The following is a 57,671-nucleotide window of genomic DNA, read 5'->3' as shown; positions in this document are numbered from 1 at the left end:
TCGGCGCCGCTGGCCTATCTGTGGCGCCCGTACGTCGTCTACCGTGCGCGCCGAGGGCCGCTCCCGGCCGTTCCGCCCACGCCGGTCGCCGGGCGCGAGGCGACCGCACGCCTCGGCCGCTGACGCCCCCACACGGCGGGGCAGGAGAGGACCGGTGGCCGCCTGCCGTGGGACCTTCGTCACTACAGCCCCTCTCTCGGGCCGTGGTGGACTCCTGATCGGCCCCGCCGTCGGCGGGCCATAGGCGAGAACCTGGGACTTTGGGGGATGCGGGTTGTCCGACGCCGATGGTGGTACGGAAGGATTCCCGACAGCGCGGACCGGGCCCGCGGGCGCGGCGCCACCCGTGTTGATACAGGGCGGGATGGGCGTGGGGGTGTCCGGGTGGAGGCTGGCCCGTGCGGTGGCGGGCACCGGTCAGCTCGGCGTGGTGTCGGGCACGGCGCTCGACGTCACGCTGGCCCGCCGGCTGCAGCAGGGGGATCCCGGAGGGCATCTGCGCCGCGCGCTGGCCCGTTTTCCGGTCCCCGAGATCGCCGAGCGGGTCCTGGCTCGCTACTTCGTCACCGGCGGGGCCGTCGACGACAGGCCGTACCGGCCGGTGCCGCGTCTGGGGCTGCGGCGCGGCCAGGCCGCGGACGAGCTGGCCGTGGTCGCCAACTTCGCCGAGGTCCTGCTCGCCAAGGAGGGGCACGACGGTCTGATCGGGGTCAACTATCTGGAGAAGATTCAGATGGCCACGCCGGCCGCGGTCTATGGGGCCATGCTCGCCGGAGTCGACTACGTGCTGATGGGCGCCGGCATTCCGGCGGAGATCCCGCGGCTGCTCGACGATCTCGCGGCGCAACGGGATGCGGAGATCTCGGTGACCGTGGCGGGGGGCGAGACGTCGCACACGGTCGGCCTCGACCCGGTGACACTGCTCGGCCGGTCGTTCGCGCCTCTGGCACGGCCCCGGCTGCTGGCGATCGTCTCCTCGCACATCCTGGCCGCCTACCTCGCGCGCTCGGCGGTGACCAGGCCGTACGGGTTCGTGATCGAGTCTCCGGCGGCGGGCGGTCACAGCGCGCCGCCGCGCGGCCGGGTGCGGCTGGACGAGGCGGGCGAACCCGTGTACGGCCCGCGTGACGAGGTGGACCTCGGCAAGGTCGCGGCGCTCGGCCTGCCGTTCTGGCTCGCCGGTGGGTACGGCACGCCCGACGGGCTCGTCAGTGCGCTGGAGACGGGAGCCGCCGGGATTCAGGTGGGGTCGGCGTTCGCGCTGTGCCGGGAGTCGGGCCTGGACGACGAGCTGAGGCGGCGACTGCTGCGCGACGCCGCCGACGGCGCCCTGGAGGTCCGCAACGACCCGCAGGCATCCCCTGCCGGTTTTCCCTTCAAGGTCGCCCAGGTGCCCGGCACGCTGTCCGATGCCGGCGTCTACGCGGAGCGGCCCCGGCTGTGTGACCTGGGCCACCTGCGCACGCCCTATCAGAAGCCGGACGGCGGAGTCGGCTACCGCTGCCCGGCGGAACCAGCGGAGACCTACGTCCGCAAGGGCGGTCGCGTGGAGGAGACCGCCGGGCGCCGGTGCCTGTGCAACGGGCTGCTCGCCGCGATCGGTCTCGGACAGCGCCGTCCGGACGGTTATCTCGAGCCCCCGCTGCTCACTCTCGGCCAGGACACCGGCTTCCTCAGCGGTCTGCCGGACGACTACTCGGCCGCCGACGTGGTCGACCGCATCCTGCAGGGGACCGGCGCACGCTGATCCAGAGCCGGGGCAGGCGGCGCCGCCTCGCGCTCACGGACGCCGATCGCCACGAGCGGCCGGCGTCCCGGCGCGGCCGCTCGTGGCCCCTCGTGGCCGCGCCGGGATGCCGGCGCGGCCACCGCCGCGCTCGACCTGGCACAGGAAACGGCGGCAGGGTGGGCCGCGGGCGGTGCGTATGACCGTCCGCGGCCCGGTAGGAGCTCACATCAGCTGCGCAGGCTCCACTGCTGGTTCGTGCCGCCGTTGCACGACCACAGAATGAGCTTCGTGCCGTTGGTGGTGCCGGCGCCGTTGGCGTCCAGGCACAACCCGGACTGCACGCCGGTGATGGTGCCGTTGGAGTTGAGGTTCCACTGCTGGTTGGTTTGTCCGTTGCAGTCCCACAGCTGACGGGAAGCTAGCCGGGTAGTGCGACGGAACGCGGCCGGGTCCCGGTGTCACATGGCGGTGATCTGCCATTCCTGGTTGGCACCGCTGTTGCCGGCCCATTGGATGACTCGGGCGCCGTCGGCTGTGGAGCCGGCTTCGACGTCCGCGCACAATCCATTGCCGATGTTGACCAGCCGGTAGTAACCGCTCGTGGCCGCGGGGACGAGTTTCCACCGCTGGTTCGTGCCGTTGGTGTCGGTCAATTGCACGAGGGCGGCGCCCTGGTTGGCGCTCGGGCTGCTGAGGACCTTACCGCTGCCGACGCTGGTCAGCCGGAACGAGCCGTCGGAGTTCTGCGACATCCGCCACTGCTGGTTGGTCCCGCCGTTCCAGGGCCACTGGACGACGGCGGCACCGTCGGCGGTGGAGCCTCCGTAGACGTCCAGCACCTTGCCGCTGTTGCGGTTGACCAGGCGGACGACGCCGGTGGACGGGCCGCCGGTGCCCAGCTCCACGGTGATCTGGGTCGTCGTTCCCGCGGTCAGGGACACCTGCCGGGCGTGGCCGCCCAACGGTGAGGTGGCGACGCTCGCGCTGGTGGTAACGGAAGAGATACCGCGTCGGCAGATGAGCGTCACGGTCTGGGTGACGTCGGAGACGACGGTGGCGGTGACGGCCCGGGCGCTGATGTCCCAGGTGAGCGATTCGATCCGGACGCGGTTGCGGCCGCGCACGCCGGTGATCGTGCCCTTGGCGAACTGATCGGGCAGCGCGGGCAGCAACTCCAGGATGCCGGGCCTGGTGTAGATCAATACCTCGGCGACAATCGCGGGCAGCGAGTTGGCGGCGTCGGCGTTGTAGATCGACAGGTTCGGGTTGTGCGAGGTCATCAACGATCGGAAGATCATGTTGTTGCCCAGGATCTTCCGCAGGTTGCCGTAGACGCCAGCGCCGTCCTTGAGCCGGGCTCGGGCCAGGCTGCGGTGGATGGCGCCGTGGGCCTCCCCTCCCTCGTCCCCTCGCAGATCCAGGGCGCGGCTCGCGTAGCGAATCAGGTCGGGCTTGTCCTCGGGGTTGATCTCGTGCAGCGGCCAGACCGGGTACATGTGCTGTACGTGACGGTGGTTGTATCGGTCGGTCAGGCTGGGCCACGACCATTCCGCGAGCGCCCCGTCGCCGTTGATCCGATAATCGGGCATCTTGGCCAGCAAGGCGGTCCAGCGTTGCACGCCTTGGCCTGGGCCCTGCTCGGTGCCGAGGAAGTCGGCGGCGTCGATGGCGGCCTGCAGCGCATGCTTGCCTGCGGCGATCTCGCCGGTCGCATTGATCGACAGTTGCCTGCCCGTGTTGCCGGGGCTGTTCTCCATGGAGAAGCACGGCACGAAGATGGCCTTGCCGTTGGCGTCGGTGCGAGTGAGGAAGTCCTCGTAGAACAACGCGAGCTCGATCAGGACCGGAGCGAGCTTGGTGCGGTAGAAGGTGGCGTCACCGGTGACCTGGAAGTACTCGAGCAGCGGATAGAGCAGCCAGTCGGCGCCGCCGATCCAGGTGTGGCCGGGGAACCCGCTGTCGAAGTGCAGCATCTTGCCGTACTCGCCGTCGGTGCGGGAGGGGGCGAGCAGTCCGCGAGTGCCGTAAAGATTTTTGGCGTTGGTGCGCCAATCGTTGATCTGGCCGAGGATCAGGTTGAAGTAGCCGTCCATGGCTTCGGTGAGAGACAGGATGTTGCCGCCGGCGACCTGGAAGTTGACGTTGGCATCTGTGGTGAAGTCGCCGGCCCACGCCGCGTCCCAGGCGCCCGTCCACAGGCCGGTCAGTCGCGGTGGCAGGACGCCGCTGGAACTGAGGAATAGGTAACGGCCGGAGTCGTACATCCGCTCCAGCAACGCGAGGTCGATGACATTGCGGTTGGAATTCTGCCGCGCGATCAGCTCACTGGTCGACAGTTGTCGATCGGTGGCGCTGACGTTCAGGTCGAGTCGTGACCGGTCGTACAGCGGGGTGTGCAGGGGGGTGTGCCGCGTGAGCAGCGTCGTGTAGTCGGCGCTCAGCGCGGCCAGCGCCATGTGCAGCGGTTTCGCGTCCCACGCGGTGGACGACTCGTAGCGGTCGAGTTTGGTCAGCAGCACGAGTTTGGTCGCCGCGGCCACGACGATAGCCGACCCGCTCACCCGTACCGAACCGCCGGTCGCGACCACCCGGGTGACGCCCTCATAGCCGAACGCCCCCTGCCCGGCGGGGTATGTGCCCCGCAGGTTCAGGTAGCCGTCACCGTTGCCGACCGTGGCCAGGGTGGCGAAGCCGACGGACCCCGGCACGCCGCTCAGGGCCGTGTTGACGCTCAGCGTGGTGTCGATCGTCCGCCCCGGCGCGGGAGTGAGCTCGTGGACGATGACCCGGTCGGCTCGGGAGGCGAAAGCCCGGCGCGTCCACGTACCGTAACTGTCGGTCCACGTCGAGGTGACCTCCCCGGTCCTGAAATCGGTGATCCGGGCGTAGTTGTTGACGGTCGTCATCCCCGGGGTGCTGATCTGCAGCTCATAGCCCGGATGGAAGGTCTGGGTCCAGCGCAGCGACCAGCCGGAGGTGAAGTCGCCGGTGGCACCGTTGTAGTCACCGGCAAGCGCCTTATCCCTGACGCCCGGCAACCGGCCCGACAGCACCGGTGGAGTCAGGTTACGGGTGCCGTTGGGCATCACGAGCCGATGATGCGTGAAGGCAACCTTCTCCAGGGTGGGCGCGCCGTACAGCATGGCCCCGTACTCGCCGTTGCCGGTCAGGAAGGCATCGGTCCAACTTACGGCGGAGGCCGTGTCGTAGATGCCGCGTTGCGGCAGTTGCGGCGGCACGGCGGCAGCCGCTCGGTCAGCGAAGATCGCCGAAGGAAGCGCGGCGGCGCCGACGGTCGCCGCCGTGGTGGCGATGAAGCGTCGACGGTTCAGCGGCATGTTCATTGAAGCTCCTGGTGGCGAGTTGGGCGTGATGCTCGCGGCCGAGTGCCGGCTGTGCCGCCACGACTGGTCCACCTCCGCAGTCGGCCGCCATTCGACGAGACACCCCGGTGCCGGCATGCGGTCAAGGGGTGCCTCCGAAGGCAAGAACACAATTGGGTTTGTCGGGAGGACATCCCATGAATAGGTCCGGTTTCGCATAACGTATGACGTCTGATGTATGGGGTCAAGATATAATTTCGAGCGTCGCGTAACCTGGTCCTGGTTTCGGGGACGGCCGACGACTCTTTTATGGGCCCGGTGAAACTTTCATCGACAGGAAGGTTGAGCGCCAGAACGGCGACCGCGAGGTGTGCGCCTACCGTCGGTTACTTCCTTCATCCATCCGTGGGTGCGACGCGCCCGCAGGGATATATCCCACCTTTGGTAGAGGCGCGGCGAAGAATTCATGCACCATTGTGGAATCTTGCTGATCGTCCGCGGAGGTGCGCCCGAGCCGTGCCACCGCCAGCGGAATCCCGCCGGCTTCGATGGCGGCCTCGGCATTCCGACGTCGGGCAGGGCGACGTCCCGTGGATCGTCCTCGCCGGCCCGAAGGGCAACAAGTTCTGCGTACTTGCTCCAGCCTGACGCGGAGCCCAGGGTCGCCTCTCTAACGCGCCTTCGCACTGCGGCACCAGACTGCGGCCGGAGCGGGAACGGCTGGGGGATCACGGTCGTCGCCGGGGTGTCGCACACGGCGGGTGATGGATTGCGGTCAGCCACGGAAACTGACGCGGACTTCGACGGTCAGCCTTCGTCCGGATATAACCGCTGGTGAAGTCGGCGCAGATCTGGTTGGTGCCACGCAGGGGGCACCACTGTGATGAAACCCTCGAACCTACGGGTTCGGGGGTTTCTTTGCGTACCGGGGTTGAGAGTCGCGGGTGGGTCGATGGTCAGCTCGCGGAGAAGCTTTGTGGGGGTACCAATTCTGGTCACTCCCTTCGGCGTCGGTCTCGGTACCGGAGGACGATTGGTCCGTCCGTCACATGGTCAGACCGTGAAGAGCCGAAGCTTGACGCCGAGGGAGTCGGCGAGGTGCTTCAGGTCGTCGGGATCGCTGGTGACCATAGAGGCCCGGTATCGGACGGCCGTCACGACGACGATAGCGTCGACGGCGTCGGCCGTTCCTGCGGCAGCGCACGCAATTCCCGCTGCACGACCGACATGCTCGTCGTCCGGGCGAATGTCGCAGCCCTTCAGCACGCGGAAGATCTGGTGCTGGGGGCCACCGCGCCATGCTTGGGCTAGTGCCACCGTCGGCACGAGCGGACGAATACGCGCGGCGGTCAGTTCATCATGCAGGGCAAAGAGGTCAGGTTGCGCCGTTCGGCGGGCAGCAAGGCAGCCGCATCGTAGACGATCGCGCGCATCAGCCGACGGTTGGCCAGGTCTCATGATCGAGAAGTCCCGCCTCCATCAGGAACTCCCGGGCCCGTTGACGGGACTCCTCGGGCAGGGCGCCATGCTCGCTTTCGTACACCAGCTCTCGGGCTGCTTCCGCCGCCCGGCCCGCCGCGTGCAGGGCGGCAAGATGAGCCTTCTCGACGGCGGCCTCCGCCAGCCACGCGGACACGGTCTTGCCCTCTTCCGCAGCCACTGCCTTGATCGTCTCTTCGACTTCGGGAGTCACTGAGATCGATAGCTTCCGCGCTGTCATGGCTCCACGGTAGGGAGCGGTAGGAACGCATTCCTATCGCTTGCGTGAGAAGCATCGGTAAACCGTGGCCTGGACGTGCTGGGCCGCCTCGGAACACGCTTTCGCATGGCCCTCGCCGACGGTCCCGCAGATCGTCGGCAGTAGTCGCGGGTGGGGCCGATGATCGGGGCTCGCTACAGCTCGCGGGAGCTGATCACGGGTATCCGCGGTGACGAGATCGATCCCGGAGACACATCGTCGTCCCCCTCTTGTACGAGGGCTGCGACGCCTCGGGGGGAATCCCGAGCGTCGGCAGGGGGCCGCGGGCGGTGCGCGTGTCACCGTCCGCGGCCCGGTGGGAACCTCACATCAGCTGCGCAGGCTCCACTGCTGGTTCGTGCCGCCGTTGCACGACCACAGGATGAGCTTCGTGCCGTTGGCGGTGGCGGCGCCGTTGGCGTCCAGGCACAACCCGGACTGCACACCGGTGATGGTGCCGTTCGAGTTGAGGTTCCACTGCTGGTTGGTCTGTCCGTTGCAGTCCCAGATGATCACCTGGGTGCCGTTCGTCGTGCCCTGGTTGTACGCGTCCAGGCACTTGCTGCCGAACACCTGCAGCTGCTTGCCGGACGTGTACGTCCACCGCTGGTTGGTCTGTCCGTTGCAGTCGTACAGCTGGACCTGGGTGCCGTTGGTGGTGCTGGAGTTCGGCACGTCGACGCATCGGCCGGACTGGCCACCGACGATCGAGCCGCTCTGCTGGCCGGTCCCGCCGCCGTTGCCCTGCCTGACGAGCGACTTCGACTCGGCCGATCGATTGCCCTGGGCGTCCACGACGTAGAGCCGATACTCGCCGTTCGCCGACGGAACGGCGATGGAGGTCGCGGTTCCGCCTGCCCTGGTCATCGTGCTGCCTGCGGTGAAGGAGGTCGTGCCCGAGGGAGCCAGCCACACCGTCTTGCTCGCGTCGCCCGCGCTCCGGATGGGAATCGACGTCACACCGGCGCCTGTGAACGTGCTGGCGGGCAGGACGTAGTCCGGCAGAGAGAGATTGCTCTGCGGGACGATGCTCTTGTACGCGTCCTCGAGTCCGGAGTTCACGGCGATGCCGTAGGCCTGCGACGGCCAGACGTAGTCGGAGGATACGAGGATGTCCTGGACCGTGCTGTTCGGCAGGTTCTTGTTGGAGACCTTGTTGATGGCCCCGTACGTCTGCGTGATGCTCAGGTCGTGTTTACGCCCGAAGTCGTCGGAGTTGATGAGCCACGTGACATTCTTGTCCACGCTCAGGACGTTGTCGCGGAAGGTGATGTACGCCGAGCCTTCGTCCGGGTGGAGTCCGTACTTGTGACCGGCCGGGACGCCCTGCAGATAGTTGTTGCTGATTGTGGTTCCCGGCTGGCTGCCCAGCGTGTAGATGGGAGCCGTATCGCTCAGGCGCTGCACCGTGTCGATGATGTGGTTGTAGCTGATGTTGTTGTTCTTCGCCGTGGTGGTCGGCCGGTTGGGCGCGATCGAGCCTGACGACCCGTCGAAGTTCCACCAGCCCCAGCCGAGCGTTATACCGGACCACGGGGCTTTCTCGATGCGGTTGTGCTGGATGGTCAGGGTGTCGGCGAAGTACGCCGAGATGGGGCTGTGGCCGTTGAACAAAACGGCGCTGTCGTAGATGTAGTTGTTCTTGATATCGATGTTCTTGGGCGCTCCTTCGACCCCCACGGGATACTTCTCGTGATTGGTGGAGGTGTAGTCCCCGATGTAGACATGCTGGGGATGGCCCACGACGACGGCGGAGCCGGCGATGTCGTTCGTGTAGTTTCCGGTCAACTGTGTGTTCACCACGTCGTTGACCATGCTGATTCCGTCGACGCCGGTGTGCTGTATCCGGTTGTTCTGCAGGACGAGCCCGTCGGCGTTGTCGATCTGGATGGCGCCGGGCGCCACGTCGACATTGCGGTAGTAGTAGGCGTGGAAGTTCTGCTTGGCATAGGCGATCGCGCCGAGGTTGCCCTGCTGGGCCTGCTTGTACACCGAGCCGGCCACGTTGAACAGGTTCCAGTCGGAGTGCTCGACCGTGAGGCCGGAGAAGGTGATGTTCCGGACGCGATTGCTCGTGGAGGTTCCGGCGACCTTGAGGAGGGTGGACACGTTGTTCGGCGCGAATACCGTCGCGGTCGACATGTCTTCGGAGCTTGCCTTGTAGTAGTACAAAGTCTTGCTCGACTTGTCGAAGAAGAACTCGCCCGGCGTGTCCAGGAACTCGTAGGCGTTCATGACCTTGTGGGTGCCGCCGACCTGGGCGTTCCCGTTGAAGGCGCCCTGGGCGATGGCCGCACCCGGCTGCTGGAACAGGGCTATGCGGTTGGAACCGTCAGCGGTGACCTGCCGGACTCCCACGATGGCCGTGGTCCAGGTCGTCGACGTCTCTATTTCGATGTCGTCCTGGTTGGCGGCGACAGCGGGAAAGTCATTCAGGCTGTACTTCGCCCCCGCGCACTGCGAACCCGATTCCCACGCCCAGGACGCCTGCCCCGCCGTGATGGTGTAGGTGCCGTAGCATCCCTGTGAACTTATCGTTTTCGAAGCCATGTACGCCCGCTTGTCGTTGACATAGAGCGCACGGAGCTTGTTGCTGCGATTCAGCGGGGCTTTCCAGATGTTGCCGCTGTGCTGCGTCCATCCGGTTACCTGGACGCCTCCGTTGAGGATCGGCGTCTCGTTCTGGTACGCGGCGTATATGACCCGGTTGCCGTTCGTGCCGGAGTCGGCCGGCGTGAAGTCGATCGTGCTGCTGACCGGGTAGTTCCCCCCGCGGAGGTACACGTAGATGTCGCCTGTCATATTGGCGTTCACCGTGCGGACGACGTCCCTCGCGCGCTGCAGGGTTCTGAACGGTGACGTGATCGTTCCGGGGTTGGCGTCGTTGCCGTCGGGGGCGACGTAGTAGGTCGCCTGGGTAGCGGCCGAGGCCGGGGTACTACCTGCGAAGGTCGGCAGCAACACGGCGGCGACGAACACCGCGAGCGCTGCTAACGCCCTCTCAGTGGTGGACAGGGCTGACTTCACGCTCTGTTCCTTTCGCTGGTTCCGAGCGGATCTCCGCCGCGAAATCACCCCGCCTTGGCAGGACTCATCGGGGTGGGCATTGCGCGTGCGGGGCGTCTTTGTCGTGCGGTTGCGGACGTCGTTCGGCGGGCCGCCGTTCGATGGGGACACCCTGATGCAGGGCATGCGGTCAAAGGGGTGCCTCCGAACGCAAAAGCTCAGGTGGGCTGTCCGGAGAACATCCCATGAATAGGCTCGGTTTCGTACAACGTATGACGTGTGATGTGTCGGGTCAAGAAACAATCATGAGCGCCGAGTGACCTGGGGCCGATAGGCAGGCGGCCGCCGATTCTCGCGAGGGCTGGCTGAAACTTTCATCGGCAGGCGGGCTGAGCGCGCGCCGGGACGGCGACCGCGTGGTGGGCGCCGTGCTAGCTCGTTCACCCCTGGGCGGCGACGTGGCCGCGGGGAGTCATCCCACCTTTGATTGACGCCGAGGTGTTCTGTCGCCGTTCACTCGGGGCGTGCCCGGCGGTCCCGCTCCTCCACCGCCGGGCGCCCGAGCAGTCTGTCGATGCTGCGGCGCTCGCGTTTGGTGGGGCGTCCCGCGCCACGAGCCCGGACGGCCACCGTCGCGGCCTGCTCGGGCGGAGGAGGCGGAGGGCTCTTGTCGACGTAGCACTCGGCGGCCACGGGGGCGCCGACGCGCTTGGTGATGATGCGGGAGACGACCACGATGCGTTCGCGCCCCTCGTGTCGCAGCCGGACCTCGTCACCGGCCCGGACGACGTGCGCGGGCTTGACCCGCACCCCGTTGACCCGGACGTGACCGCCCCGGCAGGCGTCGGACGCGATCGAACGAGTCCTGGTCAACCGTACCGACCAGATCCAGACGTCCACTCGCGCGCTCACCTGCTCACCGGACATTCCGACACTGTACTGAGAGCGGCGCTGAGGCGTATCGCGTCGCGCCTTCGCGTCGCTAGGGTTCGGTGCCATGGTCACCCCCCTGGAGCCCGATGACCCGCGCGTGCTGGGTGAGTTCACGCTGCGGGGGCGGCTCGGCGAGGGCGGGCAGGGGGTGGTGTTCCTCGGGCTGTCGCCCCGCGGGGAACCCGTCGCGGTGAAGGTGCTCAAATCGGGGCTCGACTCGTCGGTGAAGGAGCGGCTGGTCCGCGAGCTCGACGCGATGCGCGGTCGCGCCCTTCTGCACCGCCCGGGTGCTGACCGCGGTGGTCGACGGGCGGATGCCGTACGTGGTGAGCGAGTTCATCGACGGGCCGTCGCTGCAGCAGCGGGTCGATTCCGGCGGTGCGCTGCGGGGCGGCGAGCTGGAACGCCTCGCGGTGGGCACGGCCACGGCGCTGACGGCCATTCACGCGGCCGGGATCGTGCACCGGGACTTCAAACCGGCCAACGTGCTGCTGGGGCCGGACGGCCCCCGGGTGGTGGACTTCGGCATCGCCAGGCACGGCGCGAGCGACACGATCACGGGAGGGCCGGTCGGCACCCCGGCCTACCTGGCTCCCGAGCAGATCGCCGGGGACCCGGCCACGTCCGCCTCCGACGTGTTCGCCTGGGGAGCCACGATTGTCTTCGCCGCCACGGGCCGCCCGGCCTTCGGCGTCGGCGGCGTCCCCGCCGTCATGCACCGGATCCTGACCGCCGAGCCCGACGTCTCGGCCCTGCCCCCGTCGCTGCGCGGCGTGGTCGAGCGATGCCTGGCGAAGGATCCCACGCGCCGGCCTGCCTCCCGCGACCTGCTGCTGGAACTCGTCGGATCCACCCCCGACCCGCTTCGGGCGGGCGCGGCCGCGGCGACCACCAGGCCGGAAGGCGTACGGCAGGGCGGGCCGACCGCGATTCTCCCGGCCTTCACGGCTCCCGGTCCGGCCGGGACGATGCCGTCGGGCCCGGAGACCACCGGGGTGGGCGGCCGTCGGCGGGCTTCCCGCACCGGGATCGTCGCCGGGGCGGTGGCGGCCGTGGCCGCGGTGTCGGTCACCGCCGCTCTGCTGGGGCCGCGCCTGCTGTCCAGCGGCACGGCCGGCACCTCGACGCACGCCACCACGACGACGACCGTCTCGCACCCCGGCGAGTCACCGGCGCCGCCCGCCGACGCCACGCCGGGGGAGACCGTCACGGACTACGGCGGCGCCGGGCAGGACGAGACCATGACGACGGACGACGCCTCGGACGATTCCTCCGGGAACGCCACAGGGACACCGAAGGCGGCTCCCGTGCCGTCGACCACGCCGGGCGGGACGGTTCCGGCCGCGTTCGCCGGCACCTGGGGAGGCCACCTCGAGCCCGACCAGCTCGTGGGAACCAGCGAGACCGACGTACAGATCGTGCTGGAGCCGGGCAGGCGCACCGGAAGCTGGAAGGACACCAACACTTCATGCCGGGGGAGTCTGACGCTGACGCGCAGCGCCGGCACGGCACTCGTCTTCCGGCTGGACACGTGTGCCGCGGGCACGATCACCCTGACCCAGACCGGCGAAGGGCTCGCCTACCGATGGGACGGCGACGAGGGCGAGGTCACCTTCAAGGGCCTCCTGATCAAGGACTGACCACCCGGTTGACCTGCCGAACGTAGGGTGAGCGGCATGGCGCTGCGACTTGGTCTGCTCAACTTCAAAGCCCGGGACAACTCGGCGCTCGGCCGGTTCTGGGCGGACGCGCTCGGCTGGGATGTCTTCAGCGACGGACCGGCGGTGACAGGCGCCGGGCCCGTGGGCTTCGTCTGGCCCGACCCCGTGGCCCTCTGCGTCTGCGTCGTCGCCGTCCCGGACCCGGAAACGGTGCGGTATCGGGTGCACCTGGATCTCGCCACCACCTCCGCGGCCCATCAGGCGGAGCTGGTCGCACGGCTGAAGGAGCTCGGTGCGACGCCCGCCGACGTGGGCCAGGGCGACGTCCCGTGGACGGTCCTGGCCGACCCGGAGGGCAACGTGTTCTGTGTGCTGGAGCCGCGCGAGATCTACCGGGACACCGGGCCGATCGCCGCGGTGGTGGTCGACTGCGCGGACCCGCGGGCCATGGCCCGGTTCTGGGACGAGGCGATGGACTGGACCCTGCACGAGGTGAGCGACGACCACGCGCGGCTGCGCTCGGCCAAGGGGGCCGGGCCGTATCTGGAGTTCATCCGCACGACGCCCGGTGCGACGACCGTGTGGAACCGCGTGCATCTCGACCTGCTGCCCTACCCCGGCGACGACCAGGCGGCCGAGGTCGCCCGTCTGCAGGCCCTCGGCGCCACCCCCGCCGACGTCGGGCAGGGCGACGCCTCGTGGGTCGTCCTGGCCGACCCGGAGGGCAACGAATTCTGCGTCCTCGCTCCGGCCTGACGGGGAGCCCGCCCCCCCGGACACATCAGAGTCTCCACTGACGGTAGGTGTCAGTGGAGGGGCCGTACGGTCCCGGCATGGCGTTCATCGAGAAGATCACGCGGCGGCCCGACCCGACGGCGGGCGGCGGCCGGTGTCACGACGACCGGCCCGGGCGGGCGTTCGAGCCTGCGGGCGGCGACCACCTGGCCGGCGCACGGACGGAAGAGGCGGGACTGTGAACGACTTCGACTTCCTCGTCGGCACGTGGGACGTGGCCAACCGGAGGCTGCTGAAGCGGGGCGTCGGCAGCGACGAGTGGGAGGAGTTCCCCGGGCGCTGCGTCGCGTACGGCTTCTTCGGCGGCGCGGGCAGCTTCGACACGCTCACGCTGCCCACCAAGGACTTCGACGGCGCGACGGTCCGGACGTACGACGCCGAGCGGGACGAGTGGTCCATCTACTGGGTCAACAGCAGGCGCGGCCTGGATCCGGTGCCGGTCGTCGGCCGTTTCGTCGACGGCGTCGGCACCTTCTACGCCGACGACACCGACGACGGCCGTCCGATCCGGGTCCGGTTCATCTGGTCGGGGATCACACCCGGCTCGTGCCACTGGGAGCAGGCCTTCTCCTACGACGGCGGCCATACCTGGGAGACCAACTGGACCATGGACTCCACCCGCGTCGGGTGATGCGCGGCTGTGCCGGCAGCGCGTCTGACCCTGGAAGGCCTGTTCTCCTGTGATTCCGAACAGTGGTCAGTTCAGTCGCCAGCTCGACCTCCGCCACCGGATCGGCGGAGGTCCCGCGGCGGACCCGCGCGGTGAATCCGGATCTCTGCGTGCGGCGGGCGCGGCCAATTGCGGGCACGACCGACAGACCGGCGTTCACCACGTCGACCAGGGGATTCACGCCTGAGCGATCAGCCGTGGGACCTGATCGCGGGGGCACTGTCCGCGTTGCTCGGGAGGGTCAGGCGCGTAGCCGGGCAGCGGAGCCGCTTTCGACCGTCAGGGAGTCCGAAGCTCCGGAACAGACGGGCGGATCCGGGGGTGTTCGTGCGGGTTCGGCGTTTTCAGGTGGTGCCGCTGTAGATGGTGGCGAGGCTCCCGCACATGACATTCGACGAGCCGATCCACAGGATCGTGAAGCGATAGCCGTTGCTTCTCCTGGTGACGGCGTCGGCGCAGAAGTAGGGACGAAATTCGTCAGGTGCGAAACCCGTGGAGACGTCGAACGGCAGCCTCCTCAGCAGCCAGCAGACTCCGCTGTCGACCAGCGCGTCCAGGTCCCCGCGGACGACCGCCACCATGCCGATCGACCATGGGGTGGCGTCGTGGTGGTACACGCCGATCGCCAGATGATCGGTCTCGTAGGCGCACTCCGCCGCGTCGTTGACCGCGTTCACCCTGCTGATGAAGCGCTCGAGGCCGCCGCGGAACCGCTTGAACTCCTCGGAGCCCCCTTCGGGGATGAAACCGAGGGCGTCATCGGCCAGGCCCGCGATGCTGATGCAGGGGTTCTGCGTGATCGCACTGACCCCGTCCGCCGGTGGAAAGGCGGGGAGCTGGGATCTCGTGATGGGCCCCGGAGCGGGGCAGACCGGGCCCTTGGGTTTCTTCGACTTCTTCGGCTCCTGAACCTGCCCCTTCTCGGTCTCCGCGGCGTTCGAGCCTCCTCCGTACTCCTGGTCTATACATGCCGTGCTGAAGAGGGAAAGCGACAGGAGAACGACAAGAAATCCGTGTGTGATTGAACGACCAGCGGCGAACGCTGAAATTCGAGATCGACGACGCATCGAGCTTCCCCCACAAATGTCACCCCGGTCTGCTTATCGCCGTCATATCTTCATCCGGGCCGACCGGCGAAGCGATGTTCCGGTCCGCTCAGCGGACCGTTGCCGGCCGCAATCTTCGCCGGTGCGACGCCGCCGTGCCCGACGCGCTGCCGGACGACGTTGTCGCCATGGCGAGCATCGAGAAGCGCCGTGAGGCGAAGATCGCCGCGGCGGCGTAGCCCCCCGCGCTACCGGTGCGTCCGGGCGCACATGTCCGCGGCTGTCCTGCCGGCCGGGCGTGTCCGACTCCGGGCGATCGAGGCTGGGGTGCGCTCTTCATCGATTTCGTCAGCGGGATCGACGTAATCCCGGCATTCCTGGGCGCCGATGGTGAGGATTCCGCGGATTGGCCGTGAATGGATCGTTCCAGTCGTCGCCTGCGGCGACCTGCCGGTCCGCGTGAATGCCCGTACGGCTCCGCTGATTGGCCGGTGAGGGCCCGGATCATTCGGTCAGGAGGCTCGAAAACGCCTGGTCAGAGAACATGTCGAGGGCGCGTACGGCGCGTTGTGGGAAGCGCCGGTGCCCGCTTCATGGCCACTGATACGCTTTACGCCTTTCGATAACTCTGAGCATTTACGGGGCAAGAGTGACGACGGGGCCCGGTTATCACCAGCAGTATCCGCCTCAGCCGCAGTGGCAGTCTCAGCCTCCACCTCCCCCTCCGCAGTGGCAGTACGGTCCTCCGCAGCAGCAGTGGCAGCCCCCATCGCAGCAGTGGCAGCCTCAACCTCCGCCGCCCCCTCCTGGGCCCGGACGCAGGACCGGGCTGTGGGTGACGCTCGGCATCCTGTCCCTCGTCCTCGTCGTCGCGGTGGGTGCGGGGGTGGGCCTCGTCCTGCGGGGCGGCGGCTCCGGGGACGACACCGCCGGAGACGGCACGGGTGATGTCGCCGCCGACTCGAACACGGTCGTGGTGAAGGACGACGAGATCACGAAGCTGGTCCAGTCGCACAGCAAGGCGCTGGCCTCGGGCGACGCCAAGGCGTTCACCTCGATCTTCGACCAGAAGAACGCCGCTCTGGTCCGCGATCAGGCGAGAGTCTTCGCCAACCTGCGCAAGATGCCGCTGGCCGAGAAGTCGTACGAGGTGTTGCGCCGCCAGGGCCGGGCTCAGGACAGTTTCGGGCGTGGCGTGAAGTTCACGCAGGATGTCGCCTTCGTCCACCGGTTCGCCGGCATCGACCTGCGTCCGGTGTCCGAGTGGTACCGCTGGACCATCGAGAAGGCGTCGCCGAAAGCACCCTTGGTCGTGACGAAGGTGGAGGGTGCGCCGCCGACGATCAGCGGCGAGGCGTCGAAGACCATGTACTACCCCGGGCCGTGGGACATCTGGCCGGACATCGTGGTGGCGAAGGCGGGCGGAAGCCTCGTGCTCGCCAGGCCGAAGGACGCCGCCCTCGCCCGGCGCGTCGCGCCGACCGTCTCCGCCGCGGCCGCGAGCGATCTCGCCTTCTGGCAGAAGAACGGCGATCCGGACGCGGCGGTGCCGAGCGGTTTCGTGGTGGCGCTGGTCGAGGGCAAGACCCAGCTCGGCAAGCTGTTCCGTACGTCCAAGGCGAACGAGGCGGGAGTTTCGATCCCGATGCCGCGCTGGGGAATCGGGAACGACACCGTGAAGATCGGCGGCACCCGCGTCGTCATGGACACGGCGTCCGAGTTCTTCAGGGACGAGCAGGGGATCATGGAGATCTCCGAGCACGAGCTGGCGCACTCGCTCGTCGCCGGGCTCGACAGCGCGCAGTTCGCTCTGTTCGGCAGGGCGAACTGGATCACCGAGGGTTTCGCCGAGTATGTGGCCGGCCGCAGTCAGCCGATCGCGCGGAACCGGCGGGCCGCCGAGGGCCGCGCCTACGTGGCAGGACAGCTCGCCATGCCGTTCGACGGGAAGCTGCCGACCAACGCCCTCTGGGACTTCAAGCAGATGACCAGCGTCAACTACCTCATGGGGCATGTGGCCATGCGGTTCATCGCGCAGAAGTACGGCGAGCGGAAGCTGGTCGAGGGCGTGGTCGCGGCTTACCGGGCACCGGGCGACGACAGCGAAGCCGCCCTCTTCCAGGTGCTCGGCGTGACGAGGGCGGACTTCGAGCGGCAGTGGGCGGGCTACGTCCGCGCCCAGTTCGCGTAATCGGGGGAGAGACATGACGGATCAGCACAACAGGGACGCGTACGGCGGGCCCACTCCGCCCTCGCCGTCCCCCGCACCGTCCCCGTACGCGTACGGCGACGGCCGATCGCCCTACGGCGGGCAGGAACAGCCGCACCTCGACCAGGGACACCAGGGTGACGCCGGAGGCCCGACCCAGCTCGCACCCGGCCAGCCCTCACCCGGCCAGTCCGCCCCTGCTCTGCCGGCTTATGGCCAGCCCGCACCCGCTCAGTCGGCCTATGGTCAGCCCGCACCCGCTCAGTCGGCCTATGGTCAGCCCGCACCCGGCCGGCAGCCGTATGGGCAGCCGGGTGGTCCGGGGCAGTGGGGCGAAGCCGCGTCGCCGGGGCAGGCCGGGCCCGGCCCGCAGGCCTCGGCCCCTCCGGGGTACGGACCGCCCGGCCAGAGCGCGCCGTGGGGTCCGGGCGCCCCCGGCGCGCCGGCGCTGTACGGCCAGCCGGGTCAAGGTCATCCGGGTCAAGGTCATCCGGGTCAAGGCGGGCCCGGTCAAGGCGGGCCCGGTCTGGGACAGCCGAGCCAGGGTGGGCCGGGTCAAGGCGGGCCGGGTCAAGGTTGGCCGGGTCAGGGTTACCCGGGCTCGCCGTACGCGCAACCCTGGGGGCAGCCGCAGCCGCAGCCGCAGCCGCAAGCCCAGCCGCAGCCGGGCCCGGCGGCGTCGGCCCCCGCTCCGCCGGCGCAGGGCCAGACGCCCTGGCATCCGGGGCAGCAGGGGTATGCGGGCCAACAGGGCTACCCTCGGCAACAGGGCTACCCCGGCCAACAGGGCTATCCCGGTCAGCAGGGGGGCTACCCAGGCCAGAACTATGGCGCTCCGGGGCAGCCGCCCCAGGGACTCCCGCCACAGCCGCAGCAACAGGCGCCCGGCGGCAAGGGCAAGACGGCGCTGTTCGTCGTGCTCGGGCTGGTGGTGCTGCTGGCGGTAGGCGGGGGGACCGCCTGGTTCGTCGCGGGCTCCGGCACCGGTTCCGGCACCGCATCCGGTGGGGGCGAGGGGGAGTGGTCCGTCCCGCTCGCGAGTGCCGACAGCATGGACTTCACCCAGGGGCTCGCGTTCGCGGGCTGGCTGACCGACAAAACGGTGATCCGGGTTCAGCGCGACGGGGTGCTCGCCTACGATCTGACCTCGGGCAAGCGCGCCTGGGGCGCCCCCTCGCCCGGCGACCAGCTCTGCGGCGCCACCGCCGACCTGGCGAACGGCAAGGGCGCCGTGGCGTACGGCAGCGACCAACTGTGCGACCACCTGGCAGGCGTCGAGGCCGCGACAGGAAAGATCACCTGGAAGATCAAGATCCCGGCCGAGAAGTCCAGGGTGGCCAACTCGCTCACCGTGCCCCAGATCATGAACGCGGGCGACGTCGTGGTGGTGTACGCCGACGACGTCCTGTCCGGCTACCGCCTGTCGAACGGCGCGAAGCAGTGGACGGCGCGGCTGCCGGAGGGCTGCCACATCAAGGACGTGAACGCGGCGGCGGCCCAGGTGGCCCTGCTCCTCGACTGCACCTTCGAGGGATCGGGTGGCCTCGTGCAGGTGCTCGACCCGAAGAGCGGCGCGCCCCGGTGGCGCTACAAGATGGGCGATCTCAGCCTGATGAGCCTGATGCTGTCGGCCGACCCGCTGATCGTCCGCCAGGAGGACGGCGACAAGAGCTCCTTCACGGTCCTCGACGACCGAGGCGGCAAGGTCAGCGAGTTCACGACCGGCAAGGTGGACATGCTCGCCATGAACACGGTCGCGTTCGTGGACGGGATGTTCGAGCAGCGCCGCTACGCCGTGCACGGCGACCGCCTCTACCTCACGACCTTCCCGGAGAACGTGCCGGGTAAGGCGCGATCGGGCGACAAGGCGCTCGCCTTCGACCTCAAGACCGGCAAGCAGGTGTGGGAGTCGTCCGGCACCCAGCCCACGATGCTGAACCTCGTCCGGGCCGACGACCACGGCCTGCTCGCCCTGGAGGTCGGCGACTGGCGGGACCTGCCTCCCCGGCTCGTCCGTCTGGACGCGGCCACCGGCAAGGCGGCGAAGGTGGGGGAACTGCCGCAGAAGTACGGCACCGATGGGGACCGTGCGCGGGCCTTCGAGCGGAACGGCGCCGTCGTCATCGTGCCGTGGACCTCGGTCACGGCGAAGCACGCGGTCGTCTACGTCGACACCAAGGAGAGCTGACCGGACCGGGCCCGGTCGTCGCGCGGCCGGGTGGGTTGATTCGCCCGTTGCGCGACGGGGTCCCGTCCTGACCGGTGGACGAGACCCCGTCGATTCGCCTCACATCAGGGGCTGGTGCAGGTGGCCGCCGGCGTGGCGGCCGAGCCGCTGCCGATGGAGCCGAAGGTCGTGCTCGTGTTGGCCGCAAGCGAGCCGTTCCACGACTCGTTGCGCACCGACACGGCCGAGCCGGAGCCGGAGCTCAGCCCTCCCCACAGCTGGGTGACGGTCCGCCCACCGGGCCAGGTCCACTTCACGGTCCAGCCGTTGATCGCCGCGTTGCCCGCGCGCACGGTGACCTCACCCTGGAACCCGCCGGTCCAGGAGCTCACCACCCGCAGCGTCGCCGAGCAGGCGCCGGACACTCCGCCGGACGGCGAGGGGCTAGGACTGGGCGACGGGCTCGGCGAACGGCTGGGACTGGCGCTCGGCGAGACGCTGGGGGAGGGACTCGGGGAGGCACTGGGGGAGGGACTCGGACTGGGCGAGGCGACCGGACCGCCCCACGCCGCCGTCGAGTCCAGCCAGGCCGCGCGGCGCAGCTCCTGCCAGCGCGCCTTGACCTGGTCGACGAAGGCCGGATCCCGCATGAGCTGGGTGAACCAGTCGTTGGCGACCGGCTGCCGGGTCTGCTGATACCGCCAGCCCGCGGTCTGGTCGTTCTGGAAGAACCCGCCCACGCCGAACGTGAGGTCGTAGTCCCACAGCGGACCGGCGAAGATTTGGGTGTCCCGGTCCATGTAGAAGTAGGCGCTGCGATAGTTGGCGTCCATGTTCCGGGTCACATACGCGGAAGGCCGGACCGGCATCCTCCCGGTCCGGCCTTGCGTGGTCATGACGATTCCTGGCGCACCCGTACGGCGCGGACGGGCCGTCCGCGCTTCGGCGAGGGAGCCGCCGGCCTCGCTCGGCGACGGGCCGAAACCGCGCCGAGATCTGCCGAGATCTCAGACGGCGCCGGTCCCCGGCGGTGCCGTCGGCGCCGGGGTGGGGGAGTGGGGCACGAAGCGGATCGGCAATGTGATCGGCCCGGTGACACCGACGGTCGGGCGCCAGGGGACGGGGCCGTCGGGTTCGGGGGAGTGGAGCCTGTTCGCGAGGATCGGCAGGGCCTCGCCCATCTCGGCGCGGGCGAGCGCGGCGCCGAGGCAGTAGTGCAGGCCGACACCGAACGTGAGCTGCGTCGCCCGCTGCTTGGTGATGTCGAATCCCTCTCCGTTGAAGACGGCCGGGTCGTTGTGCGCGGGGTCGAGAAGCACGCTGACGAAGGTGCCCTCCTTGATCTCGAGATCGCGGTAGACGATGTCCTCGTCGGCGATTCGCATGATCACTGTGGAGGCCGGCGACACCCGCATCGACTCCTCGATCGCGCGATCCACCAGTTCCGGCTGCTCGGCGAGCAACGCCCACTGCTCGGGGTGCTTCATGAAGGTCGTCATCGCCAGTCCCAGCTGGTGCTGGGTCGCGTCCTGCCCCGCGAGCATCAGCCCGATGACCATCACCCGCAGCTCTTCCGAGGTGAGCCGGTCGCCGGCCTCCTCCGCCGCGATCAGCCTGGAGATCAGGTCGTCCTGGGGGGCTTCGCGCCGCTTCGCGAGCAGCGCGTCCACGGCGCTTCCGAGACCTGCGAGAGCGGTCTCGATCCGGTCCCGATGCTGGGCGACGAAATTGCTGACCATCAGGCTGAGATCGTCGCCCCATCCTCGGAAAGAGTCGTGCTGTTCCTCGGGTACGCCCAGCAGGGTGCAGATGATCCGTGCGGAGTACGGCTCGGCGAAGTCGGTGATGAAATCACATCGGCCGGAGGCGTGGAATGTGTCGACGAGTTCATGGGTCACCTGGCGCATGAACGGACGCAGCGCGTCCACGGAGCGGCGGGTGAACGCCTTGCTGACCAACCCGCGGAGCCGGGCGTGGTCTTCTCCTTCCAGGCAGGGCAGGAAGCGGCGCATGAAGTCGTAGAGCGGGCCTGAGGTGATGCCCTGCGCGTGGAAGAAGTCCAGGGTGCTCTGCCGTAACCGGCGATCGGCGATCAGTTCGCCGGCGGGCTCGTATCGCAGCACCGCGTACCCCCGAGGGGTCCGTGCGTACCAGTTGGCTTCGCGGGCCTTGTGCACGTCGGCCGAGTCGGGCCTGAAATCCGGATCCTCGATGTCGAGATACGCGACCGTCATGGGACGCCCCTCCTGGTCAATTCACCTGGCAGCCTGTTCCCAGGCTTTTGGGCGCGAGATTACGGGTGCGGCCTACGGCGTCACTGAGCGGCGGCTAGAAGGTCGCTCAAGCGTCACTGAGCCCATTGGTCCCCCGCGAGGGATCGGCGAGATGACCAAGCCGCTGGAATTCGGGAGGAGACTGATGCGACCGCCTCGCCACACCGCCCGGTGCGGCCGGCGGGGATGCGGCCGACTCCCGGAGCGCCCAGTTCGGCCGGTGGCTCGCGGGCCGAGCGGCGCACGAGGCGGTGTGGTGGTGCGGGAGGTCAGATGGCGGTGAGCGGCAGGCACCGGCCGACCTGATCCGATCTCCTGGCCAGGCGTTCCACGAGATACAGTCCGGTGAACCGGGGGAGCCTGTAGGTCTGCCCGCCCTCATCGTCCAGCGCTTTCACCAGGCCCGCGTCCACAAGACTGGTGAGAATGATGCCGGCCTCGGTGTCCCCGCAGGAGAACGCCTGCGCGGCCTCCGTGAGAGAGAAAGAATTGGCTCGTAAGCAGGACAGCGCGAGAAAGGCTGTCTGTTCCTTCGGACTGAGCTGACGGTACGCGGACTCGAGGCGTGAGAACAGGTCCAGCCCTATCCGTTCCAACTGGGACAGGCAAATGTCGGCCTCGCATCTGAACATGGACTTTCTCAGTTGTTCGATGCTCGACCTCGGCGAGAAGCTGAGGCGCTCGCCCAGGAACCGGATGGTCAGCGGAAGCGTGTCGACCTGGTTGATCAGGCACAGCGCCGTCTCTCTCTCCGCGTCCACCCGATCTTTTCCGACGATTCGTTCCAGCAGGCCGATCCCCTCCTCCGGCGTGAAAGTGTCGAGCTGGACCATGGTCGCGCCGGCCAGGCCGTGCAGTGGCCTGGTGCTCGTGACGATCGTCGGGCAGCCGAGAGGGAGGAAGCCCGTTATCTCCATGTGCGGCTCGGCGCCGTCCAGGACGAGCAGGATCCTGCGCTGGCGTGTCAGTGCGCGAAAGACGCCCACCAGCCCCGGCAACGTCCGCGGGAGTTCCTCGTCCGCGGCGCCGAGGGTGCGCAGAATCTCTGCGAACACGTCCTTCTCGAATTCCGCCGCCGGCTCTTTGCGCTTCAGGTCGATGTAGATCTGGCCGTCGGGGAATTCAGCGGACACCCGATTGGCCACGTGTATCGCGGTCGCGCTCTTTCCCGTGCCGGGGGCGCCGTGTATGCAGACGATCGGGGCGGCGGTCCCGTTCGTCGCCGTGATGTGGCTGACGATGTCCCGGAGAATTTCGCAGCGACCGAGAAAATCGGGAACGTCCGGCGGCAACTGGGCGAGCCTGTCCTTCGGGGCGATCCGTTCGGGGCGGACCTGAGGATCACGCCTGTCGATTTCATGGCCTCCCGCGATCAGCGCCTGCTGCAGTCGCTGGAGCGAAGGGCCCGGATCCAGGCCGAGTTCGTTGTTGAGGCGCTCGCGCATCTCGTGGTAGACGTTCAGCGCCTCGAGCCGGCGGCCGGAGCGGGAGAGCGCGGTCATGAGGATCTCGTAGAGCTCCTCGTGAAACGGATGACGTTCGATGAGAAGTTTGACCTCGCCGATCAAGGAGGAATATCTCTCGAGTTTCATCTCGGCATGCAGATGCATATACAGAACCTGTTTGTGCTGCTCCTCCAGCCAGGCGACATGGCTCCTCACCTGTTCACCGAAGGCCACGTTCGCCAGGGGCTCGCCCCGCCACAGGCGGAGGGCCTCGGTCAGATGAGCGCTTGCCAGCTCCAGCTTGTCCGGCGACCGCGTCCTGGCGCCCTCGCTCAGAAGCGACGACCCCTGCGCGGCGAGCTCCTCGAACCGGCGGAGATCGAAATCCGCCCCGCTCAGGTCGAGACAATAGCCGTGCGGAACGGTGACGAGCACGCTCTCGCCCGGCTCGTCGTCGGGTGCGCTCAACGCCTTGCGGAGTTCGTAGACATAAGTGTGAACGGTTCCGATCGCCCGGTCCGGCGGACGGCCGTTCCACAGCTCCATGATGATGGAGTCGACGGTGGTGGTCTGCCCATTTCTTATGGTGAGTAGTGCGAGCATGCTGCGCAGTTTCGCGGATCGCGGGGTGACGTCTCTTCCTGCTATAGTTACTGAGAAGTCTCCCAATACCGAAAAGCGCATCGCCGGCCCCCTGTCTGTTCAGAGCGTGTGCCGGATGGGATGCCGCCACGGAGACGTGCTCGAATGAATGGAACGGGCTGCCCGCCGCCGATGTCTCCCCGTTTTTGGACATCCTTTTACATGGTTCCGGCCCGTGCTCGATTCCCCGGAATGCCCCGTAATGTTTCCTTAGGCTACCTTAGTATATGACATCAGCCCTAAAAGGTGGCAAGGGGTTTACTGGTCCTGTCCGTACCATTCAAAAGTGAACTCCTCACGCGACGGGTGTCTCACTGTGCGATCGATTATGATCCCGGTCACGGCAAAAGCCGCGATGAGGAGTGCCGGGGTGGGCGCCGCCTCATCGCGGTGTTTCGGGACCGGAAGGTGACCGCTAGGGGGCGATCGTCGCGTCGGCTTCGGGGCTCGTCGCCATGGGAGCCGTCTTTCCCAGCCGGGTGTCGATCAGGAGCAGGGCGGCCAGCGCGGCCACGAGCAGGATCCCCGCCGCCCACCCCGTCGCGAGGTTGTAGCCGTGAACCTGGCTCTGCACGCTGGAGGCGTTGGCGGCGAGGTAGGCCGCGGTGCCGTTGGCCGCGACGGTGTTCAGCAACGCGGTGTCGAGCGACGCGCCGGCCTGCTGGGAGACGTTGAACATCGCGCTCGCCACGCCCGTCTCGCTGGGCCGTACGCCGAACGTCGACAGGTCGAGTGCGGCCGGCAGGACGAGGCCCATCCCGATGCCGATCAGGATGAAGGAGGGAAGGACGCCGGACGCGTACGCGCTGTCGGCGTCGAGGCGCGTGAGTAGCGCCATCCCCACGGCCCCCAGGAGCAGGCCGGCCCCCATGATGAACCGTGGCGCGACGGTCGTCATCAGCCGGCTGCCGAGGCCCACGGCCAGCATGACGCCGAGGGTCAGCGGCAGGAAGGCCAGCCCCGTCCGCAGGGCGGAGTAATGCTTGATGTCCTGCAGGAAGAAGCTGATGAACAGGTAGGCGCCGAACGGCCCGGCCATCATCAGCGCGACGACGAGGTAGGCGCCGCCGCGTCCGCGATGGCGGAGGATCGGCAGAGGGAGCAGGGGGTTGCCCACCCGGGCCTCCGCGAGCAGGAACAGGGCCAGCAGGACGACGCCCGCGGCGAGCGACACGATGGTGGCCGTCGCGGTCCAGCCGTCCTGCGTCGCCTTGGTGAACCCCCAGACGATCGCCACCAGGCCGGCCGTGGCCAGCACCGCTCCGAGGAAGTCGTATCCGGTCCTGACCTCGGCGCGGGACTCGTGCAGGAACACCACGACGCCGAGTGCGGCGACCAGGGCGATGGGAGCGTTGACGTAGAGCACCCAGTGCCAGCTCAGCGATGTGGTGAGGATTCCGCCGAGGATCAGCCCGATCGGTGATCCCGCTGCGACGACCCCGCCGAAGACCCCGAACGCGGCACCCCGCTCCTTGGGGTCGGTGAAGGTCGTGGCCACGAGGGAGAGCGACGCGGGCGCGAGCAGCGCGCCGAACGCTCCCTGCGCCACCCGGGCGGCCAGCAGCATCGTCAGGCTCGTCGCCGCGCCACCGGCCACCGAAGCCGCGGCGAAGCCGACCAGCCCGATGAGAAGCGCTCGCTTGCGGCCGGTGTAGTCGCTGACCCGCCCGCCCAGCAGGAGGAGTCCCGCGAAGGGGAGCGTGTACGCGGTGATGACCCACTGCCGGTCGGCCGCCGTGATCGCCAGGTCGGCGTTGATGGAGGGCAACGCCACATTGATGATCGTCATGTCGACCACGATCATCAGCTGTGCGAGCGCGACCGAAGCCAGCCCGAACCATCGCCAGCGATTGGGGTGCGACGACTCCGTCCTCTGCTCGGTGCTCTCCGTCATTCGGCTCGTCCTTCCGCACGGATCAGGGTCTCGTCGAGCGCAACTGTAACAGCCTGACTGACAATCAGGACAGCGGTTTATTTGTGCCGCTGCTAATCTCTCAGCATGACCTCCGAGGTGCCCCAGGCGTTGTCCGGCCGTCTCAGCTTCCTGCTCGGCAGGCTCTACATGCGCGCCCTCGACCTGGAAGCCCGGCGGCTCGAGGCGCTGGGGGTGACCGTGAAGCAGCAGGCCGTCCTGGCGCTGCTGGCCGACGAGGGCCCGATGACGCAGCAGCACCTGGGCCAGCGCCTCGGCATCGACCGGACCACCGTCGTCGCGGTCGTCGACGGCCTCGAACAGGCGAGGCTCGTCGAGCGTCGCCGTAGCCCCGCGGACCGGCGCGCCTACCTGCTGACGCTTACGCCGGACGGCGTACGGGCGGGGGAGCAGGGGCGCGGCCTGGTGAGCGGGGCGGAAGGCGAACTCCTCGGCGCGCTCGACGAGGACGAACGGCGGACGCTCACCGAGCTGCTCGGCCGGGCCGTCCGGGGCCAGGGGCCCGGCGACGCCGGCGCTCCGCCCCGGTAGCGAGCGGAGCGTCCCCGGAGGTCCTCCCGCGCGCCGTGTCGTCATCCGCCTCCCGGTCCCGTCCGGAGGCGGTCCGCGCCGGCGTCCGGCGCGGACGCTCCGCTCTCGTCACAGGCCGGCCTCGGCGGTGCCTCCCGGCAGCAGCAGAGTCTTCCCGATCACTCCGCGTGCCTCCATGGCGGCGTGCGCGGCCGCCGCGTCCCGCAACGGGAAGGTCTGCCCGATGACCGGCGTGATACGGCCCTCGGCCGCCTGAGCTAGCGCCTGGGCGGGCAGGCGCCTTTCGTCTCCCGGCCGCATCGGTAGTTGCATCAGACCGACCACCGTGACGTCGCGTTCTCTCGCCTCGCCGGGGTCCACCTCCGTGAACGAGCCGCTGGGCGAGCCGAACGCGAAGAAGCGGCCCCCCGGCGCCGCCACCGGGAACGCGAGGCGGCCGATCTCGCCGCCCACGCCGTCGAGGACGACGTCCAGGCCCTTGCCGTCGGTCGCCTCGCGTACGCGTTCCGGCCAGCCTTCCTCCGCGTAGTCGATCGCGGCGTCGGCGCCGAGAGACCGCGCCAGTTCGCACTTGCGGCGGCCCCGGGCCGCCGCGACCACCTGGGCGCCCGCCGCGTGGGCGAGCTGGACGAGCAGGCTGCCCAGGCCGCCTCCCGCCGGCATGACCAGCACCCGCTCACCGGAACGTATGCCCGCCGCCTCCGCGATCTGCATGGCGGTGAAACCGTCGTTGATGAGGGCCGCCGCCTGGTCGAGGCCCAGCCCGTTCGGCACGGGGAAAATCGCGCCGGTCGAGAGCGTGGCCCGTTCGGCGTACCCGCCCGTCGGCGAGAAGCCGGCGGCCGCCTGCTCGACGTCTCCGGTGTCCGGCCCCGGGCCGAACGCGCCCGGCCGCCCGACCACGTCGCGGCCGACCCACGAACGGTCCACCCCGTCCCCGGCCGAGAGGACGCGTCCCGCCACTCCGAAGCCGGGCACGTACGGCGGACGCACCGCCCACGGGCCGGGGACGCCCCGGCGGATCACGATGTCGAGGAAGAGGGTGTCGGCGAACGACACGTCCACCACGACCTGTCCCGGGCCCGCGACCGGATCCGGCGCCTCGCCGACTTCCAGCACGCCGGGGCTTCCGAAACGCACTGCCTGTACGACCTGCATGCTTTCTCTCCCTGCCGACCTCTGGGCGCACGGCGTCGAGTTCCGCGGCCGCCCGGGATGTCGGCCTGGGCGGGGCAGGGAACGGCGAAGCACGCGCGCGGCGCGCTATGAGACAGTAGAACGGACGATCAGCCTAACTGATTGTCATGACGACTGCTAGGAATCCCGGCCACCGGACGGCGGTGGACGGGCCGGGCGGCGATCAGTACGCGACCGTCGGATGCTCGCCCACGTACGTCGTGCCGTCGAACTGGGCGATGAGGAAATCGGCGAGGTCGGCCCGCGACACCCGTGACCCTCCCTGCGGAAGCCGGCCCAGTCCCACGCGGTACCTCCCGGTGGGTGGGCGGTTCGTGAGTCCGGAGGCCCTGACGACGATCCACTCCAGACGGCTCTCCTCCACCTCCTTCTCCATGATCCGCATGTCCCGGTACAGGGCGCGGTCGAAGAGGAGCGGCTTCAGCACCAGGCGGTAGAGCGGGGGATGGGAAGGGTCGCCGTCGACGACTCCGGCGGAGGACACGGTGATCAGCCGTCCCGATGCCGTCGTCCGCATCGCCCGGACGAGGTTGCGGCCGGCCTCCGAGTAGAGGCTGGTGGAACGCAGGACATGGCGAGCGAGCGGGGGAGCGACCAGTGAGAGGACGACGTCGCGGTCCCGCACCGCTTCGCGGACCGATGCGAGGTCGCCGACGTCGCCGCGGAGGATTTCGAGTCTGCCCGGGTGACGGCGGCCGGCTCCGCCGGCGACCGAGGCGGGGGCACGCGTGACCGCCGTCACGTCGTGTCCCCGCGCCAGCGCCCGTTCCACGACCAGACGGCCGGTGCGGCCGCTGGCGCCGAAGACGGTCACACGCATACCTGACGGTCCCTTCGTCACGAGGCCGCGGGCGCCGTGGCGCTCGCGTCCGCGGTCACCGTGAGGGTGCGTGGCGGACCTCCGGCCGTGGAAGGGGCCCCGGAGGGACGCAGCAGCCTGACGAGCGCGTCCCTGAGCGCGTCGCCCGGCCGGTCTTCCTCCGCGGGACGGCGCCAGGCGATGAAGCCGTCGGGACGCACCAGTACGGCGCCGCCGTCCCCCACGCCGTACGCGCCGGTCCACCGGTCCTCCACGTCGAGCAGGACGGCGTCGCCCGCGGCCCCGCCGGCAGAGGCGGACGGCCGCGGCGGTGTCACCCGGTAGGCGGTGAGATCGACCCTGAGGTCGCCGGCCACCTCGGCGGCCGCCCGCTGCCAGGCGGTGCCGCGGGAACCGGTCAGCAGGACGAAGCCCGGGCCGAACAGGTCGATCGTGGACAGCGTCCGGCCGTGCCGTTCCACGACGACGTGAGGGGCGCGCGTTCCCGGGCGGCCGGAAGGCCGGCGGGGGTCTTCGACCGGGGCGGGGTCCGCCGGGCCGGGATCCGGAATCAGCGCGCCGGAGTTGTAGCGGTAGCCGAGGACGACGCCGGCCTTCGACGGGCCGTCGCCGGGCTGCCGGGACCCGCCTTGGGCGGCACCGGCCAGGAACAGGCCCGCACGTGCGACGGACTCCCGGAGGAGCAGCTGGGCGACCGGCCTGCGCTCGGCCTCGTAGCTGTCCAGAAGGCCGGGGGAGGCGGTGCCGTCGAGCGCCGCGGCCAGCTTCCAGGCGAGGTTGTGCGCGTCCTCGATGCACGAGTTGCCCCCGAAGCCGCCGGTCGGCGGGAGGACCTTGGCCGCGTCCCCGACCAGGAACACCCTTCCCGAGCGGTAGCGCTCGGCGAGCAGGGCCCGCATCGGCCAGACGTCCGTGCCGAGCACTTCGACGCTCAGGTCGTCCTGGCCCACCGCCCGGCGGACGAGGTCCACGCAGCGTTCCCGTGTGAAGTCCGCCGCGCCCTCGCCTCGTGCCGCGTCGCAGGGCACGCTCAGCGTCCAGCGTCCCAGGTTCCGCTCCAGCAGGATGTTCAGGCGGTCGCCGGTCGCGGAGTCCACCAGGTCGTCGACGAGGCAGAGCACGAAGCTCCGGCCCCGCAGCGCCGAGCTGAGATCCGCCCGGAAGAGGATGCCGGCCTGGTGCGACAGCACGCCCGGTCCGTCGCAGGTGATGCCGAGGCGCTCGCGCACCGGGCTCTGCGCGCCGTCGCACGCCACGAGGTACGAGGCGGTCACCGTGTGCTCGCCGCCCCCGGCCGTGTCGCGGAGAACGGCGCGGACCCCGGCCTCGTCCTGGGTGAAGCCGACCAGTTCGACACCGAAGCGGATGTCGGCTCCGAGTTCTTCCGCGCGGGCCCGGAGGACGGGTTCGAGTTGGTCCTGATCGCACCAGACCTGCCCCGTCGGGGTGAGCCCGCCGTACTCCTCGGGCCCGCCCATGGACAGCCGCTCGATCTCCCGGCCCGCGAGCCTGTCGACCCGGATGATCACGCTTTCGCGTCCCTCGTCGAGGGCGCGCAGCCGCTCCTCGATGCCGAGGGATCGGAACAGCTCCATGGAGCGCGGCCCCACGTCGCTCATCCGGGGGTGCCACGCGGGCCGGCCGCGACGCTCCACCAATCGGCAGGCGACCCCCTGACGCGCGAGGAAGGCCGCCGTGGACAGGCCGCTGACGGACCCGCCGACGATCAGGACGGGTACGTGTTCCGCCTCGCGCATCACGCGCCCTCCACCAGGGACTCGATGTACTTGCGGAGGGCCTCCTGGTTGGCGGCCGTGTGCTCGGCCATCCGCTCGCGCCACCCCTCCTCCTGGTCCCTCAGCTCGTCGGAGAGCTCGAAGCACATGTCCCAGGTCATCTGGCTGCGGTTGCCCGGGAGCGCCTGGTAGATCCACGTCAGGTGGTTGTACGCGAACGGTGCGACGGGGTCGTGCCGCTCGGCGTAGGCCAGGTGGGGCGGATAGAGCATCCTCCAGGACACCCAAGAGGCTCCGTCCGCGTTGGTCAGCCGGAACCAGATCTTCCGCCCCTCGCGCCGCAGGATCTCGGACCGCAGATACTCCGGGATCATCTCGGGCCACTTGTCGATGCGGTTGGAGACCTCGAAGGTCACCTCGACGGGAGCGTTGACGATCACCGATCGTGTGATGACGGGCATGGATCATTCCTCTCTGCCGGGCGCCTGCGCGGCGCCGCCTTGGGGAACCAGCGCGACCGCTCGCGTCCACGCGGCGGTGGCGCCTTCGATGAGCACGGGAAACGCGATGACGAGGAATCCGGAAGCCGGTAGCTTCTCGAGGTTGCGCAGCCGTTCCAGCTGGTAGTAGGGGCGGCTGCGGCCGAGGACATGAGCCGGCCACAGCGCGGCGTCGTCCCCGCTCGCGAGATATCTGTCGATCATCGGGGCGAAGGGCCCGTCGAAGCTCTCTCCGTCCGTGCCGAGCACGGTGATGCCGGCATCCAGGAACGCCTCGACCAGATCGCTCCCGATCGCCTTCCCGCCGCCGGTCCTGATGAGCGCGATGGCGCCCTCGCTCCCGCGGCCCGGCACGTCGACGTGCCGCAGGCCCACGACGTCGTCCGGAAGCCGGCTCACGTCGTACATCAGGCCGGGGGCGATGAAGGACCCGAGCGGGGCCTCGTTGATGAGCCCGGGCGATCCGTCGTCCGCCGGGCCGTAGTGTCCCGGCGCGTCGACGTGGGAACCCGCGTGCACCGACGCGCGCACCATCTCGTGACGCAGGAACGCGCCCTTGGGGAAGTTCTCGGGCCTGAGCCGCCCGACGGCATGGGGCGCGACCTTCGGGAGCACGTTCTCGCAGAAGAACCTCGCGCCCGGCACCGGCTCGAGCGCGTCGATCTCCGTCTTGAACGGGCCGTCGGCGTGATTGCCGACGTCGCTCGACAGATCGACGATTCTGCACGCGTTCACGCCCTCGCTGAGCGCCTGGAAGGACGTCATGGCTGCCTCCAAGATTCGAATCGCGACGGCCGCTACGCGTCCGCCTTCCGTGCGTAAGTGGTGCTGATCATGTCGTTCGCGTGGCTGCGGATGAGGTCGAAGCCGAGCGGCTCCAGGAGCGCTGCGACCTCGTCGGGACCGAACATGCGCCCGCCCGCGAACCGGCCGGCGTACGCGCCGATCGTGCCGACGAGGCCGCCGCCGCGGCACGGGACCACGATCGCGATCCTGCCTCCGGGGCGCAGGACGCGGGTCATCTCGGTGAGTGCGGCCGAGGGGTCGGGAAGAATCATGATCATGGCGGTGGAGCAGACCGCGTCGAACACGGCGTCGCGGAACGGAAGGTCCTGCGCGTCGCCGCGGACCAGGCCCATGTTCGGCCGTGCCACGGCGGCCGCCTGCCGCAGCATCGGAGCCGACACGTCCAGGCCGACGGCGCGGCCCTCCCGGCCGGCGGCCTCCGCCAGCCCGGCGGTGATCACGCCGGGACCGCATCCGACGTCGAGGACGCTCGCACCCGGCGCCAGGCGCAGTCCGGACGCGAGCGCGCCCGGGCCGGGCGGGGCGCCGACGAGACGGACGAGCGGCTGGACAAGGCTGAGATAGATCCTGGGCCCGAGACCGCTGAGCCACAGCGACTGCGAGCGGTTGGGGGCGGCCACGTCATGGTCGGGCAGGACGTCGAGGTAGCCCGCGGAACTGACGCGTGCGGGCACGTCCGGTTTCAGCAGCGGGCGCAGCCATTCCGGCTCGGTGCCCGGCGGCGCCGGTCGCGTGTTGTCGATCACGAGTCGCTCCCGTTCGTGTGCCCGGCGGCCGTCCGGCCGGCGAGGAGGTGCTGGACGAGGTTCGTGTCGTGCCGGGCCGCCCGGTAGGACGGGCTGCGGATGATCTCGCGGAGGAAGTTCACCGTGGTCGGCACACCGGTGATCCGGAACTCGGCCAGGGCCCGGTCCATGCGGCTCAGCGCCTCGTCGCGCCGCCGGCCCCACACGATGAGCTTGGCCAGCAGGGAGTCGTAGGACGCGGGAATGCGGTACCCCGGGTAGCCGTGGGTGTCCACTCGTACGAACGGTCCGGCCGGAGGCGCGAAGACGTCGAGGATCCCCGGGGCGGGCGTGAAGCCGCGACCCACGTCCTCGGCGTTCACGCGGCACTCGATCGCGTGACCGCGTGGCGTCAGATCCTCCTGTCGCCAGGACAGGCGCCGCCCGGCGGCGATGCGCAGCTGCTCCCGCACGAGATCCACGCCGTAGACCATCTCGGTGACCGGATGCTCGACCTGGATGCGGCAGTTGACCTCAAGGAAGTAGAAGTGTCCCGCGTCGTCGACGAGGAACTCGACGGTGCCCGCGCCGACGTAGCCCGCGGCGGCGGCGCCCCGGAGCGCGGCATCGGCCATCTCTTTCACAAGTCCGGCCGGCAGGGCCGGCGCCGGGCTCTCCTCGACGAGCTTCTGGTAGCGGCGCTGGGCGGAGCAGTCCCGTTCGCCAAGGTGGACGACGTCGCCGTGCCGGTCGGCCAGCACCTGGATCTCGACGTGTCTGCTGCCGGTGAGGTAGCGCTCGATGAAGACGCGGCCGTCTCCGAACAGGTCCTGCGCCGCGGATCGGGTCTCGTTGAACGCGGCGGGCATCTCCGCGCTCTCGCGTACCAGTCGCATCCCGCGGCCGCCGCCGCCCGCCGCGGCCTTGATGACGACGGGATAACCGATGTCGCCGGCCACCTTGAGTGCCTCCTCGGGGGAGGACACGGGGTCGGGACTCCCCGGCAGCATGGGCAGTCCCGCCTCCGCCATCAGGGCACGCGCGGCGATCTTGTCTCCGAGGCGGGCCATCACCCGGGCAGGCGGGCCGATGAAGACGATGCCGTTGTCTTCGCAGACCTCGGCGAAGTCGGGATCCTCCGAGAGGAAGCCGTACCCGGGATGCACGGCGTCCGCGCCGGTGCGCAGAGCGGCCTCGGCGAGCGCGGCGATGTTGAGGTAGCTGCGCCTGGCGGGAGCCGGGCCGATCTGGATCGCCTCGTCGCAGTAACGCACCGCCGCCGAGTCGCGGTCGTCCGTCGAGTGCGCGGCGACGGTCCGTATGCCCAGTTCCCGGCATGTACGCGCGACGCGGAGAGCGATCTCGCCACGGTTGGCGATCAGCACCTTACCGATCATGATCCGGCGCCTCGTCACCCACCGGCGCCAGCGCGAACAGCGGCTCGCCGTACTCGACGGCGGCGCCGTTCTCCTTGAGCACCCCGGCGATCCTCCCCGGGCGGTCCGCCTCGACGGGGATCATCAGTTTCATGGCCTCGACGATGGCCACCTGCTGTCCCGCGGCGACGACGTCTCCCTCCCGGACGTACGGCTCGGCGCCGGGCTCGGGAGCCCCGTAGAAGACGCCGACCGTCGGCGCGGTCAGGTGGTGGACCCGTGACGGCGCGGGGGACTCGGGGCCGGCGGCCTCGGCACCGGGTCGCGCGGGCTCGCCGGAGGAGCCCGCGGCGCCCCCGGCCGCGACCGGCGTCTCCCATTCGATGCCAAGGTCCACGTCGGCGACGCGAATGCGGAGGCTCCGGGGCGATTCCGGCATCTCGGCGAGGAGTGCGAGGGCCTGGTGCCGTACCTGGTCCAGCAACGCGCCGGGGTCGTCGGGCGCGTGCCGAGGATCGCGGGCGCCCGCCGTCGTCCCGGGGCCGTCGGGATCGTGAGTGATGTGTGCGGTCAAGGTCGCTCCAGTCCGTGTCACGTGAAGGCCGCCTCGCCGATGTCCGCCGTCTCGCCGAACGACCGGAATCGCGCCCGGCGGGTCTTTCTCAGCTCGTCGGGCTCGATCAAAGCCAGGTTCCGCAGGGAGTCGGTCAGCGCCGCGCGCAGCCGCTCCGCCATGAGCGCTCTGTCGCGCTGGGCTCCGCCCTCCGGCTCCAGAATCACGCCGTCGGCGATTCCGAGCCGGAGCAGTTGCGGCGCGGTCAGATGGAGAGCCTCGGCGGCGACCGGCGCCATCGCCCGGTCCTGCCACAGGATCGAGGCGCATCCCTCCGGGCTGATCACCGAGTAGGTCGCGTTCGAGCACATCAGCACCTCGTCGGCCACGCCGATCGCGAGAGCGCCGCCGCTGCCCCCTTCCCCGATGACGCAGGAGACGATCGGCGTCGGAAGGCCTCCCATGCACCGGATGGCCTCTGCGATGGCCATGGCCTGGCCTGATTCCTCCGCCTCCAGGCCCGGATAGGCGCCCGGTGTGTCGATCAGGGTGATCAGCGGGAGCGACAGCTTGGCCGCCATCCGCATCAGGCGCACCGCCTTGCGGTATCCCTGCGGGGTGGCCATCCCGTGGTTCCTGGCCCGGAGCTCGCCGAAGGAGTGTCCCTTCTGATGGCCGATGACCATCACCGGGCATCCGTTCAGCACGGCGGGGCCGCCGACGATCGCGGGACAGTCACCCGACACGCGGTCGCCGCGCAGTTCCTCGAAGTCGTCGAACACGTGGGCGATGTGGTCCAGGGTGGTCGGCCGATCCAGGTCGCGCGCCGTCCGCACGGCCGTCCACGCGTCTACGGACGGCAGCCGCGCGGGGTCGCGGATCACACTCTCCGCCGCCGCGCCGGCCCCGCCCGGCCCGGTCCCCGACGGCGTGGGCCTCGCCGGGCGACCGGCCGCCAGGAGCCGGGCGAGGGTGGCCCGCAGCGCGCGGCGTGGGCGGATGACGTCGATGAGCCCGCGTTCCAGCAGGAATTCGGCGGTCTGGAAGCGCGGCGGGAGTTTCTGCCGGATCGTCTGCTCGATCACCCGGGGGCCGGCGAAGCCGAGGCGTGCCCGGGGTTCGGCGACGAGCACGTCGCAGAGCGTCGCGAACGAGGCGGCGACGCCCCCGAAGGTCGGGTCCGTGATGACGGAGATCGTCAGGATGCCCGCCTCGTCCAGCTGGGCGAGGGCCTGGCTGGTCTTGGCCATCTGCATCAGCGCGAGCGCGCCCTCCTGCATGCGCGCCCCTCCGGACGCGCACACGAGGACCAGCGGAACACGCCGCCGCAGGGCGAGGTCGGCGGCTCTGACGACCGCCTCTCCGATCGCCGAGCCGAGGCTGCCGCCCATGAAGCCGAAGTCCATGACGGCCGCGACGAGCGGGTTGCCCGCGACGGTGCCGGTTACGACCACCACGCCCTCGCCCAGCCCGGTGGCCCGCCGCGCCCTGGACACCCGGGCGGGGTAGGGGAGAGTGTCGACGAAATTGAGCACGTCCGCGCTGCGCTCCGGCACGTCGACCCATTCCAGGCCGGCGTCGTCGAGGAGCTGCTCGACGCGAGCTCGTGCGCCTACCCGGTGATGGTGTCCGCAGCCATGGCACACGTCCAGTTCGCGGGCGAGACGTTTCCTGTAGAGGACCTCACCGCATCCAGGGCAGATCACCCATGCGGTATCCGAGGTCGCGTCCTGGGTGGGCATGACCCTACCTACCGTTGATCATGGAGATGACGTCGCGTGGCGTGTCGCTCGCCTTGATGGCGTCGTCGTCGAGATCGACGTGGAAAGTCCGCTCGAGGTTCGCGGTGACCTCCAGCAAGGCGATCGAGTCGTAGCCGAGGCTCCCGAAATCGGTGTCGAGCGCCTTCTCGTCGAGGACGATGTCGTCGGCCACCCCCGCGCACGTGCGGAGGATGCCCAGCAGGTCCTCGGCGGTCATGCGAGGGGTCGCCGTGCTTTCCTGGCTCACTGTCTCTCCTTCATTCGTCGTCAGGACGGCGCACGACCATCGCCGAGTTGAAGCCGCCCTCTCCCCGCGCGACGATCAGCGCCGTCCGCACGGGAGCCGTCCGGGGCCGCCGGGTGACGAGGTCGAGGCCGTACGCCGCCTCCGGTGTCACATTGATCGTGGGCGGGATCACGCCGTCCCGCAGGCACAGCAGCGCCGTCGCGAGGTCCAGCGCCGCGCCGCCCGCGTACAGCCGCCCGGTCATGGTCTTCGGCACGGTGACGGGGACGCGGCCGGCGCCGAACATCGCGGTGATCGCGTCGGCCTCGATCCGGTCGAGCGCGGGAACCGCCGCTCCGTCGGCGAAGACCACGTCGATGTCACCCGGGGACAGCCCGGCGTCGCGCACGGCCAGTTCCATAGCGCGAGGCAGGGCCGGCGCGCCTCCCGAGCCGGGACGCGGGTCGAAGGCGGTCCCGTAACCGGCGATCTCGCCGTAGCCCGGCCCCGCGCCGCGGCGCGCCGCCGCCTCGGCGTCCTCGAGGACCAGGATCGCCCCGCCCTCACCGGGAACGTGGCCGGCCGCGCGGGCGTCGAACGGGAGATAGGCCAGGCGCGGGTCGTCGCAGCGGCTGAGGCGGCCGCCGGCCATCTGGGCCACCCATCCCCATGGGCAGATCGAGCCGTCGACGCCCCCGGCGAGGACGAGGCCGGTACCTTTGCGTATCAGGCGGCGCGCCTGCGCCACCGTGTCCAGCCCACCGGCCTGGTCGGTGACGACGACGCCACTCGGCCCGCGCATGCCGTGCCGGATGGAGATCTGGCCCGTGTTGACCGCGTAGAACCAGGCGAAGGACTGGTACGCGCTGACATGCCTGCTGCCGTGCCGCCAGAGGTTCTGCAGCTCTCGCTGGCCGAACTCGAAACCTCCCGCCGAACTCGCCGTGACCACGCCCATGCCGTACGAGTCCGCGTCGCCGGATGACACGTTCGCGTCGGCCAGCGCCAGGTCGGCGGCGACGAGGGCCAGCCGCGTCATGTGGTCGGTCTGGGGGAGGAGCCGGCTCGGCAGATGGTCGGCGGCGACGAACGCGGAGACCTCGCCGGCCAGCCGAGAAGGGTAGCGGCCGGCGTCGAACCGTGAGACCCGGTCGATGCCACTGCGCCCGGCCAGCGTCGCCGACCAGTAGTCGCGCGTCCCCAGCCCGTTCGGGGCGGTGACCCCGAAGCCGGTCACGATCACCGAAGTGTTCACCGGTCTCTCCGATCCGGGTCGGTCAGGACCATCGCCGACTGGAAGCCGCCGAAGCCGCTGCCCACCGTCAGGACGGTCTCGGTCCGCCACTCGCGGGCGGTGATCGGGATGTAGTCGAGGTCGCACTCCGGGTCGGGATGACGGAGGTTCGCCGTCGGAGGCACGAGGTCGTTCTCGATGGCCAGCGCGGACGCCGCGATCTCGATCGAGCCGATGGCGCCGAGCGAGTGCCCGATCATCGACTTGATGGAGCTGATCGGCACCTCGTAGGCGTGGGCTCCGAGGCTGCGCTTGAACGCCGCGGTCTCGTGCCGGTCGTTCTGTTTCGTGCCGGAACCGTGGGCGTTGACGTAGTCCACGTCGCCGGCGTCCAGCCTCGCCTCGTCCAGAGCGGCGCGGATCGCCTCCGCCATCTCCTTCCCGTCCGGCCGCAGGCCCGTCATGTGGAACGCGTTCGACCGCGTCGCGTATCCCGCGATCTCGGCACGGATGTGCGCTCCCCGGCGCCGGGCCGCGGTCAGCTCCTCCAGGACGAGGACCGCCGCCCCCTCACCGAGCACGAAGCCGTTGCGGCTGTCGTCGAAGGGGCGGGAGGCGTGCTCCGGATCGTCGTTGCGCGGCGTCGTCGCCTTGATGGCGTCGAAGCACGCCGCGGTGATCGGCGATATCGGCGCGTCCGCGGCACCCGCGACCATCACGTCAGCCGAGCCCTCGCGGATCAGCTCCACGGCATGGCCGACGGAGTCGATCCCCGAGGTGCATCCCGCGGAGACGAGGGCCACCGGCCCCTCGGCGCCCACCGCCCAGGCGACCTCGGCCGCGAACGAACTCGGGACCAGGTACCCGTACAGGTGCGGGACCGAGTAGCGGTGGTCGACCAGCCACTCACGGCCGTCGTCGCTGACGACCCGGTACTCCTCCTCGAGTCCCATGGTGGCTCCCACGGCGCTGCCGATCGTCACACCCGTACGGTGGGGATTCATGCGATCGAAATCGATGCCGCTGTCCTCCAGCGCCTGCCTCGCGGCCACGACGGCGAGTTGCGCGGCGCGATCCATGCGGCGCACCTCTCGTGCCGTCAGCCCGTGCTCCTCCGGAGCGAAGTCGATTTCGGCGGCGACCTGAGAACGAAACTGAGCGGGATCGAAGAGCGAGATCCTCCGGGTCGCCGTACGGCCGTCGCTCAGCAGTTCCCAGAACTCCTTGGTGCCGATTCCACCCGGTGCCATGACGCCTATTCCGGTGATGACGACTCGCCGGTTCATAAGGACGCGGCCTCCCGTCCTGATCTAGCGGGCGACCAGGCCCCCGTCGATGACGAGGCCGTGCCCGGTCACGTAAGAGGACTCGTCGGAGAGGAGCCAGACGACCGCCTTGGCCACCTCCTCGGGCTCAGCCATACGGCCGAGCGGGATGATTTCGGTGTAGCGGGCCTCGACCTCCGGGACGTTGCCGGTGAACCGCTCGATGAAGGGCGTGCGGACGACTCCCGGGCAGACCGCGTTGACGCGCACCCCGCGGTCCGCGTACTCCAGGGCCGCGGTCTTGGTGAGGCCGAGGATGGCGTGCTTGCCGGCCACGTAGGACCCGTTCTTGTCGAAGGCCACCATGGCCGCGACCGAGGCGCCGTTGACGATCGATCCCCCGCCGCTGTCCAACATCGCGGGAACCTGGTATTTCATGGCCAGCCACACGCCCTTGAGGTTCACCGCGAGCGCCTGGTCCCAGGCCTCCTCGTCCGCCTCGTGAATCTCGTGCTCGGCCCTGCCCTCCGTGCCGGCGTTGTTGAAGGCGTGGTCGAGCCTGCCGTACGCGGCGATCGTCCGCGCGACGAGCGACTTCACGTCGTCCGCCCGTGAGACGTCGGTCCTGATCGTCAGGGAGTCTCCGCCGACGTTCTTGATCGCGCGTTCTGTATCCTCGCAGCCGGCGATGTCGGCCAGAACGACATGGGCGCCGGCGGCGGCGATCGCGACGGCCGCCGAGGCGCCGATTCCCGATGCCGCGCCGGTCACGATCGCGACCCGGTCGTCGAGACGTATCGTCATTTCCGTCCTCTCCTCGTGAAGGGGGATCGTGGTCAGGCGCCGACGGTGCCCTCGGCGAGGGACAGGAAGGTCCCGGTCGGCCGGACCCGGTCGAACCGGATCCCGGTACGTGCGAACAGCTCCGCGACGTGCTCCGACGAGTGCTTCCGGCCGCCGACGTTGAGGAGGAGCAGCAGGTCGAGCGAGGTCGTGACCTGTGGCTCGGGGGTGTGGTCGGTCAGTGTCTCCACGACGACGACACGGGCGCCCGGACGTGCGCTACGGCGCACGTTCTCCAATGTCCGGATCGTGCTCTCGTCGTCCCACTCGAGGATGTTCTTGAGCAGGTAGACGTCCGCCTGGGCGGGGACCTCCTGCCGGCAGTCGCCGCCGATCAGCGTCACGCGGTCCGCGAACTCACCGCTCGGACGCAACTCGGGAAGCGCCCTGGCGACGACCCCCTCCAGGTCCATGAGGTAACCCTTCAGGTGGGGGTTCCTGTCGAGGACCGTGCGGATGAGGTGCCCCTGGCCGCCGCCTATGTCGGCGACGACCTGCGCCTGCGACAGATCCAGGGCCTTGACCACCTCTGCCGAGGTGTGATTGCTCGCCTGGGTCATGGCCGCGTTGAAGACGTCCACGGCGGCGGGGTCGTCCTCATGGATGTACCTGAAGAAGTCCTTGCCCAAGACGGCGACGGACTGCGCCTTGCCCTGCCGTACGGCATCCGTGAGGTGCGGCCAGAGGGTCCAGAAGCACGGGTGACCGATCCACCGGACCAGGTAGGTGACGCTGTTGGGGTCGCTCTCCCTGAGCAGCAGCGAAAGACCGGTGTGGGTGTAGCGCCCGTCGTCGAGCCGCTGGAAGACGCCCCTGGTGACGAGGGCGTCGAGCAGCTGCCGGAGCGCGATGGGATCGGCGCCGAGCTCGCGGGCGACATCGCGGTGGTCGCGCGGTCCCGACTCCAGGGCTTCGGCGACGCCGAGGTCCACCGCGGCCACCAGGGCGGCGGTGGAGACCAGGCCCCATGCGATTTCTTTTATGCATGAGATGTCGGCCTGGAGCTGCTGCGAGGAATCGTTCGTCATACGTACGCCCTTCTGTGCGTGTCGCATCTGTCGAGGTCGTTCGATGGTGTCGAGAGCACGTTCCGTGAGGCCCCGCACGCGTTGTCCCGTCTCGCGCCGCGAGCGTGGTCCGATGTGCTGCGGCTCATATCCGGCGGACGGCACTGATCCTGACAAAGCCGTCTCACGCCTTCCTCAGACAGCGCTCAACGGAGACTGAGCTCCCGCCGCGGTTCTTCCCGCACCATCGGAATTTCGTCCGGGTGAGAGAAATCACCGACGCATTTTCCGTACGTGCGGAGAAGGCAGCCGATCAGTGGTTGACAGCCTCACATTCACCCCGCAGACTTACTGAAACTTTGCAGTCAGCGACGGTTCGGGGGGCGTCGCGAGCTGCCGAAAGACGGCCCGGAGAAAAGGATGCGTTTTCGTTTCCTGCTCGTCCGCGGCTGAGAAAGGTTTCAGCATGTCTTCAGGAGGCACGTCCCCCTCCACTGCCTCTGTCCTCGGGAAACGCGTTCTCACGCTGGCGCTGGGCGTCGGTTTCCTGGGAGGTCTCGGCATTCCGGCCGCCGGCGCGGATGTCACCGCCACCGCGGACTCCCCGGCGATCGTCCAGGAGCAGGCGCCGAGCCTGCCCAGCGGACGGACCACCTACCGGACGATCACCGACTACAACGACGAGATGCTGGCGCTGAGCGCCCGGCATCCCGGCCTCGTCAAGCACATCACGCTGCCGCACAAGACCCGCCAGGGCCGGGAGGTGTACGGCATCGAGGTCACCCACGACGTCGACGCCGCCGACGGCAAGCCGGTCCTGCTGATGATGGGCGTCCACCACGGCAACGAGTGGCCGTCCGGCGAGCACACGATGGAGTTCGCCTACGACCTCATCGGCAACGACGGCAAGGACCCCCGGATCACGCGTCTGCTCGACACGGCACGGGTCATCTTCGTCCCGGTCGTCAACGTCGACGGGTTCGTCATCAACCGGCGTACGAGCTGTGGGGTGTCCCCGACGTGCGCGAGCAGCGGCGGCGTCGACATCAACCGCAACTACCCCTTCGGCTGGGGCAGCAACGCCGGTTCCAACGCGACGACCCGCGGCCCGGGGCCCGGCTCCGAGCCCGAAGTGCAGAACATCATGGACCTGACCAAGAACAACCAGGTCACGGTCCTGATCACGAACCACACCTCCGGTCACACCGTCCTGCGCCCGCCGCTGGAGAAGCGCGCGGGTGACGCCCCGGACGAGGCCGTCTACGCCGCGCTGACCGACGCGATCACGGCCGAGAACGGCTACACCGGCATGAAGTCGGGCTTCGACTACGAGACGACCGGTGAGACCCCGGACTGGTCGTACTACGCGACCCGCGGCCTCGGGTTCACCTTCGAGATCATGAAGACCCAGTCGACCAACAACACCTACTCCGAGGTGATCGAGGACTACACGGGCACCGGCCGCTACGAGGGCAAGTCGAACCGCGAGGCGTTCATGGTGGCCCTGGAGTACGCGGCCGATCCGGCGGCGCACTCCGTCATCACCGGCAAGGCGCCGAAGGGCGCGGTCCTGAAGATCACCAAGGACTTCGACCTGTGGACCGCGCCGATCAAGCAGGCGAACGATGTCCTCGACCCGCCCCAGAGGGTCCCCACCCATCTGGAGTCGACGCTTGTCGCGCCCACCAACGGCAAGTTCGCCTGGCACGTCAACCCGTCCGTACGGCCGGCCCCGGCCTACACCGAGACCGGTGTCGTCGCCACCGGGCCGGGCAACTTCATCAAGGAGAGCTGGACGCTCACCTGCGCCCGCCCGACCGGCGAGGTTCTGGAGACGGTGCACGTGACCGTCGACCGGGGCGAGCAGGTCGACGTGCGGCTGCAGGAGTGCAAGACGAGGTTCAACGGCAACGGCCCGAAGAACTGACCGACATCACGACGCGACGTAGCCGGGCGGTCCCTGCGGGGGCCGCCCGGCGGCGTTGCATCCGGCAGGCGCTTCACGATTCACGAGTGAGGCGGCCCGGCTAGAAGGCCGGGTCCGTCACTCCTCGAGGAAGGGAAGTGTTCCAGGATGAGGCACGTCCCAGAGCCCGGCCGGCCGCTCGCCGTCCTGGACGCCGCCCGGATCGTCGCGAATCTGCGCGCGCTCTTCGACGGCCACCGCCTCTCGCCGTCGCAACGCCGGATCGCGCGCTACCTGCTGGACAACGCGCAGGAGGCCGTCTTCTTCACCAGCGCGGACCTCGCCGAGCGCGCCGGCGTCAGCCAGCCCTCGGTCACCCGCTTCGCCGCCGCGCTCGGGTTCCGTGGGTTCCCGGAGTTCCGGGAGGCGCTGCGCACATCGGTGTTCGGCGATCGGCCACCGGCTCAGACGGACGACCGCCACAACGAGATCCAGGAGCTGGTCACCTCCGAGATCCGCGACCTCGAACGGCTGCGCGACGGCCTGGCCGACCCCGGGCAGCTCCGGCGGGTGGCGGGTCAACTGGCCGGGTCGAGCCCGCTTCTGGTCATGGGCCTGCGGATCTCCGCGCCGCTGGCGCACCTGTTCGGCTACCTCGCCGAGAAGGTGCTCCCGGACGTACGCGTCCTGGACGTGCCGGGCTCGATCATGGAAGACCGGCTGAGCAGGGCGGCGGAGTCGGGCGCCGCGTGGGTGCTCGCCATCGGCCTGCCGCGCTATCCGCGTGAGCTGGAGCAGGGGCTCGTCTGGGCGCGACGGGTCCGGCTGAAGATCGCCCTCGTCACCGACCAGCCGGTGGGCCGGCTCACCGACCTCGCGGACGAGGTCCTGCTCGCCCCGGTGAGCTCGGGCTTCGCGTTCGACTCCCACGCCGGTCCGACGGTCCTGTGCACCGCGCTGCTGCACACCATGCTGGACGCCCTCGCCGCGGAGGGGCAGGCCCGGCTGGAGGCGTTCGACGACAGGGCCGCCGAGCGTCAGGTCTTCCTCACCGGCTGACGCGTCAGGGCGTCGAGCAGGCCGGGGAACACCTCGTCCATCTCGGCGCGGCGCAGGGAGTTCATCCGCGACGTCCCGACGTAGTACTGCCGGATCAGGCCCGCCTCACGCAGCACATTGAAGTGGTGGGTGGCGGTGGACTTGCTGACCGGGATGTCGAAGCCCCCACACGGGATGTCCACGCCGGAGGCGTCGAGCTGCGCGACGATGCTCCGGCGCACCGGATCGACGAGGGCCTCCAGCACCTGCTGGAGGTCGAACTGTGACACCTCTGGATGCGGTGGCGTACGTCCCATGGCTGCATAGTACGACACCCATCAAAGTTTGACATCGATCGTACTTTCGCCGCAGAGTGAACCGACACAGCGGACCACGATCACGACGAGCGGAGGACGACGACATGTCGAAGACGGTGCGGTTCCACGAGATCGGCGGGCCCGAGGTGCTGCGGCTGGACGACCTGGAGCCGGGGGAGCCGGGGCGGGGCGAGGTGCGGATCCGGGTGGAGGCGATCGGCGTCAACAGGGCCGAGATCCTGTTCCGCCGCGACCGGTACATCGAGCCGGTGAAGCATCTGCCCGCCACGCTCGGCACCGAGGCCGCCGGTGTGGTGGAGGCGCTCGGCCCGGAGGCGGCCGGGTTCGCGGAGGGCCACGCGGTCAGCGTCCTGCCGGGCTTCTTCTCCCAGAACGACTACGGCGTCTACGCCGAGCAGGCGATCGTGCCGGCGTCCGCGCTCCTGTCCCGTCCCGACGGGGTGGACGCGGTCACCGGTGCCGCCGTGTGGATGCCCTACCTCACGGCCTACGGCGCCATGGCGGAGGTGGCCGGGATGCGGGCGGGCGACGTGGCGGTGATCACCGCGGCGTCCAGCAGCATCGGCCTGGCCGCGATCCACACGGCCAACCGCGTCGGGGCCACGCCGATCGCCGTCACCCGCACCCGTGCCAAGAGCCGGCGGCTGATCAAGGAGGGCGCGGCCGAGGTCGTCGTCTCCGACGAGGAGGACGTCGCGGGACGGGTGCTTGAGTTGACCGACGGCAGGGGCGCCGCGTACGTCTTCGACGCCGTCGCCGGACCGGGCGTGACGGAACTGGCGAGGGCCGTCGCCCCCGGCGGGACGTTGGTGCTGTGGGGTGCGCAGAGCGGGCAGCCCACGCCCTATCCGGGCTTCGACCTGGGCATGCCCGCGCTGAACATGCGTACGTACACGGTGCTGGAGATCACCAAGGATCCCGAGCGGATGCGCCGCGCGGCCGCCTTCGTGGCCTCGGGCCTGCGTACGGGCGCCTTCCGCCCGGTGGTGGACCGCCTGTTCCCGCTGGAGGAGGTCGCGCAGGCACACCGGCACATGGAGTCCGGCACCCAGATCGGCAAGATCGTGCTCACCGTGTAGCAGACCGTGCAGCAGTGAGCGTGGCGACGTGGGGCGACCGATCGCGCACGGTGCCCGGCTACAGCATGGGCGAATCCTGTGGAGCCGGTGTCCGCACGGCCGCCTCTTTGTAGGACTACAGTTTATGTAACTGTACTTCTATATCTGCGAGGGCACGGATGGATAAGCCGGTCGGGATGTTCGACCGCGACTACGAATGGTCCGCCTTGACGCGGTTCATCACCGACGAGCAACCGGGCGCGACTCTCGGAGTGGTCTCCGGGCGACGGCGCCAGGGCAAGACCTTCCTGCTGGACGCCGCGTGTCGTGCCGCAGGCGGCTTCTACTTCGGAGCGACCGAGGCGGCCGATGCCGAATCGCTGCGCCGGTTGAGTGCCGCGCTGACCGCCCATGCCCGCCCTGCCACCCCCTATCATTTCGCCGACTGGTCCGAAGTGCTCGACGCGCTCCTGGCTCTTGGCTCCGAGCGGCCCACCCCCGTCGTGATCGACGAGTTTCCCTACCTCGCACGGGCGAACCCGGAGTTGCCTTCCCTCATCCAGGAGGCGTTCCGGCCGATGCGGGATCAGCGCACCACATCCCGTACGCGTCTGTTGTTGTGTGGTTCGGCGCTGTCCTTCATGGGCCGGCTCTTGTCCGGGAACGCGCCCTTGCGCGGACGGGCGGGGCTGGAACTGCTCGTCCGTCCGCTCGACCACCGTCTGGCCGCCGAGTTCTGGGAGATCTCCGATCCGGCGCTGGCAATCAAGGTGAACGCCGTTGTCGGCGGCACGCCCGCCTACCGTCGCGAGTTCGCACGGGGCGACACTCCGGCGGGACCGGAGGACTTCGACGACTGGGTGGTCCGCACTGTGCTCAACCCGGAGACACCACTGTTCCGCGAAGCCCGCTATCTGCTTGCCGAGGAGCCGGACCTGCGTGACAGCGCCCTGTATCTGTCCGTCCTGGCGGCCGTCGCCGACGGTAACGCCACGCGCGGGGGCATGGCCGGCTACCTGGAACGCAAGGCGACGGACATCGCGCATCCCATCAACGTGCTCGAAGACGCAGGCCTGCTGCACCGCGATACGGATGCGTTCCGGGACAACCGCGCCACATACCGCATCTCCGAACCGTTGATCCGCTTCTACCACGCCATCATGCGGCCGGTCTGGGATCAGCTCGAGCGACCGGGCAGCGCCGCCCGGGTCTGGCAGGCCAGCCGCCGCCGCTTCGTCAGCAATGTTCTCGGCCCGCATTTCGAGCAGATCTGCCGGGAGTGGTCGCTGCATCACGCCGATCCCGACCTTTTCGGCGGGTTGCCTGCCCGCGTCGGTCACGGTGTCGTCCACGATTCCAAGGCCAGAACCGGTCACGAGGTGGACGTGGCCGTGATCGGCATCGCTGACGGCGGCAAGCCGCCGCTCCTGGCCATCGGCGAAGCCAAATGGAACGACACGATGGGAATCGCCCACGTCGAACGTCTCCGGCACATCCGTGACTTGATCGCCGCGTCCGGCCGTTACGACACTACGCGTACCCGTCTCGTCTGCTTCAGCGGCGCCGGATTCAACGATAAGGCGGCGGCCCAGGCGCGCGCCTCATCCGATGTGCACCTGATCGACCTTCCGGCTCTGTACGGCCGGAGCTGACGCGCCTCGCTGACCGGCCATCCCCCGAGCGGGGACGTGGGCCTCCGTCGATAGGGTCCCCCCTGGACAGGACGTCGACGAGAGGAATCGTGAGCGTGGTGGAGCGGGCCGAGGGGGCGGGGCTGCATGAGGTGGTGCCAGGGGTCTTCGCCTGGACGCAGCCGGACGGCACGTGGTGGCTGAACAACGCCGGAGCCGTGGCAGGCGACGACGGCGTCCTGATCGTCGACACCTGCGCGACCGAGGAGCGCACCCGGCGGTTCCTCGGCGCGGTGGCCGAGGCGACCGGTGACGCCCCGGTCCGGTTGGCGGTGAACACCCACCAGCACGGGGACCACTGCTACGGAAACAGCCTGCTCCCGGACGACACGGTCGTCTTCGGGCACGCGGCGATGCGAGAGGCGTTGCTGGTCGATCCGATCATCGACGCCTGCCCGCCGGTGTGGACGCCGGTGCCCGACTGGGGACACGTGACGCGCCGCCCGCCGTCGGTGGTCTTCACCTCCGAGCTGACCGTCCATGTGGGGGCGCGCCGCGTCGAGCTGCGGCATCCCGGCTACGCCGCCCACACTCCCGGGGACGTGGTGGCCTGGCTTCCCGGCGAACGGGTGCTGTTCGCCGGGGACCTGCTGTTCAACGGGCTCACCCCGATGGTCCTGATGGGGTCGGTCGAGGGGGCGTTGCGGTCGCTGGACTGGCTGGCGGCCTTCGAACCCGAGCACGTCGTGCCGGGACACGGGCCGCTCGCCACCGCCTCCGAGCTGCCGGAGGTCCTGGCCGCGCACGAGCGGTACTACCGCTTCGTCCTCGACACCGCCCAGGCGGGACGTGAGAACGGGCTGACCCCGCTGGCCGCCGCGCAGGCGGCCGACCTGGGGGAGTTCGCCGGATGGGCGGACGCCGAGCGCCTGGTGCTCAACCTCCACCGCGCCTACGCCGAGGCCGAAGGCGGCGAGGTGGATCTCCTCGCCGCCTTCGGCGACGCCATGACCTGGAGCGGCGGGCCGCTGCCCACTTCAGTCTGAAGCGGGCGTCACGACCAGCCCTGCAGGCCGGCTCCGTACGGATAGAGGGGGTTGCCGTAGGTGGTGGGGACGGTCTGGCCCGCGTCGATGCGGGCCCGGATCTCCGCGCGCTGGGCGGCGGTCGCGCCCAGGTCGTAGGGGAGGTTCCAGTCCTCGACGGCGTCGGCGAGCACGTCGCCGCCGCCCGGCTTGAGGACCTGGTCGAGGCTGCGCGGCAGCTGCCACGGCAGACGCCCGCGCGGTGTGTAGTCGCCGAACAGGAGACTCGCCGTGGCCGGGCCGACCTCCTCACCGCCCCGGTACGTCACCACGATGGCGTCGGCGAGGCCGTTCCACTCGCTGATGACGATGGGCCGGGGGAGGGGCAGCACGACGACCACCGGAATGCCCTGATTCTTGAAGCTCTGGATGACGGCCAGCTGGTCGGCGGGCAGCTGGGGTTGCTCCTTCACCCAGGCGGTGGCGTGCGTGTAGGTCGGCTCGCCGACCGCCACGATCGCGAGCTTGGGTGAAGGCCCGGTGTCCTGGTAGACGTTGACGCCCGCGGTGGCCGCCCGCGCCCTGACCGCGTCCAGGAGGGTCTGCGAGCCGTACTCCTGATGGAAGAAGCTCGTCCAGATGCAGCAGGCCGAGCCGTCGGTGGCCCGCGGACCGGCGACGACGACGTTGTCGCCCGCCTTGAGCTTCAGCGGCAGCGCGCCGTTGTTCTTGAGCAGCGTGACGGACTCCCGGGCGGCCTGGTTGGCGAGCGCGACGTACGACGGCTGGTGGAAGCGGTAGGGCCCGTTCACCGGGTCGCCGTACGGGCGCTCGAACACGCCGAGCGTGAACTTGAGGCGCAGGATCCGGGTCACCGCGTCGTTGATCCGCGCGATCGGGACGTTTGCGAGGAACGTCGCCATGGTGAACCCGGTGGCTCCGGGGTCGGCCCCGCCCATCACGTCGGAGCCGGCGTTCGCGGCCTTGACCCAGACCGACGACGGCAGCCAGTCGGTGGTGATGAGACCGGTGTAGCCGAGGTTGTTCCGCAGGTAGTCGAGGATCGGCTTGCTGTCGCCCGCACCCGACCCGCCCGGGTCGAGGTAGGAGCTCCCGGCGTAGCCGGGCATGATGTTGACGGCGCCGGCCTCCATCGCGGCCCTGAACGGGATCATGTGGTACTTGATCGTCACCGCGTCGTAGGTGATGCCGGCCTCGCCGCCCGCGCCCTCGCCCGGCCAGTGCTTGACGGTGGCCAGCACCGAGGCGGGGTTGAGCTCGGGGCCGCCCTGGAGCCCGGCCACCAGCGCGCGGACCTGGGCGGCCGCGACGTCGGCGTTCTCGCCGTTGCCCTCCTGGATGCGGGGGTAGAGGACCTTGGTGCCGACCTCGGCGAGCGGGCCGAGCACGCCGCGCGCCCCGACTTCCAGCTCTTCGCGGCGCTGCATGTCGCCGAGCTTGTAGTCGAGCGCGTAGTCCTTGCCCGCCGCGAGCGTGCTCTGCAGCGGATAGGTGGTCTGGTATCCGGCGATGGTGTCGCCCGCGGAGACGGGCGGGATGCCGAGCCGGGTTCCGGACGCGCTCAGCAGCACGGCGTGCAGGTCGTTCGGCAACGCCGGGCCGAAGTGCCAGCCCGACAGCGGGTAGGCCTGGGCGTTGTAGAACATCTGGTACGCCTTCTCCTCGGGGGTCATCCTGCCGAGAAGGTCGTTGACGCGGGTTTCGACGGGCAGCCGCCAGTTCTCGTACGGCTCGACCGTGCCGTTCTTGTTGAGGTCGCGGGCGCCGCCGACGACCGGGACGCCGTCGGCGACCTGCTCGATGTCGGGCAGGTAGAGGCTGAAGGTGCGGATGTTCGAGGTCGTCCTCGCGCCCGAGCCGCTCACCGCGACGACGTACCACTTGTACGTCCACCGGTCGGGGATGTCCCAGGTGGGCGTGTAGCTCGTGCCGGTCGGCTCGGCGACCTTGGTGTAGAGGTCGATCAGGTTGCCCGAGGCGGTGAAGTCGTAGTCGGTGCGGCTGACGTTCAGCCAGACCTCGTAGCGCACCGCGCCGGAGACGGCCGCCCAGGAGAACGCGGGCCGCCGGGTGTCGGTGATCATGGCCTTGTCGGCGGGGGCGGACAGCGCGAACTGGCCGGTGGTCGCCGGGGCCTTGGCAGGCGCGGACAGCAGGGGAGCGGTCGTGGCCGCCGTGTCTACGGTGCCGAAGACCTGGAACTCCCAGAGCGAGTAGCCGTAGCCCGTCGCCCGCGCCGTGCCGACGAAGCGGACGTAGCGGCCGTCGCCGGTGACGCTCAGGTTCTCCACGCCGCCCTTACCGCTGGTCGTGGTGTGGATCGGCGTCCATGACGTGCCGTTGGCGGACACCTCGATGCGGTAGCCGGTGGCGTACGCGGACTCCCAGTTGAGCGTGACGCCGGTGATGTGCCCGGCGCCGCCGAGGTCCACCCGCAGCCACTGGTCGTCGGAGTACTGGCTTGACCAGCGGGTCGTCGTCCGCCCGTCGAGCGCGGCCGCCGGGGCGTTGCCGCCCTCCCAGGACGAGGCCGTCACCTGCTTGTACGCCGAGATCGGCGTGCCGGTCGGCGGCGGGTCGGTCGTGCCGCCGCCGCTGGTGTGGACGGCGAACTCCCACAGCGAGTAGCCCCAGCCGGTGGCGCGGGCGGTGCCGTACATCCGGACGTATCTGCCCGAGCCGGTGACGTCGAGGGTCTGGGTGCCGCCGGTGCCGGTGGTCGTGCTGTAGAGGTCGGTCCAGGTGGTGGCGTTGTCGGAGACCTGGATTTTGAAGGTGGTGGCGTAGGCGGCCTCCCAGGTCAGGACGACCTTGCAGATCGTCGTGGCCGAGCCGAGGTCGACCTGGAGCCACTGGGGGTCGGCGGCGGCGCTGGACCAGCGGGTGCCGGCGTCGCCGTCGACGGCCGCGGAGGCGGGCGTCCCGGCGTTCTCGGTGGACGAGGCGGTCGCGGTCCGGTTCAGCGCGGCGTCAGGGCCGGTGCAGCCCGAGGACGTGCCGGTGGTGCCGTAGACCTGGAACTCCCACAGCGAGTAGCCGTAGCCGGTGGCGCGGGCGGTGCCGTAGACCCGGATGTATCTGCCCGAGCCGGTCACGTTGAGGGTCTGGGTGCCGCCGGTGCCGGTGGTCGTGCTGTAGAGGTCGGTCCAGGTGGTGGCGTTGTCGGAGACCTGGATTTTGAAGGCCGTGGCGTAGGCGGCCTCCCAGTTGAGGACGACCTGGCTCAGCGTCGCCGTGGTGCCGAGGTCGACCTGGAGCCACTGCGGATCGCCGAACGTGCTGGACCACCGGGTGCCGGTGTCGCCGTCCACCGCCGCCGAGGCGGGGGTGCCGGCGTTCTCGGCGGACGAGGCCGTCGCGGTCTTGCCCTGCGACAGCAGGACGGGCGCGGCGTACGCGGGCCCGGCGACGACGCTCGCGAACAGCGCGAGCGCCGCGGCCAGCATGAGGGAGAGCCCGCGCCGGAGCGTGAGGGGGTGTGTCATGGCGTCTCCTGCCTGCGTTACCAGCCGACCGCGACCAGCAGCCACTGCGGGTCGCCGTGCGAGATGAACGAGGAATGGCCCGCGTAGTCGTCGTAGGGGAAGCCGTAGGCGAGCTTGCCGATGGCGTGGTCGTGCCAGAACTTCGCGTAGTAGTTCGCCGGCGCGGCCGTGTAGTAGTTCGACGGGTCCGACTGCTGGGCGTCGGACAGCCCGGCGACGTGCCGGTTGAGCGCCGCGCACATCTTCGGCGCCTCGGCGAGCGGCCCGGCGCACCCGGTGACCTGTGAGGTCGTCGCCGTCACGCCCTGCTGGGCGGCGTAGCCGGTGAAGTAGTTCGCGTACGCCCCGCCGGGCTGGAAGATCGACGCGCTCCCCGGGGCCGGGATGCGGTACGGCGCCTGCACCTGGGCAAGCGGCTTGAACTCGGCCGGCACCTCGTCGGCGAACCGCTGGAACGTCGCCGCGCGGGACTCGGCGAAGGTGGCGTAGTCCTCGCCGACCGCCACGTCGTAGCCGTCGCGGGCGTGCAGGCGCATCGCGAGCTTCAGGCCGAACGCGTCCACCCGGGTCGTGTTGCCGTTGAACACCGAAGGACCGACGGTGAACTCGATGAAGTCGTAGTACTGGCTGTTGGGGGAGCCGAGGTAGAAGTACATGCGGCCCGCCGTGTTGGCCGGCATGTCGAAGTAGGGCTGCTCGGCGATCGAGTGGACCTGGCCGTTGTAGCTCCAGTAGACCTGCGAGTCGGGATACTGGCCGTTGGTCCGGTTGAGGATCTTGACCATGACGACGTTCCTGGCCGCCGGGATGGCCGAGGTGTCGCCCCAGAAGGCGTCGGGCGGGGTCGTCGGGCCGGTCGTCGGATCGGTCGAGCCGCCCGTGGTGTTCACGGTGAAGCTCCACAGCGAGTAGCCGTACGCGGTGGCGCGAGCGGTGCCGTACACGCGGACGTACCGGCCGGTGCCGTTGACGGTGAGGGTCTGGGTGCCGCCGGTGCCGGTGGTGGTGGAGTAGAGGTCGGTCCAGGTGGTGGCGTTGCCGGAGACCTGGATCTTGAAGGCCGTGGCGTAGGCGGCCTCCCAGGTCAGGACGACCTTGCAGATCGTCGTGGCCGAGCCGAGGTCCACCTGGAGCCACTGCGGGTCGCCGAACGTGCTGGACCAGCGGGTCGCGCCGTTGCCGTCGACGGCCGCGGAGGCGGGCGTGCCGGCGTTCTCGGTGGAGGAGGCGGTCGCCGGCCTGCCCTGGGCGGCGTCGGCCGTGCCGCAGGCGCCGCTCGACGTCGTGCCGTAGACCTGGAACTCCCACAGCGAGTAGCCGTAGCCGGTGGCGCGGGCGGTGCCGTACACGCGGACGTACCGGCCGGTGCCGTTGACGGTGAGGGTCTGGGTGCCGCCGGTGCCGGTGGTCGTGCTGTAGAGGTCGGTCCAGGTGGTGGCGTTGCCGGAGACCTGGATTTTGAAGGCCGTGGCGTAGGCGGCCTCCCAGCTGAGAATGACCTGGCTCAGCGTCGCCGTGGTGCCGAGGTCGACCTGGAGCCACTGCGGATCGCCGAACGTGCTGGACCACCGGGTGCCGGTGTCGCCGTCCACCGCCGCCGAGGCGGGCGTCCCGGCGTTCTCGGCGGACGAGGCCGTCGCGGTCTTGCCCTGCGACAGCAGCGCGGGCGCGGCCGTGGCCGGCGTGGAGGTGGCCGCCGCCGCGACGACGCAGGCCACGACCAGGACCAGTGCGCTGAGCACGGCCGTCAGGGCGCGGCGCGTGGGATGGATCGTCGAACGCTCTCTCATGATGGCGATTCCTCTTCGGGGGGTGAACAGAGGCGAGCCCTGACCCGAGAATGATCGCCTTCGATACTTAGGTCAATACTTGAATTTAGTGTGCAAGAAAAAGATCATGGCGCTCCCTCCGTGGTGTCGACGGCTTCGCGTTCCTGTCCTCGCTAGAACCGGCCGAACACCGAGGCCAGCGTCTCGATCTCCTGGGCGGAGAGCTTGCCGGTGAAGTGGCGGCGCACGGCGGCGTCCAGGCCGGGCTGTGCGGCGGCGATGGCGGCGCGGCCGGTGTCGGTGAGGGCGACGACGACGCCGCCGGTGCGCTCGCGGGTGACGAGCCCGCGGGTGCTCATGCGGGTGAGCTGGTGGGAGAGGCGGGTGCGATCCCAGCCGAGCGACGCGGCGAGCTCGCTCTGGCGCAGAGCTCCTCCCGCCTTGTCGAGGTTGACGAGGATCGACAGGTCGGGCTCGGACAGGCCCGCCGCCTCGGCGGTGTCCGCGATCACGCGGGCGCGGACGACCTCGTGGGCGCGCTTGAAGGCGGCCCAGAAATCGACGGGGTCCGGCGCGGCTCCGGTCGCGGCCTCGCTCGAAGCGGCCGGCTCTCCCCGCGTTGACATATCAACACACCTCTCCCTAATGTTGAGATATCAACGCTAACAGGTGGCTGCGTCCACGGCAGCCCTGTCGGCGGCCGTCCACGCTTGCTTCTCGCCCCGCAGGAGGCGCCATGCACACCCGACCTCTTGGAACCGGCGGCCCTCGGGCCGCCCCTCTCGCCCTGGGCTGCGCCGGCATGTCCGACCACACCGCCCCCGCCGACGAGGCCGACGCCGTCGCCACGATCCACGCGGCCCTCGACGCGGGCGTCACTCTCCTCGACACCGCCGACTTCTACGGCATGGGCCACAACGAGGACCTCATCCGCCGGGCTCTCCGCCCGGGTGATCGCGACAAGGCGCTCCTGAGCGTCAAGTTCGGCGCTCTGCGCGGCCCCGACGGAGCCTTCGTCGGCATCGAGGGCAGGCCCGCCCACGTCAAGAACGCGCTCGCCTACTCGCTGCGCCGCCTCGGAAGCGACCACGTCGACATCTACCGCCCCGCGCGCCTCGCCCCCGACATCCCGATCGAGGACACGATCGGCGCGATCTCCGAGCTGGTCCACGCCGGGCACGTGCGCCACATCGGGCTCTCCGAGGTGGGGCCGGAGACCATCCGCCGCGCCCACGCCGTGCACCCGATCTGCGACGTGCAGATCGAATACTCCCTGTTCAGCCGTGATCCCGAGACCAACGGCATCCTGGACACCTGCCGCGAGCTGGGGATCGGCGTCACCGCCTACGGAGTCCTCGCGCACGGCCTGCTCACCGGCGTCTACCGGCAGCCCGCCGGGGGTGACCCGCGCGCCCACTGGCTGCCCCGCGTCTATCCCGGAAATCTCCCCGCGAACCTCGCCCTCGTGGACCGGCTGCGGCCACTCGCCGACGCGTACGGCATCAGCGTCGCGCAACTCGCCACCGCCTGGGTCATCGCGCAGAACCGCGAGCGCGGCACCATCGTGGCCGTCCTGGGCGCCCGCCGGCCGCATCGCATCGAGGAGGCCCTGGCCGCGACCGACGTCGCCCTGACCGGAGCGGACCTCCGCGCGATCGACGAGGCCGTCCCGGCCGGCGCGGTGGCCGGGACCCGGTACGCCGCATCCCTCATGGCGCTGCTGGACAGCGAGCGCACCCCGAAGCCGGCTACAGAGAAAGAAGGCCGCGACTCATGAACACGTCCACGTCACCGCTTGCCGGGACGGTCCGGTCAGGGAGGCCGATCGGCGTAGGGATCATCGGACTCGGGGCCGCCGGAAGCTGGGCCGAGCGCTCTCACCTGCCGGCCCTGCGTGCCGTCCCGGGTTACGAGCTGAGGGCCCTGAGCACGAGTTCGAAGGAGTCGGCGGAGCGCTCAGGACACAAGCACGGGGTGGCGCGCACCTTCGGGACGGCCGCCGAACTGGCCGCCTGCGACGAGGTGGACCTCGTGGTCGTGGCGGTGAAGGTGCCGCACCACCGGGACCTGGTGCGGACGGCGCTGAGCGCCGGCAAGAGCGTGCTGTGCGAGTGGCCGCTCGGCAACGGGCTCGCGGAGGCCGAGGACATGGCACGGCACGCGCACGACCGCGCGGTGCCGACCGTCGTCGGGCTCCAGGCGCGGTCGCACCCGGCCCTGGCCTACCTGCGGGATCTCGTGGCCGACGGCTACGTGGGGGAGGTGCTGTCCACGACGGTCGTCGGCTCCGGCGGCGCCTGGGGCGGCACCGTCGGCCCCGGCGATCACCACGTGCTCGACCCCGCCAACGGCATGACGCTGCTGACCATCCCCTTCGCGCACACCCTCGACGGATTCGCGTCCGTCCTGGGCGAGCCGGAGGATCTGCGGATCGGCCTGGCGTCCCGGCGTACGTCGGCCGTGGACACCGGGAGCGGGCGGCCCGTCCCCATGACCGTCCCGGACCAGGTGGTGGCCTCGGGACGAGTGCCGGGCGGCGCGGTGGCCACCTTCCACTACCGCGGAGGCGTTTCCCGGGGCACCAACTTCCGCTGGGAGATCAACGGCACCGAGGGCGACCTCGTCGTCACCGCCCCCATCGGTCATCTCCAGCTCAGCCCGGTCACCATCGAGGGCGCCCGCGGCGCATCCACAGGGCTCGCTCCCCTGACCGTGCCGGAGTCGTACGTCCGCGTTCCGCGGCTGGACCCCCGCGCCGACGCACCGGCGTACGCGGTCGCGCACGCCTACCACCGCTTCCTGGACGACCTGCGCGATGGCGGCACCTCGGGCGTGCCCGATTTCGCGCACGGCGCCGCCCGGCACCGCAGCATCGAATCCGCGGTCACGACGCCCTGACCAGCGACCCCTCAGCCGCCTGGCCGCACCAGGCCGCTCTCGTAGGCCAGGATGACGAGCTGCACCCGGTCGCGCACGTCCAGCTTGGCGACGGCCCTGGCGACGTGGGTCTTCGCGGTCAGCGGGCTGATGACCAGGCGTTCGGCGATCTCGCCGTTGGACAGGCCGAGCGCGACGAGCCGCACCACTTCCCGCTCGCGAGTGGTGAGGGCGGCGAGCCGCTCCTCGGCGTCGGGCGCGAGGTCCTGCCGCCGGGCGAACCGCTCGATGACGCGGCGGGTGACGCCGGGAGACAGGAGCGCGTCCCCGGCGGCCACGGCGGCCACCGCGCGGCGCAGCTCGGCCGGTTCGACGTCCTTGGTCAGGAAGCCGCTGGCTCCGGCGCGCAGCGCGGCGAAGACGTGCTCGTCGGTGTCGAAGGTCGTGAGGATGACGACCCGGCAGCCCTGACCGGTGACGATGCTCCGGGTGGCCGTGATGCCGTCCGTCCCCGGCATGCGGATGTCCATGAGGACGAGGTCGGGGCGGGTGCTCGCAGCCAGCCGTACGGCCTCGGCGCCGTCGGCGGCCTCCCCGACGACGGCCACGTCCCGGGAGCGGGCCAGCAGGCTGCGGAAGCCCGCACGCACGAGTGCCTGGTCGTCGGCGAGGAGCACTCTGATCGTCACTCCGGAGAGCCTGCCACAGGGATCTCGGCCCGCACGGCGAATCCCCGGGGCGCCGGACCGGCGGTGAGCGTCCCGCCGAGGGCGCGCACCCGCTCGCGCATCCCGGTGAGGCCGTTCCCGTCCGTGATCCCGCCGCCGGTCGGGTCGCCCTTGCCGTCGTCGGTGACCTCGACGGTGACCGACCTCGGGTGGCGGCCGACCGCCACCTGGGCCGTGGTCGCCCCCGAATGCCTGAGCGTGTTGGCGAGGGCCTCCTGCACGATGCGGTGGACCGCGACGGACGCGGGGGCGGGGATCGTGGACAGGTCCCCGTGTTCGTGGAGGGCGACGTCGAGCCCGGCGGCGCGGGCGTCGGCGACGAGCGCGCCGAGCGATGACACGTCGGGCTGGGGCTCGGTGCCGGCGGGGCCCTCCCGCAGGAGGGCGATGAGGGCGTTGAGGTCCTTCATCGCCCGGTTCCTGACGTCCTGAGCCAGGCGCAGCGCGGCGGCGGCCTCGGCCGGCTCCTCCCGCAGGGTGTCGGCGGCGACGTTGAGGTGGACGCCGACGACGGCCAGCGTGTGGGCGACGATGTCGTGCACCTCGCGCGCGACGCTCAGTCGCTCCTCCGCGGCGCGGGCGCGATATTCGGCCTCGCGCAGCAGGCCGCCCCGGCGCTGCGACGCGGCGTAGGCGAGCCCCACGGCGACGAGGGCCGCGAGCAGCAGTCCCTCACCGAGCGTGTGCATGAGATACCGGACGAGGTTCCTGTCGATCATCCACCGGGCGTCCACGGCGGAGTAGACGAGCTGGGTGACGCCGACGGCGACCACCCAGCGCACCCGCGAGTTGGCGGCCGCGGTGAAGTACGCCGCAGCGACGGGCCAGATCCATCCGGCGGGCGAGAAATGCCCCAGGTGATAGGTGAGGACGGCGGCGACCGACAGCAGCAGCACGGTCATCGGCCATCGACGCCGGACGAGCAGGAGCACGCCGAGGAACAGCGCGAGGGGGATCGGGCCGTCCCAGGGGTTGTGCACCCCCGTGGCGAGGGCGACGGCGACGAAGAGGACCACGGTGAGAACGGCGAACGTGAGGTCGGCGATCCAGCCGGTCCGGCGGACCGGGGTGTCCGGGGTGGAGGCGGGTGCGGGCACCGTGGGGGATGCGGCCATGCGGGCCCTTTCCTTCGAGGCTTGCTGACGCCCGCAACGCTAGGCCGGGCCGCGTCCGCGCCGCGTCGTCCGGCCACAGGCACCTCGATCCTGCTCCGTCCGCCGTACGGCTACTTCGCCGGGAGTATTCCGCGCAGACCTGGCGCAGACCGGCCGGAAAAGGAAGCGGGTGCCCCGCGACTCTCGTCACGAGGCACCCCGGGTGGACGGCCCTTGAGGCCGCCGGGTCAGGACTGGTTGAACAGCGACAGGGTGATGGTGGAGTGGTATTCGCCGGCGGCGACGTCGGCGGGGGTGCGCAGGGCGAGGTCGGCGTTGACCTGCGAGGTGCCGATCTCGTCGGCGGAGTTGGCGGAGGAGACCAGCAGTTCCTGGCCCTTCAGGCCCACCTCGGGGGCTCCGGTGCCGTCGGAGACGACACTGGAGACCGGCTCGCCGGCGGCGACCGCGCCGGTGGAGGAGTCGCTGATCAGGTGCGGCTTCCAGCCGAGGTATTCGGGGCCGATGGTCTTGGCCGGGTCGTCGGC

Annotated in this window: 47 protein-coding genes and 2 pseudogenes (1 of these 49 running past the window's edge); 17 read left to right on the top strand and 32 right to left on the bottom strand. The window is 70.0% G+C overall.

Annotation, left to right across the window (positions count from 1 at the left end):
• A pseudogene (locus BXA11_RS45870) lies at positions 1-123 on the top strand (respiratory nitrate reductase subunit gamma) (it extends 122 nt beyond the left edge of the window).
• Positions 124-346: 223 nt separating this feature from the next.
• Positions 347-1,747: a nitronate monooxygenase gene (locus BXA11_RS35765; RefSeq protein WP_239104715.1), complete on the top strand. Its 1,401-nt coding sequence runs from the start codon at positions 347-349 to the stop codon at positions 1,745-1,747.
• 209 nt (positions 1,748-1,956) lie between these two features.
• Here the strand turns inward: BXA11_RS35765 and BXA11_RS35760 are convergent.
• The 6 genes and pseudogenes from BXA11_RS35760 to BXA11_RS35730 all read right to left on the bottom strand — a co-directional run.
• Positions 1,957-2,139 (bottom strand): annotated as a pseudogene (locus BXA11_RS35760) (ricin-type beta-trefoil lectin domain protein); the annotation flags it as partial.
• Positions 2,140-2,187: 48 nt separating this feature from the next.
• On the bottom strand, positions 2,188-5,073 hold the full coding sequence (locus BXA11_RS35755) for a glycosyl hydrolase family 95 catalytic domain-containing protein (protein WP_076441775.1): 2,886 nt from the start codon (positions 5,071-5,073) through the stop codon (positions 2,188-2,190).
• A 1,032-nt stretch (positions 5,074-6,105) separates the two neighbouring features.
• Positions 6,106-6,378 carry a hypothetical protein gene (locus BXA11_RS35745; RefSeq protein WP_204053426.1) on the bottom strand — a complete coding sequence of 91 codons (273 nt, stop codon included), beginning with the start codon at positions 6,376-6,378 and terminating at the stop codon, positions 6,106-6,108.
• A 106-nt stretch (positions 6,379-6,484) separates the two neighbouring features.
• Positions 6,485-6,772, bottom strand: a complete 288-nt coding sequence (locus tag BXA11_RS35740) for a hypothetical protein (RefSeq protein ID WP_076441772.1) — start codon at positions 6,770-6,772, stop codon at positions 6,485-6,487.
• A gap of 348 nt (positions 6,773-7,120) precedes the next feature.
• A complete protein-coding gene (locus BXA11_RS35735; protein WP_076441770.1) occupies positions 7,121-9,817 on the bottom strand; it encodes an RICIN domain-containing protein in 2,697 nt (898 codons plus the stop codon).
• 492 nt (positions 9,818-10,309) lie between these two features.
• Positions 10,310-10,723, bottom strand: coding sequence for an RNA-binding S4 domain-containing protein (locus tag BXA11_RS35730; protein WP_076441768.1), 414 nt, complete (start codon positions 10,721-10,723; stop codon positions 10,310-10,312).
• A 293-nt stretch (positions 10,724-11,016) separates the two neighbouring features.
• Between BXA11_RS35730 and BXA11_RS35720 the strand changes: the two genes are divergently transcribed.
• The 4 genes from BXA11_RS35720 (at position 11,017) to BXA11_RS35710 (ending at position 13,816) form a co-directional block, all read left to right on the top strand.
• Positions 11,017-12,369 (top strand): serine/threonine protein kinase, encoded by a 1,353-nt coding sequence (locus BXA11_RS35720; protein ID WP_076441763.1) that lies wholly within the window; start codon positions 11,017-11,019, stop codon positions 12,367-12,369.
• A gap of 36 nt (positions 12,370-12,405) precedes the next feature.
• On the top strand, positions 12,406-13,146 hold the full coding sequence (locus BXA11_RS35715) for a VOC family protein (protein WP_076441835.1): 741 nt from the start codon (positions 12,406-12,408) through the stop codon (positions 13,144-13,146).
• A gap of 77 nt (positions 13,147-13,223) precedes the next feature.
• Complete coding sequence (locus BXA11_RS43505) at positions 13,224-13,367, top strand: hypothetical protein (RefSeq protein WP_159454897.1); 144 nt, start codon at positions 13,224-13,226, stop codon at positions 13,365-13,367.
• Positions 13,364-13,816 (top strand): hypothetical protein, encoded by a 453-nt coding sequence (locus BXA11_RS35710; protein ID WP_076441760.1) that lies wholly within the window; start codon positions 13,364-13,366, stop codon positions 13,814-13,816. Before BXA11_RS43505 ends, BXA11_RS35710 begins: the two co-directional genes overlap by 4 nt.
• 383 nt (positions 13,817-14,199) lie before the next feature.
• On the opposite strand, the gene BXA11_RS35705 is transcribed toward BXA11_RS35710, so the two are convergent.
• Positions 14,200-14,532: a hypothetical protein gene (locus tag BXA11_RS35705; protein ID WP_030511104.1), complete on the bottom strand. Its 333-nt coding sequence runs from the start codon at positions 14,530-14,532 to the stop codon at positions 14,200-14,202.
• Between the two features lie 344 nt (positions 14,533-14,876).
• Here BXA11_RS35705 and BXA11_RS42705 point away from each other — a divergent pair, with 344 nt between their 5' ends.
• From BXA11_RS42705 to BXA11_RS35695, 3 genes are all read left to right on the top strand, one after another.
• Positions 14,877-15,140: a hypothetical protein gene (locus tag BXA11_RS42705; RefSeq protein ID WP_143734714.1), complete on the top strand. Its 264-nt coding sequence runs from the start codon at positions 14,877-14,879 to the stop codon at positions 15,138-15,140.
• 596 nt (positions 15,141-15,736) lie between these two features.
• Positions 15,737-17,092: a hypothetical protein gene (locus tag BXA11_RS43500; RefSeq protein ID WP_076441758.1), complete on the top strand. Its 1,356-nt coding sequence runs from the start codon at positions 15,737-15,739 to the stop codon at positions 17,090-17,092.
• Between the two features lie 934 nt (positions 17,093-18,026).
• The gene (locus BXA11_RS35695) at positions 18,027-19,298 is read left to right on the top strand and encodes an outer membrane protein assembly factor BamB family protein (RefSeq protein ID WP_076441755.1); all 1,272 of its coding nucleotides are present in this window, start codon (positions 18,027-18,029) and stop codon (positions 19,296-19,298) included.
• Positions 19,299-19,402: 104 nt separating this feature from the next.
• On the opposite strand, the gene BXA11_RS35690 is transcribed toward BXA11_RS35695, so the two are convergent.
• From BXA11_RS35690 to BXA11_RS35675, 4 genes are all read right to left on the bottom strand, one after another.
• On the bottom strand, positions 19,403-20,110 hold the full coding sequence (locus BXA11_RS35690) for a cellulose binding domain-containing protein (protein ID WP_076441752.1): 708 nt from the start codon (positions 20,108-20,110) through the stop codon (positions 19,403-19,405).
• Between the two features lie 174 nt (positions 20,111-20,284).
• Positions 20,285-21,511: a cytochrome P450 gene (locus tag BXA11_RS35685; protein WP_076441750.1), complete on the bottom strand. Its 1,227-nt coding sequence runs from the start codon at positions 21,509-21,511 to the stop codon at positions 20,285-20,287.
• 308 nt (positions 21,512-21,819) lie between these two features.
• Positions 21,820-23,679 carry an AfsR/SARP family transcriptional regulator gene (locus BXA11_RS35680; protein ID WP_083744819.1) on the bottom strand — a complete coding sequence of 620 codons (1,860 nt, stop codon included), beginning with the start codon at positions 23,677-23,679 and terminating at the stop codon, positions 21,820-21,822.
• Between the two features lie 373 nt (positions 23,680-24,052).
• The gene (locus BXA11_RS35675) at positions 24,053-25,531 is read right to left on the bottom strand and encodes an MFS transporter (protein WP_076441746.1); all 1,479 of its coding nucleotides are present in this window, start codon (positions 25,529-25,531) and stop codon (positions 24,053-24,055) included.
• A gap of 105 nt (positions 25,532-25,636) precedes the next feature.
• Here BXA11_RS35675 and BXA11_RS35670 point away from each other — a divergent pair, with 105 nt between their 5' ends.
• A complete protein-coding gene (locus BXA11_RS35670) occupies positions 25,637-26,101 on the top strand; it encodes a MarR family winged helix-turn-helix transcriptional regulator (RefSeq protein ID WP_076441744.1) in 465 nt (154 codons plus the stop codon).
• 108 nt (positions 26,102-26,209) lie between these two features.
• Here BXA11_RS35670 and BXA11_RS35665 read toward each other — a convergent pair whose 3' ends face one another.
• The 14 genes from BXA11_RS35665 to BXA11_RS35600 all read right to left on the bottom strand — a co-directional run bounded on the left by BXA11_RS35665 (position 26,210) and on the right by BXA11_RS35600 (position 40,174).
• Positions 26,210-27,259 (bottom strand): zinc-binding dehydrogenase, encoded by a 1,050-nt coding sequence (locus tag BXA11_RS35665; protein WP_076441742.1) that lies wholly within the window; start codon positions 27,257-27,259, stop codon positions 26,210-26,212.
• Between the two features lie 202 nt (positions 27,260-27,461).
• Positions 27,462-28,118: an NAD(P)-dependent oxidoreductase gene (locus BXA11_RS35660; RefSeq protein ID WP_076441740.1), complete on the bottom strand. Its 657-nt coding sequence runs from the start codon at positions 28,116-28,118 to the stop codon at positions 27,462-27,464.
• A 17-nt stretch (positions 28,119-28,135) separates the two neighbouring features.
• Positions 28,136-29,875 carry an FAD-dependent monooxygenase gene (locus BXA11_RS35655; RefSeq protein ID WP_076441738.1) on the bottom strand — a complete coding sequence of 580 codons (1,740 nt, stop codon included), beginning with the start codon at positions 29,873-29,875 and terminating at the stop codon, positions 28,136-28,138.
• Complete coding sequence (locus tag BXA11_RS35650) at positions 29,875-30,315, bottom strand: SRPBCC family protein (RefSeq protein WP_076441736.1); 441 nt, start codon at positions 30,313-30,315, stop codon at positions 29,875-29,877. The genes BXA11_RS35655 and BXA11_RS35650 overlap by 1 nt, the downstream gene beginning before the upstream one ends.
• A gap of 3 nt (positions 30,316-30,318) precedes the next feature.
• Complete coding sequence (locus BXA11_RS35645) at positions 30,319-31,119, bottom strand: cyclase family protein (RefSeq protein WP_076441734.1); 801 nt, start codon at positions 31,117-31,119, stop codon at positions 30,319-30,321.
• Positions 31,120-31,151: 32 nt separating this feature from the next.
• A complete protein-coding gene (locus BXA11_RS35640; protein ID WP_083744818.1) occupies positions 31,152-31,907 on the bottom strand; it encodes a class I SAM-dependent methyltransferase in 756 nt (251 codons plus the stop codon).
• A complete protein-coding gene (locus tag BXA11_RS35635; RefSeq protein ID WP_076441732.1) occupies positions 31,904-33,283 on the bottom strand; it encodes an acetyl-CoA carboxylase biotin carboxylase subunit in 1,380 nt (459 codons plus the stop codon). Before BXA11_RS35635 ends, BXA11_RS35640 begins: the two co-directional genes overlap by 4 nt.
• Positions 33,273-33,836 carry an acetyl-CoA carboxylase biotin carboxyl carrier protein gene (locus tag BXA11_RS35630; protein WP_204053423.1) on the bottom strand — a complete coding sequence of 188 codons (564 nt, stop codon included), beginning with the start codon at positions 33,834-33,836 and terminating at the stop codon, positions 33,273-33,275. Before BXA11_RS35630 ends, BXA11_RS35635 begins: the two co-directional genes overlap by 11 nt.
• 17 nt (positions 33,837-33,853) lie before the next feature.
• Positions 33,854-35,557, bottom strand: coding sequence for an acetyl-CoA carboxylase, carboxyltransferase subunit beta (gene accD, locus BXA11_RS35625; RefSeq protein WP_076441730.1), 1,704 nt, complete (start codon positions 35,555-35,557; stop codon positions 33,854-33,856).
• A gap of 4 nt (positions 35,558-35,561) precedes the next feature.
• Positions 35,562-35,825 carry an acyl carrier protein gene (locus BXA11_RS35620; protein WP_143734713.1) on the bottom strand — a complete coding sequence of 88 codons (264 nt, stop codon included), beginning with the start codon at positions 35,823-35,825 and terminating at the stop codon, positions 35,562-35,564.
• A gap of 10 nt (positions 35,826-35,835) precedes the next feature.
• The gene (locus tag BXA11_RS35615; protein ID WP_076441726.1) at positions 35,836-37,059 is read right to left on the bottom strand and encodes a ketosynthase chain-length factor; all 1,224 of its coding nucleotides are present in this window, start codon (positions 37,057-37,059) and stop codon (positions 35,836-35,838) included.
• Positions 37,056-38,324, bottom strand: a complete 1,269-nt coding sequence (locus tag BXA11_RS35610; RefSeq protein ID WP_076441724.1) for a beta-ketoacyl-[acyl-carrier-protein] synthase family protein — start codon at positions 38,322-38,324, stop codon at positions 37,056-37,058. Before BXA11_RS35610 ends, BXA11_RS35615 begins: the two co-directional genes overlap by 4 nt.
• Before the next feature lie 24 nt (positions 38,325-38,348).
• Positions 38,349-39,107: a glucose 1-dehydrogenase gene (locus BXA11_RS35605; protein ID WP_076441722.1), complete on the bottom strand. Its 759-nt coding sequence runs from the start codon at positions 39,105-39,107 to the stop codon at positions 38,349-38,351.
• A gap of 32 nt (positions 39,108-39,139) precedes the next feature.
• A complete protein-coding gene (locus BXA11_RS35600; protein ID WP_076441721.1) occupies positions 39,140-40,174 on the bottom strand; it encodes a methyltransferase in 1,035 nt (344 codons plus the stop codon).
• A gap of 445 nt (positions 40,175-40,619) precedes the next feature.
• On the opposite strand from BXA11_RS35600, the gene BXA11_RS35595 reads away from it, so the two are divergent.
• Positions 40,620-42,080 carry a M14 family zinc carboxypeptidase gene (locus tag BXA11_RS35595; protein WP_076441718.1) on the top strand — a complete coding sequence of 487 codons (1,461 nt, stop codon included), beginning with the start codon at positions 40,620-40,622 and terminating at the stop codon, positions 42,078-42,080.
• Positions 42,081-42,227: 147 nt separating this feature from the next.
• Complete coding sequence (locus tag BXA11_RS35590; protein ID WP_030511114.1) at positions 42,228-43,118, top strand: MurR/RpiR family transcriptional regulator; 891 nt, start codon at positions 42,228-42,230, stop codon at positions 43,116-43,118.
• Here BXA11_RS35590 and BXA11_RS35585 read toward each other — a convergent pair.
• On the bottom strand, positions 43,097-43,414 hold the full coding sequence (locus BXA11_RS35585; protein ID WP_076441716.1) for an ArsR/SmtB family transcription factor: 318 nt from the start codon (positions 43,412-43,414) through the stop codon (positions 43,097-43,099). The two genes, BXA11_RS35590 and BXA11_RS35585, sit on opposite strands and share 22 nt — an antisense overlap.
• Positions 43,415-43,518: 104 nt before the next feature.
• On the opposite strand from BXA11_RS35585, the gene BXA11_RS35580 reads away from it, so the two are divergent.
• The 3 genes from BXA11_RS35580 (at position 43,519) to BXA11_RS35570 (ending at position 47,170) form a co-directional block, all read left to right on the top strand.
• Positions 43,519-44,514, top strand: a complete 996-nt coding sequence (locus BXA11_RS35580) for a zinc-dependent alcohol dehydrogenase family protein (RefSeq protein WP_076441714.1) — start codon at positions 43,519-43,521, stop codon at positions 44,512-44,514.
• Positions 44,515-44,690: 176 nt separating this feature from the next.
• Complete coding sequence (locus BXA11_RS35575) at positions 44,691-46,145, top strand: AAA family ATPase (RefSeq protein WP_239104712.1); 1,455 nt, start codon at positions 44,691-44,693, stop codon at positions 46,143-46,145.
• An 89-nt stretch (positions 46,146-46,234) separates the two neighbouring features.
• Positions 46,235-47,170 (top strand): MBL fold metallo-hydrolase, encoded by a 936-nt coding sequence (locus tag BXA11_RS35570; protein WP_239104711.1) that lies wholly within the window; start codon positions 46,235-46,237, stop codon positions 47,168-47,170.
• Between the two features lie 8 nt (positions 47,171-47,178).
• Here BXA11_RS35570 and BXA11_RS35565 read toward each other — a convergent pair whose 3' ends face one another.
• The 3 genes from BXA11_RS35565 to BXA11_RS35550 all read right to left on the bottom strand — a co-directional run bounded on the left by BXA11_RS35565 (position 47,179) and on the right by BXA11_RS35550 (position 53,050).
• Entirely contained in the window at positions 47,179-50,655 is a 3,477-nt protein-coding gene (locus BXA11_RS35565) for a discoidin domain-containing protein (RefSeq protein WP_208865595.1), read from the bottom strand.
• 17 nt (positions 50,656-50,672) lie between these two features.
• A complete protein-coding gene (locus BXA11_RS35555) occupies positions 50,673-52,445 on the bottom strand; it encodes a discoidin domain-containing protein (RefSeq protein ID WP_076441708.1) in 1,773 nt (590 codons plus the stop codon).
• Between the two features lie 152 nt (positions 52,446-52,597).
• Positions 52,598-53,050 carry a MarR family winged helix-turn-helix transcriptional regulator gene (locus BXA11_RS35550; protein ID WP_076441705.1) on the bottom strand — a complete coding sequence of 151 codons (453 nt, stop codon included), beginning with the start codon at positions 53,048-53,050 and terminating at the stop codon, positions 52,598-52,600.
• 110 nt (positions 53,051-53,160) lie between these two features.
• Between BXA11_RS35550 and BXA11_RS35545 the strand changes: the two genes are divergently transcribed.
• On the top strand, positions 53,161-54,201 hold the full coding sequence (locus BXA11_RS35545; protein WP_076441703.1) for an aldo/keto reductase: 1,041 nt from the start codon (positions 53,161-53,163) through the stop codon (positions 54,199-54,201).
• A complete protein-coding gene (locus tag BXA11_RS35540) occupies positions 54,198-55,322 on the top strand; it encodes a Gfo/Idh/MocA family protein (RefSeq protein ID WP_076441701.1) in 1,125 nt (374 codons plus the stop codon). Before BXA11_RS35545 ends, BXA11_RS35540 begins: the two co-directional genes overlap by 4 nt.
• An 11-nt stretch (positions 55,323-55,333) precedes the next feature.
• On the opposite strand, the gene BXA11_RS35535 is transcribed toward BXA11_RS35540, so the two are convergent.
• The 3 genes from BXA11_RS35535 to BXA11_RS43495 all read right to left on the bottom strand — a co-directional run.
• Positions 55,334-55,990: a response regulator gene (locus tag BXA11_RS35535; RefSeq protein WP_076441699.1), complete on the bottom strand. Its 657-nt coding sequence runs from the start codon at positions 55,988-55,990 to the stop codon at positions 55,334-55,336.
• Entirely contained in the window at positions 55,987-57,144 is a 1,158-nt protein-coding gene (locus BXA11_RS35530; RefSeq protein ID WP_083744816.1) for a sensor histidine kinase, read from the bottom strand. The genes BXA11_RS35535 and BXA11_RS35530 overlap by 4 nt, the downstream gene beginning before the upstream one ends.
• Positions 57,145-57,371: 227 nt before the next feature.
• Positions 57,372-57,671, bottom strand: a 300-nt coding sequence (locus BXA11_RS43495; protein ID WP_208865594.1) for a hypothetical protein, incomplete at its 5' end; no start/stop codon positions are given.

The sequence above is a fragment of the Microbispora rosea genome, from assembly GCF_900156315.1.
Classification (GTDB): domain Bacteria; phylum Actinomycetota; class Actinomycetes; order Streptosporangiales; family Streptosporangiaceae; genus Microbispora; species Microbispora rosea.
The sequence above is the reverse complement of the archived record's forward strand: the minus strand, read 5'-3'. Positions and strand labels throughout refer to the sequence as shown.

Coding starts and splice junctions, on each gene's coding strand:
- BXA11_RS35575 (WP_239104712.1), top strand. CDS start 44,691: ATGTTCGACCGCGACTACGAATGGTCCGCCTTGACGCGGTTCATCACC.
- BXA11_RS35600 (WP_076441721.1), bottom strand. CDS start 40,174: ATGACGAACGATTCCTCGCAGCAGCTCCAGGCCGACATCTCATGCATA.
- BXA11_RS35550 (WP_076441705.1), bottom strand. CDS start 53,050: ATGTCAACGCGGGGAGAGCCGGCCGCTTCGAGCGAGGCCGCGACCGGA.
- BXA11_RS35595 (WP_076441718.1), top strand. CDS start 40,620: ATGTCTTCAGGAGGCACGTCCCCCTCCACTGCCTCTGTCCTCGGGAAA.
- BXA11_RS35555 (WP_076441708.1), bottom strand. CDS start 52,445: ATGAGAGAGCGTTCGACGATCCATCCCACGCGCCGCGCCCTGACGGCC.
- BXA11_RS35650 (WP_076441736.1), bottom strand. CDS start 30,315: ATGCCCGTCATCACACGATCGGTGATCGTCAACGCTCCCGTCGAGGTG.
- BXA11_RS35580 (WP_076441714.1), top strand. CDS start 43,519: ATGTCGAAGACGGTGCGGTTCCACGAGATCGGCGGGCCCGAGGTGCTG.
- BXA11_RS35680 (WP_083744819.1), bottom strand. CDS start 23,679: ATGCGCTTTTCGGTATTGGGAGACTTCTCAGTAACTATAGCAGGAAGA.
- BXA11_RS35755 (WP_076441775.1), bottom strand. CDS start 5,073: ATGAACATGCCGCTGAACCGTCGACGCTTCATCGCCACCACGGCGGCG.
- BXA11_RS35715 (WP_076441835.1), top strand. CDS start 12,406: ATGGCGCTGCGACTTGGTCTGCTCAACTTCAAAGCCCGGGACAACTCG.
- BXA11_RS35590 (WP_030511114.1), top strand. CDS start 42,228: ATGAGGCACGTCCCAGAGCCCGGCCGGCCGCTCGCCGTCCTGGACGCC.
- BXA11_RS35610 (WP_076441724.1), bottom strand. CDS start 38,324: ATGAACCGGCGAGTCGTCATCACCGGAATAGGCGTCATGGCACCGGGT.
- BXA11_RS35730 (WP_076441768.1), bottom strand. CDS start 10,723: ATGTCCGGTGAGCAGGTGAGCGCGCGAGTGGACGTCTGGATCTGGTCG.
- BXA11_RS35690 (WP_076441752.1), bottom strand. CDS start 20,110: ATGGACGCCAACTATCGCAGCGCCTACTTCTACATGGACCGGGACACC.
- BXA11_RS35660 (WP_076441740.1), bottom strand. CDS start 28,118: ATGCGTGTGACCGTCTTCGGCGCCAGCGGCCGCACCGGCCGTCTGGTC.
- BXA11_RS35665 (WP_076441742.1), bottom strand. CDS start 27,259: ATGCAGGTCGTACAGGCAGTGCGTTTCGGAAGCCCCGGCGTGCTGGAA.
- BXA11_RS35565 (WP_208865595.1), bottom strand. CDS start 50,655: ATGACACACCCCCTCACGCTCCGGCGCGGGCTCTCCCTCATGCTGGCC.
- BXA11_RS35685 (WP_076441750.1), bottom strand. CDS start 21,511: ATGACGGTCGCGTATCTCGACATCGAGGATCCGGATTTCAGGCCCGAC.
- BXA11_RS35645 (WP_076441734.1), bottom strand. CDS start 31,119: ATGACGTCCTTCCAGGCGCTCAGCGAGGGCGTGAACGCGTGCAGAATC.
- BXA11_RS43505 (WP_159454897.1), top strand. CDS start 13,224: ATGGCGTTCATCGAGAAGATCACGCGGCGGCCCGACCCGACGGCGGGC.
- BXA11_RS35530 (WP_083744816.1), bottom strand. CDS start 57,144: ATGGCCGCATCCCCCACGGTGCCCGCACCCGCCTCCACCCCGGACACC.
- BXA11_RS35605 (WP_076441722.1), bottom strand. CDS start 39,107: ATGACGATACGTCTCGACGACCGGGTCGCGATCGTGACCGGCGCGGCA.
- BXA11_RS35655 (WP_076441738.1), bottom strand. CDS start 29,875: ATGCGCGAGGCGGAACACGTACCCGTCCTGATCGTCGGCGGGTCCGTC.
- BXA11_RS35585 (WP_076441716.1), bottom strand. CDS start 43,414: ATGGGACGTACGCCACCGCATCCAGAGGTGTCACAGTTCGACCTCCAG.
- BXA11_RS35635 (WP_076441732.1), bottom strand. CDS start 33,283: ATGATCGGTAAGGTGCTGATCGCCAACCGTGGCGAGATCGCTCTCCGC.
- BXA11_RS35545 (WP_076441703.1), top strand. CDS start 53,161: ATGCACACCCGACCTCTTGGAACCGGCGGCCCTCGGGCCGCCCCTCTC.
- BXA11_RS35540 (WP_076441701.1), top strand. CDS start 54,198: ATGAACACGTCCACGTCACCGCTTGCCGGGACGGTCCGGTCAGGGAGG.
- BXA11_RS35670 (WP_076441744.1), top strand. CDS start 25,637: ATGACCTCCGAGGTGCCCCAGGCGTTGTCCGGCCGTCTCAGCTTCCTG.
- BXA11_RS35675 (WP_076441746.1), bottom strand. CDS start 25,531: ATGACGGAGAGCACCGAGCAGAGGACGGAGTCGTCGCACCCCAATCGC.
- accD (WP_076441730.1), bottom strand. CDS start 35,557: ATGCCCACCCAGGACGCGACCTCGGATACCGCATGGGTGATCTGCCCT.
- BXA11_RS35740 (WP_076441772.1), bottom strand. CDS start 6,772: ATGACAGCGCGGAAGCTATCGATCTCAGTGACTCCCGAAGTCGAAGAG.